Here is a 41,349-nt window from a genome sequence, read left to right as displayed (position 1 = left end):
GGCGCCCATGGCGTGGCCTCGCAGGGCGGCGACATCGTCGGCAAGGTGGTCACCACCATGACCGACATCGAAGCCTCCTCGAAGAAGATCGCCGACATCATCAGCGTCATCGACGGCATCGCCTTCCAGACCAACATCCTGGCGCTCAACGCCGCGGTGGAAGCCGCCCGCGCCGGCGAGCAGGGCCGCGGCTTCGCCGTGGTCGCAAGCGAGGTGCGCACACTGGCCCAGCGCTCGGCCGGTGCGGCCAAGGAGATCAAGGGACTGATCGAGGACTCGGTCGACAAGGTCTCCGAAGGCTCGCAGCTGGTGCACCAGGCCGGCACCACCATGGGCGAGATCGTGACCTCGGTGCAGCGGGTGACCGACATCATGGCCGAGATCAGTGCTGCCTCGCAGGAACAGAGCGCCGGCATCGAGCAGGTCAACCAGACCGTCACCCAGATGGACGAGACCACCCAGCAGAACGCCGCGCTGGTGGAAGAAGCCACTGCCGCTGCGCGTTCGATGGAGGAACAGGCCAACCAGCTGGTCGACGCCGTGGCCGTGTTCCGGCTCGAAGCGGCGAAGGCCAAGGTCACGGTGCTGCCCACGCACGCGCCCGCAGTCCCGGCGGAAACGCGCGGCATCGCCTCCTTCGATGAAATGATCGAGGCGCACCTGAAATGGAAACTGCGGCTCAAGGAGCACCTGTCCGGCCACGGCCAGCCGATCAATGCCGACGAGGCCGGCCAGGACAGCCTGTGCCAGCTGGGCAAATGGATCCATGGCAAGGGCCGCAGCCTGGCGGGCATGGCCGAGTACGAACACCTGCGACAGCACCACGCCACCTTCCACCAGAGCGCGGGGCAGATCATCCGGCACATCGAGGCCGGCCAGCGCGACATGGCCTCGCGCCTGCTGGACGGCCAGTTCCAGGACTGCACCCAGAAAACCGTCGGCGCGATCCGCACCCTGAGGACCGCCCTGCAGCGCCGCCAGGCGATGATCGCCTGAACGCCGCCACCTCCCTTCATCCCTTCCGGTCACGCCGATGCATTCCAGCCAAAAGCCAGAACAGACCATCCCCGGTGGCCGTGACTTCGAGTTCAACGACCGCGACTTCCGCCGCGTCTGCGAACTGATCCACAAGCGCGCCGGCATCGCGCTGGCGCCGGCCAAGCGCGACATGGTCTACGGACGCCTGTCGCGCCGCCTGCGCGCGCTCGGCCTGCACTCGTTCCAGGACTATCTGGACCAGCTCGAACGTGACGGCGGCGACGAGTGGCAGGCGTTCACCAACGCGTTGACCACCAACCTGACCTCGTTCTTCCGCGAGCCGCATCATTTCGAGAAGCTGCGCGAGGAGCTGCAGGCGCGCGCCCACCGCGCGCCGCTGCAGATCTGGTCGTGCGCGGCGTCCACCGGCGAGGAGCCGTATTCGCTGGCGATCACCGCCTGCGAGACCTTCGGCAGCCTCACCCCGCCGGTACGCATCCTGGCCACCGACGTCGATACCCAGGTGCTGGCCACCGGCGCGCAGGGCGTATACCCGCTCGAGCGCATCGCCGGGCTGGACCCGGCGCTCAAGCGCCGTTATTTCCAGCGCGGCAGCGGGCCCAACGAGGGCAAGTGCCGCGTGGTGCCGGCACTGCGCAAGCTGATCGAGTTCCGCCAGCTCAACCTGCTGGCGCCGCGCTACGACGTCGGCGGTCCCTACGACGCCCTGTTCTGCCGCAACGTGATGATCTATTTCGACAAACCGACCCAGCGCGGCATCCTCTCGCGGCTGGTGCAGCATATGGGCGACGACGGCCTGCTCTACACCGGCCACTCCGAAAACTACCTGCACGCGGCCGACCTGATCCAGCCGTGCGGGCGCACGCTGTACCGCCGCGTGCGCGGAGCGGGAGCATGAACATGGCCGCTCCCGTCGACGATGTGATGCGGTATCGCGATGCCCGCTTCCAGACCATCGCCGCCAAGCTGCTGCCCACCCAGTACCTGGTGGTGGACGACGACACCGCGCTGACCACCACGCTGGGGTCCTGCGTGGCCGCCTGCATCCGCGACCCGGTGCTCAAGATCGGCGGCATGAACCACTTCCTGCTGCCCGAGGGCAATGTCGGCGACGGCGCGCCCGCGCGTTACGGCAGCTACGCCATGGAACTGCTGATCAACGACCTGCTCAAGCGCGGCGCCCACCGCAAGCGCCTGGAAGCCAAGGTGTTCGGCGGCGCCAACGTGCTCAAGGGCTTCACCAGCAACCCGGTCGGCACCCGCAACGCCGAATTCGTGCGCCAGTACCTGCGCGCCGAGCACATCCCGGTGCTGGCCGAGGACCTGCTCGGCATCCATCCGCGCAAGGTCTGGTTCTTCCCGCAGACCGGACGCGTGGTCGTGCAGCGCCTGCCGCACGCGCACGAGGCCGAGGTCGCCGCCGCCGAATCGGCCGTGCGCGCGCGTCTGTCCAAGGCCCCGGTCACCGGCGGCGTGGAGCTGTTCGAATGAGCCTGCAAGCCCCCTGCCGCGTATTGATCGTGGACGACTCGGCGCTGATCCGGCAGATCCTCACCGATCTGCTGGCGCGCGACCCCGGCATCGAGGTGGTCGGCACCGCCTCGGACCCGCTGATCGCGCGCGAGAAGATCAAGCGCCTGAACCCGGACGTGCTGACCCTGGACGTGGAAATGCCGCGCATGGACGGGCTGGCCTTCCTCGAGAACCTGATGCGCCTGCACCCGATGCCGGTGGTGATGGTCTCGACGCTGACCGAGCGCGGCGCCGACACCACCCTGCAGGCGCTGGCATTGGGCGCGGTGGATTTCGTCGCCAAGCCCAAGCTCGACGTCGCCCGCGGGCTGGAAGGCTATGCCGAGGAGATCTGCGCCAAGGTGAAGGCCGCCGCGCGCTCGCGGGTGCGGGCATTGGCCCCGGCCCCGCAGCCCAAGCGCACGCTGGAATCCATGCCGGCGCCGGCCACCGCCTCGTCGCTGAAGTTCCGTACCACCGACCGCCTGATCGCCATCGGCGCGTCGGCCGGCGGCACCGAAGCGTTGCGCGTGGTCCTGGAAATGATGCCGGCCGATGCCCCGGCCATCGTCATCACCCAGCACCTGCCGGCCAGCTTCAGCAGCGCCTTCGCCGAGCGCCTGGACCGCCACTCGGCCATGTCCGTGCGCGAGGCCGGCGACGGCGAGGCGGTGCTGCCCGGCCACGTCTACATCCCGGCCGGCGGCCGCCACCTGCGCATCATCCGCGACGGCGCCCGCTGGCGCTGCCGCATCGACGACAGCGCACCGGTGAACCTGCACAAGCCGGCGGTGGACGTGCTGTTCCGCTCGGTGGCGCAGAACGCCGGTGCCAATGCCGTCGGCGCCATCCTTACCGGCATGGGCGACGACGGCGCCCGCGGCCTGCTGGAAATGAAGCAGGCCGGCGCCCGCACCCTGGTGCAGGACGAAGCCAGCAGCGTGGTCTGGGGCATGCCGGGCGCCGCGTTCAAGCTGGGCGCGGCCGACGAGGTGGTGCCGCTGGACCAGGTCGCCGCGCGCCTGCTGGCATGGTCGCAGGGGTGACGGGCCGTTCCGGGGAGCATGATGACAGCCAGAGACCCGAATCCCTCCATGCCCGATGCGCCCGGCGCCGGCATGCTGGATCGTGAGGTCCTGTCCGGGTGCCTGCGGCAGGCGCCGGACGGCGTCGTCATCCTCGACCCCGAGCGGAAAGTCGTCTTCTACAACCGGCAGGCCGAGGCGCTGTGCGGCGTCGACCGCAGGCAGGTGCTGGGCCAGTCCCCGGCTTGCCTGCTGAGCCCGCAGGAGCTCGACGAACTGCTCGCGCGCCTGCAGGCGGACATGCCGGCTCCGGCGCCGCTGCTGATGCCGGCCGCCGCGCATCCGCAGCGCAGCAGCAGCCTGTCGCTGGCGTTCGCGCCGGTGGATACCGCCGCAGGCCGGTTCTACATCGCCATCGCACGCGACGTCGGCATGCAGCTGCAGCAGCAGCGGCGCATGCGCGAGCTGTCGCAGGCGCTGGACGGCAGCGACAACGCCATCGTCCTGTGCGACCGCGACGCGCGCATCCATTACGCCAACAGCGGTTTCGCCCGCATGTTCGGCCATCGCCTCGACGAAGTGATGGGCAAGCGCCCGGCCGAACTGATCCGCGGCCGCCACACCGACATGGCGATCCTCGAGCAGATCACCGCCGGGCACCGCGTCGGCAGCGCGCACCAGTCCGAACTGCTCGGCTACCGCCGCGACGGCAGCCCGTTGTGGATCTCGGTGGTGGCCACGCCGCTGGCCGAGACCGGCGGCAGCGTGGTCAACATCTTCACCGACATCACCGCCGCCAAGACCAACGAGGTGTTGAACGGCAAGGTGCTGGACGCGCTGATGCACGACGAACCGCTGGCCGCGACGATGTCGCTGGTCTGCCAGGAAATCGAGCGCGTCGCCCCGGACGTGATGGTGGTCATCACCCGCTGCGAAGCCGACGGCAGCCTCGTGCCGCTGGCCGCGCCGGGATTCCCGCCGGGGTTCCACGTCTCGCCGGCATGCATGCAGGCCGCGCGCCGCAACCGCGCCGTGGAGGTGGCCGACATCGCCAGCGATCCCGGCTGCGCGGCATGGCGCGAACAGGCGCTGGCGCTGGGCCTGCATGCCAGCTGGGTCGAGCCGATCCGCTCCAGCACCGGGCAGGTGCTGGGCACGCTGGCCTTCCACAGCCACCATGCCGGCCCGCCCATGGCGTGGCACCGGCAGCTGACCGGGTTGTGCCAGCGCCTGTGCACGCTGGCGCTGGAACGCGAACAGACCCGCTCGCGCATGCACCGGCTGGCGTTCTACGACGTGCTTACCGGCCTGCCCAACCGGGTCATGTTCGATACCCTGTGCGAACAGCCGTTGCTGATGGCCGAGCAGCACCACATGCCGATGGCGCTGTTGTTCCTCGGCCTGGACCGTTTCAAGCGCCTGAACGAAACCCAGGGCCATGCCGCCGCCGATGGCCTGCTGCGCGACCTGGCCCGCAGCCTGCAGGAACTGGCCGGCGCCGACGCCATCGTCGGCCGCCAGCTGGGCGACGAGTTCGTGCTGTTCATTCCGCAGTGCGACCTGCCCCGCGCCAGCCAGCTGTGCGCGGACCTGCTGGCGATGATCGCCATGCCGCGCGTGGTCGGCAGCATGACCGTGCGCGGCAGCGCCAGCATCGGCGTGGCGCTCTACCCGGACAATGGCCGCAGCCTGGAAACCCTGCTGCAACACGCCGACCTGGCGATGCGCCGGGCCAAGGACGAAGGCGGCGGCCGCTTCTGCTTCTTCAACTCCGACATGAACCAGGTGGCGCAGGAGCGCCTGCTGCTGGAAACCACCCTGCGCGATTCGCTGCAGGCCGGCGGGCTGGACCTGTACTACCAGCCGCAGGTGCTGAGCGACGGCGGCGGCCTGTACGGCGCCGAAGCGCTGATCCGCTGGCGGCACCCGCACCTGGGCGACATCTCCCCTGCCCGCTTCGTGCCGCTGGCCGAGGAGTGCGGGCTGATCATCGAACTGAGCAACTGGGTGCTGGAACAGGCCTGCCGCCAGCACGCGGCGTGGCGGACCCGCGGCATCGAGGTGCCGCGCATCGCGGTGAACCTGTCGGCCAGCACGTTCGAGCAGCCCGCGCTGGTCGGCATGGTGCGCTCCCTGCTCGAGCGTCACGGCATGGACGCCTGGTCGCTGGTGCTGGAAATCACCGAAAGCGTGATGCTGTCCGGGCAGCCGGTGGTACTGGAGAACCTGCATGCGCTGCACGCGCTGGGCATCGACCTGTCGCTGGACGACTTCGGCACCGGTTATTCCAGCCTCAGCCACCTGCACCACCTGCCGATCAGCGAGATGAAGCTGGACCGCAGCTTCACCGCCGAGATCGGCCACAGCAAGGCCGCCCGTTCGCTGATCCTGTCGGTGCTGCGCATCGGCGAAAGCCTGGACAAGCACGTGGTGGCCGAAGGCGTGGAGACCGAGACCCAGCGCCGCTTCCTGGTGGAGAACGGTTGCCCGGTGCTGCAGGGCTTCCTGTTCGCCCCGGCCATGCCAGCCGATCTGTTCGAGCAATGGCTGCAGGACCAGCAGGCCGGTCCCGCGTAGACGGCGCCGGCCTTCCCGTGTCCGCGCCGCCGGTGCGGCTGGGCAGCCCGGGCCCGCGGCGCGGATAATGGGCGCCGCACCCGTTTTACAGGAAGCCGCCATGACCGACACCCCCACCCGCCACGACCAGCACGGGCGTTATCCGCGTGCCGAGACGGTGGACGATTTCCGGCACAACCTGGCCGCAGTGCAGGCGCGCATCGAGGCGGCCTGCCGCCGCGCCGGGCGCGACCCGGCCGGCGTGCGCCTGCTGCCGGTCAGCAAGACCATCGACGAGGCCCGCATCCGCCAGGCCTACGCCGCCGGCTGCCGCTTCCTCGGCGAGAACAAGGTGCAGGAAGCGCACCACAAGTGGGAGGCGATGCAGGACCTGGCCGACCTGCGCTGGTCGGTGATCGGCCACCTGCAGACCAACAAGGCCAAGCTGGTGGCGCGCTTCGCCAGCGAATTCCAGGCGCTGGACAGCCTGCGCCTGGCCGAAACGCTGGACCGCCGCCTGCAGCAGGAACGCCGCACGCTGGACGTGTTCGTGCAGGTCAACACCTCCGAGGAGGACAGCAAGTACGGCCTGGCCCCCGCCGATGTGCCGGCCTTCCTCCACGAACTGCCGCGGTTCCCGGCGCTGCGCGTGCGCGGGCTGATGACGCTGGCGCTGTTCTCCGACGACGCCGAGCGCGTGCGCGCCTGCTTCGTGCGCCTGCGCGGGCTGCGCGACCGCCTGCGCCAGGACGCGCCCGACGGCATCGGCCTGGACGAGCTGTCGATGGGCATGTCCGGCGACTTCGAGATCGCCATCGAGGAAGGCGCCACCGTGGTGCGCGTCGGCCAGGCCATCTTCGGCGCGCGCGCGGTCCCGGACAGCCATTACTGGCCGGGCGGCAACAGCTGAACGCAAGCGCGCCACGTCGCATCGGCCTGGCGCGAAGCGCTATAAACTGCGCGCCTGCGCTCTCGCTCCCTCACCGGATGTAACGATGTTTTCCTGGATCCTGGCCCTGCTGCTCGCGCTGCTCGTATGGGGCCTGACCTCGGCCTGGCTGTGGATGGTCAAGCGCCGGAAAACCGAAACGCAGCACGGCCTGGCCGCGCTGGCCGGCATGCGCTGGCGCGAGTTCTCGCAGATCGTGCGGCGCGCCATGGCCGAGCAGCGCGGCCTGCGGGACCTCTCCGGCGAGGACAACGGCGACCGCGGCACCAGCAGCGACTTCCTGATGGAACGCGACGGCCAGCGCTGGCTGCTGTCGTGCAAGCATGGCCGCGCCTACCGGATCGGCGCGCCGGCGATCACCGAACTCGGTGCCGCCCTGCGCCTGACCGGCGCGGCCGGCGGCATCCTCATCACCGAGGGACTGGTCGAACGCGACGGCCTGGCGGCGGCGGAAAAGGAATCCATCGAAGTGCTCGACGGCCGCCTGCTGTGGCATGTCCTGGCGCCCTGCGTGCCCGAGGACATGCGCGCCATGGTGGAAGGCATCGCCCGCCGCGAGGCGGTGCGCCAGACCGGCATCGCCGCGCTCGGCGCGGTCGCGGTCGGCCTGCTGGCCGGCATGGGCTACATGACCCTGCAGATCGACGAGAACCTTTCGCCACGCGCCGATGCCGCCCCGATGGCGACACCGGCGCCGGCGACTCCCGCGCATCCGGCGCCCGCACCGGAAGCCCCTGCCCAGCCGCCCGCACCGGCACCGGCACCGGCGCCGGCCAAGACCGAGGCTCCCGCCGCCACGCCGCAGCCCGCGCCCGCCACTATTCCCGGCACGGCGAAAGCCGCGGCGGACGACCTGCAGGAAGATCCCGACCCGGAAACCCTGCTGCGCTACCAGCAGGCCGTGTCCAAGAAGCTGGCCGCCACGCCCGGGGTCATCAGCGGCATCTGGCTGACCCGCTCCACCCTGTCGGTCGAACGCAGCGCGGACGATGCCACGGTATGGCCGCGCATCTGCCGCGAGGTCGAGCACTACCCCGCGCTGCGCACCGTACGCATCCAGCTCAACCCGCGCCCCGGCACCGGCGAACCGGTGCGCTGGCGGCAGTGCCGGACGTTCTGAGCAAGCGGGAGCGGAACGCTCCACCTCCGCCGGCACCGAAGGCCGATTCTCGTAGGAGCGCACCTTGGTGCGCGATGGGCCCTACCGGTGAAGCCCCATCGCGCACCAAGGTGCGCTCCTGCACGGAGCTGGTCAGCGGCCGCCCGGCGCGAAGCGCGCGATCAGGTCGTAGGCATCGCCCAGGAACTTCTGCCGCACCCAGGTGATGGGCATTTCGCCGCGCCAGGTCTGGCGGTCGATGACCAGGCAGGCGCTGCCCACCGGCACCTCCAGCAACGCGGCTTCGGTGGCGGTGGCGGCCACCGCGCTGATGCGGTGCTGGCCGCGCGTCCACGACACGTTCTGCAGCAGCCAGCTGCCGGGTGCGTGGGTGGAGAAATCCACCGCCAGCGTCTCCGGTACCGCTTCGGGGTTGATCAGCCGCCGCTCCAGCGCCAGCGGCCGGCCGTCGGCCAGGTGCAGGCAGCGCATCGCCAGCAGTTCGCCATCGCCCACCAGCCGCACCTCCTCCGGCACCGCCGCATCGGCGCGGCGCTGCTGCCGCTCCAGCAGCCTGAACCCGTAGCTGTGGCCGCGTTCGTTCACCGCCAGCGCGATGTCGGGGATCTCCAGCGCCACCTGCTCCAGGTGCGGCGGCTGCCGCGCGACGAAGGAACCGGCGCGGCGGCGGCGCTCGATCATGCCGCTCTCGGCCAGCGCGGTGAGCACCTTGTTGACCGTCATGCGCGAGCAGCCGTACTGCGCCATCAGTTCGTGCTCGAACGGGATGCGGTGGCCCGGCATCCACTCGCCGCTGAGGATGCGGCTCTCGATGTCGCCACGGATGCGCTGGTTGAGGCTGGGCGCCTTCTTGTCCTTCACTCGTCGATCCTGCCTGGAATCAGCCCAGTATCCGCTGCAACGCCGCCCGATAGCGCGCGGCCACCTCGTCGCGGCGCACATGGCGACCATCGCGCACCCATTGCCGGCCGTTGCGCCATACCGAATGCACCGCGCCGCCGCGCGCGGCGAACACCCAGCTGTCCAGCAGCGCGTCGCCCGCGCGGCCATGCAGCGATGGATGCCGCGTATCCAGCTCGACCAGGTCCGCCGGCGCACCGGCGGCCAACCCGGCCGCCACGCCCAGCGCCTGCGCGGCGCCGTCCTGCGCCTGCTGGTACAGCCAGCGGCCGCTGGACAGCTCGCCCGGCGAGACCACGTTGCGCCCGCGCAGCGCCAGCCGCTGGCCGTACTCGAGCAGCCGCAGTTCCTCGGCCGCGTCGATCAGCACGTTGGAATCGGAGCCGACGCCGAAGCGCCCGCCATGGCGCACGAACTCGCGCATCGGGAACAGGCCGTCGCCGAGGTTGGCCTCGGTGACCGGGCACAGCCCGGCCACGGCGCCGCTGCCGGCGATGCCGCGCACTTCCTCGTCCTGCAGGTGGGTGGCGTGCACCAGGCACCAGCGTGCGTCGACCGCCGCGTTGTCCAGCAGCCAGGCCACCGGACGCTGCCCGCTCCATGCCAGGCAGGCCTCGACTTCGCGCATCTGCTCGGCGATATGGATGTGGATCGGCCCGTCCACCAGCGCCGGCAGCGCCTGCAACTGCTGCGGCGTGCAGGCGCGCAGGCTGTGCGGGGCCAGCCCGAGCACCGCGTCCGGGGTATCGCGCAGCGCCTGCCGGCAACCGTCCAGCAGCGCGGCGAAGCCATCGACATCGTGCAGGAAACGCCGCTGCGCAGGCAGCGGCGCGGCGCCGCCGAAATCGCTGTGGGCGTAGAACACCGGCAGCAGGGTCAGCCCCAACCCGGTCGCGTCCGCGGCCGCGGCGATGCGGCCGGACATCTCGGCGTGGTCGGCATAACGCTGGCCGTCCGGCGCGTGATGCAGGTAATGGAACTCGCCGACGCGGGTGAAGCCCGATTCCAGCATTTCCATGTAGGCCTGCTCGGCCACGGCCTGGAGGTCGTCCGGGGTCAGCCGGTCGAGGAAGCGGTACATCAGCTCGCGCCAGCTCCAGAAGCTGTCGCCCGAACGCCCGCCCACTTCGGTCAGCCCGGCCATCGCCCGCTGGAAGGCATGGCTGTGCAGGTTGCCCAGCCCCGGCACCACCGCGCCCAGCGGCTGCGCGCCGGGGTCGGCCGGCGCGTCGGCCGTCACCGCGACGATCCGCCCATCGGCGCAGTCGATGCGCACCTCGCGCGCCCAGCCCTGCGGCAACAGCGCCTGCGCGGCATGGAAACGCTGCGGTTTGGAAACTTCGTTCGCCATCGCTGGACACTCCCGGTAGTCGCTGATTATTGTATATACAAATAGACGCGAGAGGCGCGCATGCACTGCGATACGGTCTGGCACAACGCCCATCTGATGACGCTCGACGACGCCAACGGCGGGCTGGGCGTCATCCGCGACGGCGTCATCGCCGCGCGCGATGGCCGCATCGTCCATGCCGGCCCCGCCGCAGGCGCGCCCGCGTTCGACGCCGCGCAGCGCATCGACTGCGGCGGCCGCTGGATCGGCCCCGGCCTGGTCGACTGCCACACCCACCTCGTCTACGCCGGCAACCGCGCCAACGAGTTCGAGCAGCGCCTGCAGGGCGTGAGCTATGCCGACATCGCCCGCGCCGGCGGCGGCATCGTCTCCACCGTGCGCGCCACCCGCCAGGCCGACGACGATGCGTTGATCGCCGCCACCCTGCCCCGCCTCGACGCGATGCTGGCCGAGGGCGTCACCACCGTCGAGATCAAGTCCGGATACGGGCTGACGCTGGAAGACGAGCGCAAGCAGCTGCGCGTGGCGAAGCGGCTGGCGCAGCTGCGCAAAGTCGAAATCGTCCCCACCTTCCTCGGCGCGCATGCGGTGCCGCCGGGGCGGCAGGCGCAGGAATACATCGACGAAGTGTGCGGCACGATGATCCCGGCCGTCGCCGCCGAAGGCCTGGCCGAAGCGGTGGACGTGTTCTGCGAGAACATCGCCTTCCCGCGCGAACAGGCCGCGCAGGTGTTCGCCGCCGCCCACGCGCACGGGTTGAAGATCAAGATCCACGCCGAGCAGCTGAGCAACCAGCACGGCGCCGAACTGGCCGCCCGGCACGGCGCGCTGTCGGCCGACCACATCGAGCACCTGGACGACGCCGGCATCGCCGCGATGCGCCAGGCCGGCACCGTCGCCGTGCTGCTGCCCGGCGCCTACTACTTCACCCGCGACACCACCGCGCCGCCGCTGCAGAAACTGCGCGAGGCCGGCGTGCCGCTGGCGCTGGCCACCGACAGCAACCCCGGCACCTCGCCGCTGACCAGCCCGCTGCTGGCGATGAACATGGCCGCCACCCTGTTCCGCATGACCGTGGACGAATGCATTGCCGGTTTCACCCGCGAAGCGGCGCGCGCGCTCGGCCGCCATGAACGCGTCGGCCGCCTGGTTGCCGGCATGGACTGCGACCTGGCGATCTGGGACATCGACGCCCCGGCCGACCTGGTCTACCGCATGGGCTTCAACCCGCTGCATTCGCGCGTGTTCCGCGGCGAGGCCGTCCAGTGACCGTAGGAGCGGCTTCAGCCGCGATGGGCTTTCGCGCTGGACTGATCTGCGCGAAAGCCCATCGCGGCTGAAGCCGCTCCTACAAAAAACCAAGAAACAAACCTCAGCAACGGAGTAACCCGATGAATTCCCCCCTCGTGCTTCGCCCCGGCCACGTTCCGCTGGCGCAATGGCGGCAGGTCTACCGTGGCGCCAGCGTGCGCCTGGACGCATCGGCGCAGGCCGCCGTGCTGCGCAGCGCGCAGGTGGTCGAAGCCATCGTCGCCAGGGGCGAGCCGGTCTATGGCATCAACACCGGCTTCGGCAAGCTGGCCAGCGTGCGCATCGAGCGCGAAGACCTTGAAACCCTGCAGCGCAACATCGTGCTGTCGCACGCCGCGGGCGTCGGCGAGCCGATGCCGGCCAGCGTGGTGCGGTTGATGATGGCGCTCAAGCTCACCAGCCTGGCGCAGGGCGCCTCGGGCATCCGCCCGCAGACGCTGGCGCTGCTGGAAGCCATGCTGCAGAAGGACGTGGTGCCGGTGGTGCCGTGCCAGGGCTCGGTCGGCGCGTCCGGCGACCTGGCGCCGCTGTCGCACCTGGCCAGCGTGATGATCGGCGTCGGCGAAGCCTTCGTCGGCGGCGTGCGCATGCCGGCAGCGCAGGCATTCAGGCAGACCGGGCTGGAACCACTGGTGCTGGGCGCGAAGGAAGGCCTGGCCCTGCTCAACGGCACCCAGTATTCCACCGCCTACGCGCTGGCCGGCCTGTTCGAGATCGAAACCGTATTCCAGGCCGCGCTGGTCACCGGCGCGCTGTCCGTGGAGGCGGCCAAGGGGTCGGACACTCCGTTCGACCCGCGCATCCACAGCATCCGCGGCCAGCGCGGGCAGATCGCCACCGCCGCCGCGCTGCGCACGCTGATGGCCGGATCATTGATCCGCGAATCGCACCGCGACAACGACGTGCGGGTGCAGGACCCGTACTGCCTGCGCTGCCAGCCGCAGGTGATGGGCGCGGCCTTGGACGTGATCCGGCAAGCGGCGACCACGCTGGAGATCGAGGCCAATGGCGTCTCCGACAACCCGCTGGTGTTCACCGACACCGGCGAAGCGCTGAGCGGCGGCAACTTCCATGCCGAACCGGTGGCCTTCGCCGCCGACATGCTGGCGATGGCAGTGTGCGAGATCGGCTCGATCAGCGAGCGCCGCATCGCCATGCTGGTCGATCCGGCGCTGTCCGGCCTGCCCGCCTTCCTCACCCCGAAGCCGGGCCTGAACTCCGGTTTCATGATTCCGCAGGTCACCGCCGCGGCGCTGGTGTCGGAGAACAAGCAGCGCGCCTACCCGGCCAGTGTCGATTCGATCCCGACCTCGGCCAACCAGGAAGACCACGTGTCGATGGCCGCGCACGGCGCACGCCGCCTGCTGGCGATGGCGGAGAACGCCGCCAATGTCGTCGGCATCGAACTGCTGGCCGCCGCGCAGGGCTGCGACTTCCACGCCCCGCTGCGCTCCAGCGATGCGCTGGAGAAGGTGCGCGCCACCCTGCGCGCGCAGGTGCCGACGCTGCAGGACGACCGCTATTTCCATCCGGACATGGTGGCCGCTACCGACCTGGTGCGCAGCGGCGTGCTGGCCGAAGGGCTGCATGAGGTGCTACCGAAAGTGGAGATCATGCAGTAAGCGTTTGAAAGCCCCTCTCCCACCAGGGTGAGAGGGGCAGTTTGCAAACCACCGGTTTGCCGCCCCACGAACGCCCTTGCGCCAGCGCAAGGGCCGGGGCGCGAAGCGGGGGTCGGGGTAAGGGTATGGGTGAAGCCCTGCGAGAACGGATTGCGCAAGGCTCCGCCCGCACCCTCATCCGCCCTTGCATGCCGCTCCCGCGGCATGCCTTCGGGCCGGCTTCGCCGTCCGCTTCGGCCTCCTGCCTGCGCGAGCGGGCACTTTCTCCCACCGGGAGAAGAAAGCATCCACGCGAACGAACAAGGTTCCCAAATGACCGCTCTTCCCGACTGGCTCCAGCTCCACCAAGGCGACGCCCCGCTGATCGTCAGCTTCCCGCACACCGGCACCGAGCTGCCAGACGAGCTTGCCGACCGCTTCGTCTCGCCGTGGCTGGCGCGCCGCGATGCCGACTGGTGGGTGCACGAGCTGTATGCCTTCGCCCGCGAGCTGGGCGCCACCACCGTGCGCACCGCGGTCTCGCGCTCGGTGATCGACGTCAACCGCGATCCCTCCGGCGTGTCGCTGTATCCCGGCCAGAACACCACCGGCCTGTGCCCGACCACTACCTTCGACAACCAGCCGCTGTACCGCGCCGGCCACGCGCCGGACGAAGCCGAGATTGCGCGCCGCCGCGACACCTATTTCGCGCCCTACCACGCCGCGCTGGCCGGACAGATCGCACGCCTGCGCCAGCGCCACGGCACCGTGGTGGTATACGACGCGCACTCGATCCGCTCGCGCATCCCGCACCTGTTCGACGGCGAACTGCCGCAGTTCAACATCGGCAGCGCCGGGCCCACCGGCGAGCCGGATACCGCCTGCGACAACGCATTGACCGACGTGGTCGAGAACTTGTGCGCGCTGAGCGGCCTGCCCCACGTGCGCAACGGCCGCTTCAAGGGCGGCTGGATCACCCGCCACTACAGCGATATCCCCGGCGGCGTGCACACCCTGCAGATGGAGCTGGCCTGCCGCGGCTACATGCACGAGCCGGCGGCCATCGACGAGGGCAACTGGCCCTCGCCCTACAGTCCCGACCACGCAACCCCTGTGCGCGACACATTGCAACAGGTTCTTCGTGCCTGCCTTGACTTTGCTTCCCGGAGAGACGCATGACCCGCCACGATCCTTCCCGCAGCCCGCGCGCGCCGCGCGGCAACACCCTCAACTGCAAGTCCTGGCAGACCGAGGCGCCGTTCCGCATGCTGCAGAACAACCTCGACGCCGAAGTGGCCGAGGACCCGACGTCGCTGGTGGTCTACGGCGGCATCGGCCGCGCCGCGCGCGATTGGGAGAGCTACGACAGGATCCTCGAAACGCTCAAGCGCCTGGACGACAACCAGACCCTGCTGGTGCAGTCCGGCAAGCCGGTCGGCGTATTCCCCACCCACCCCGACGCGCCGCGCGTGCTGATCGCCAACTCCAACCTGGTGCCGCACTGGGCCAACTGGGAGCACTTCAACGAGCTCGATAAAAAGGGCCTGATGATGTACGGCCAGATGACGGCCGGCTCGTGGATCTACATCGGCTCGCAGGGCATCGTGCAGGGCACCTACGAGACCTTCGTCGAGATGGGCCGCCAACACTACGGCGGCAGCCTGACCGGCAAGTGGATCCTCACCGCGGGCCTGGGCGGCATGGGCGGCGCGCAGCCGCTGGCCGCCTCGCTGGCCGGCGCCAGCAGCCTGGTCATCGAATGCCGCCAGAGCAGCATCGACTTCCGCCTGCGCACCCGCTACGTGGACGAACAGGCCAGCGACATCGACGACGCGCTGGCGCGCATCGCCAAGTACACCGCCGCCGGCGAAGCCAAATCGATTGCCCTGCTCGGCAACGCCGCCGAGATCCTGCCCGAGCTGGTGCGCCGCGGCGTGCGCCCGGACTGCGTCACCGACCAGACCAGCGCCCACGACCCGGTGCACGGCTACCTGCCGATCGGCTGGACGGTGGAGCAGTGGCTGGCCGAACAGAAGACCAACCCGGAAAAGGTGCGCGACGCCGCCAAGGCCGCCATGCGCGTGCACGTGGAAGCGATGCTGGCCTTCCACGCCGCCGGCGTCCCGACCGTCGACTACGGCAACAACATCCGCCAGATGGCCTTCGACGAAGGCCTGGAGAATGCCTTCGATTTCCCCGGCTTCGTACCCGCCTACGTGCGCCCGCTGTTCTGCCGCGGCGTCGGCCCGTTCCGCTGGGTGGCGCTGAGCGGCGACCCGGAGGACATCTACAGGACCGACGCCAAGGTCAAGGAAATCATCGCCGACGACCCGCACCTGCACCGCTGGCTGGACATGGCGCGCGAGCGCATCAGCTTCCAGGGCCTGCCCGCGCGCATCTGCTGGGTCGGCCTGGGCCTGCGCCACAAACTCGGCCTGGCCTTCAACGAAATGGTGCGCAACGGCGAGTTGAAGGCGCCGGTGGTGATCGGCCGCGACCACCTCGACTCCGGCAGCGTCGCCTCGCCCAACCGCGAGACCGAAGCGATGAAGGATGGCTCCGACGCCGTATCCGACTGGCCGCTGCTCAACGCCATGCTCAACGTCGCCGGCGGTGCCACCTGGGTGAGCCTGCACCACGGCGGCGGCGTCGGCATGGGCTACAGCCAGCACTCCGGCGTGGTCATCGTCTGCGACGGCAGCGAGGCCGCCGACCAGCGCATCGCCCGCGTGCTGTGGAACGACCCCGGCACCGGCGTCATGCGCCACGCCGACGCCGGCTACGACATCGCCATCGACTGCGCGAAGGAAAAGGGATTGGATCTGCCGGGCATTCTCGGCTGACCTAAAGCAGGCGATGGTGCCGCTGGTCGGGGCACCTCTCCTCTGCACTGGCATGGCCTTCCCAGTGGAAGGTCATGCCGCTTTCAATCACGGCCGCGATGCCCCGATGGCCGCGTACCCGTGATCAACTTCTTGTGCCTTCCGGTTTTGGCGCCGGCCTGCAGGAGCACTGGTTTCGGTTGAAGTGAGCCGCCGCTTCAGGCGACCGCCCCAACTGTCGGTGATGCCGCCGAGCGTGGCTCGCCCGGAAGGCGCGCACAGTTGCTTTCTTCTGGTCCCGGGGTGCGATCCGTTAGCCGTACGCCATAGCCGCGTTGCGATGCCCGTCACCGCGCACTGGACACTGCCGCAGGCGTCCCCATGCATACCCGTTCGGTCGGATGCCGCTCTCAGTTTGCGTCGGGTGTCTGGTCATGGTCGTACTGCGCACCGGAACAGCGCGGTTTCCGCAACCGCTTCTCTTCCTCCGTGCAGGGGAACTCCAGTGCACCCGTGGCCGAAAGAAGCAGGTGCGCGGCCCGGGAACGTTGCGCCCAGGTCTTCTGGACCGGACCGCCATCAGGCGCCCATGCGTCGGCAAACCGTGTCCGTTCGTATGTCGATAGCGCCTTCGACCGGCCCATCATGTCAGGGGCGTAGGTGCCGCTCGAAGCCGTTTCCGGAACGGCAAGTACCAGCCGCCGTGGGATGCCATTCCCCCCTGCAGGCGTGGCCAGGGGCACGGCTGACGTGATTGCAGGGCCTGCGCTTCGGGTACTCGACGGCACCGGCCGGGAAATGGCCGGGCTCGCCCGAGCGAGCATGGCGGGCGGATGCGGTGGCTTCGCGGGAAGCTCGCGCTCAACCAATCTCAGTACCGTACGTACCTCTGCCGGCACAGCGGAAACAGCGCCGGCCTCCCTGTGGAACAGCAGGTATGCGGCGAACACCACATGCAGCGCCGCGGTGACAAGCACTGCGGCGATTACTTCATCGGATCGCGCTCGCGACAGTGGAAACGTGAGCGGGCGTGGCCGGCATGGGGTATGGCTCATGGTGACGGTCAAGGCGCCGGACGAATATCCATCACCCGGCGAGCGTGCACGCCCAGCCAGGGATCTTTCAATATCGCGGCCGCATCCAGCCTGTCGGCTGCGTCGCGTTCTGACACGTCGAAGGGTGCTGCGTAACCATGCCAGTATCTCCAGAACACCTGCCTGTCGCCGATCATGGAACTCAGGCTCTCGAACATCCTTCTCGTGACGCAATAGTGCCATCACCGGTACATCGCAGATATCAGCGGGGAATGACTTGCCAGCGATCAACACCCCAAAGGCGGTAGCCGGCCAGCCCCCACTGCGCGCATACCGCGTGCTTGTCCATCATCCGTGAGTGCCGGAGAAACAACCCTTCCCGGGCTGCAGCCGCTTCCCGACATGCAGGGAAGCGGCTCGATCGGCCCCCTCAGCGCGGCCGCCCAGCCAGCGCATAACGCCCGCCACCGGTCACCGCCAGCAGCACCAGCCCGCCGGCGATGGACAGGTTCTTCAGGAACTGGGTCATGTTCATCGCGCGCTCGGCACCTTCCATGCCCCAGAACGCATGGCCGAGCACGCCGGTGCCCAGCACGAACAGGACGAACAGCAGCGCCAGCAGCCGCACCTGGATGCCCAGCAGCAGGGCGATGCCGACCAGCAATTCCATGCAGACCGCCACGCCGGCCGCCACCTGCGGCAGCGGCGCGTGCAGCGAGGCCATGTAGCCTACCGTGCCCTGGAAGTCGGTCAGCTTTCCCCAGCCCGATATCACGAACAGCACCATCAACAGGATCCGCGCCAGCAGGATCAGCCCATCACGGTTGCGTTCCACCCATCCGTCCACCATGGCAGCACTCCCGGTCGTTTCCGGTATCTGACGACCGCCACCGTAAGCGTGGCGTGACGTGACGTGCGCAAGAACCCTGCGGCGCTTTCGATGTGATATCCAGCGCATCCTCCGACAACCAACCACCGAGCGCCCATGTCCTTGTCGCGCCTGTCCGGCCTGCCGCTGTTGCTCGGCAACGCAACCGCCCTCGCCCATCCGGCGGGCGTGCCGGTGCCGGCGCACCTGCTCGATGGCGGCATGGACGCGGCCATGCCCGGGCCCGCCCGGCAGGTGATGGCGCGCTACTGCGACGAGGACCGCGCGCGTTACCTGGGCACGCTGTTCCGTCTACAGTCGGCCGCCGACCAGTACCCGCAGACCGTCGCCAGCATCCAGGCACCGCACGAACTGCGCGACGATGCCTCCGGCCAGCCACCGCGGTTCCTGCAACATGAAATCTACCTCCGCGCGAAGCAACGCCAGGCCGGCAGCCATCTGCCATATCCGTATGCCTGACAGCCAGTTCCGAGAGGGCTGCATGGCACGAGCGCTGGAGAACCGCATGTTCGTCGCGCAGGCGATGACAGCCGGCATCGCCGACGGGCGCCCGCCCCTGGACTCCAATACCGGCGAGGCCACGATCCACACACCGGTGGATAATGGCTTCCCCGACGATGGCATCCTCGCCACCATCAGCGGCGCGCAGAACCGGGCTATCGCCAGCCTCGATCTAATGCGCGCGAACGCCACGAAGCACGGTCCTCGGTCGCGGTCGATCGCGACCGGGACGGCCGGAAGCGACCCGAACAGCAACGCGCCTGATACCCGAATCCGTGAACCCCCATCTGAAGAATCGCAGGAGCAAGGACATGAAGAACCCTTTTTTCGGTGAATCGTCCTGTACCGCTGCGGCCAGCGGCCTGGTGGAAGTGCGCGGCGCGAGAGAGAACAACCTCAAGGACGTGGATGTCTCCATTCCGCGCAACGCGCTGGTGGTGTTCTCCGGCGTCTCCGGCTCCGGCAAGTCCTCGCTGGCCTTCGGCACCATCTATGCGGAGGCGCAGCGGCGCTATTTCGAGTCGGTCGCGCCTTATGCGCGACGCCTGATCGACCAGGCCGGCGTACCGGACGTCGATGCGATCGATGGCTTGCCGCCCGCGGTGGCGCTGCAACAGCAGCGCGGCGCCAGCAATGCGCGCTCCTCCGTCGGCAGCGTGACCACCCTGTCCAGCCTGGTACGCATGATGTATTCGCGGGCCGGCGCCTATCCGGCCGGCCAGCCGATGCTGTACGCCGAGGATTTCTCGCCGAACACGCCACAAGGCGCGTGCCCGGACTGCCACGGCCTGGGCCACGTGTACGAAGTGACCGAGGCCGCGATGGTGCCCGACCCATCGCTGAGCATCCGCGAACGGGCGATCGCCTCGTGGCCGCCCGCCTGGCAGGGACAGAACCTGCGCGACATCCTGGTCAGCATGGGCTACGACGTTGACCGGCCGTGGAAAGACCTGCCGAAAAAGGACCGCGACTGGATCCTGTTCACGGAGGAAACGCCGACGGCACCGGTGTACGCCGGCTTCACGCCTGCGGAGACGCGTGCGGCGCTGCGGCGCAAAATGGAACCCAGCTATATGGGCACCTTTACCGGCGCCCGGCGCTACGTGCTGCACACCTTCGCCAATACGCAGAGCGCGCTGATGCGAAAGCGCGTGTCACGCTTCATGCAAGGCCAGTTGTGCCCCGTCTGCCACGGCAAGCGGCTCAAGCCCGAGGCGCTGTCGGTGACGTTCGCCGGATTGGACATCGGTGAATTCATGCAGATGCCGCTGGACCGGCTGGCGGCGCTGCTCGAGCCCATCGCCCGGGGCGATTTTCGCGCCCATGCGGCGGGCGCGGGTACCGACAGGGAAGCGACCCGGCGCGACCGTGCCGCGCGCGCGGCATCGGGTCGTGCGGTCCACGCGGTGTCGCCCGACGTGCGTCGTACCTCTGCGCTGTCGGAGGAAAAGCGCCTGGCCGCGCAGCGCCTGGCCGGCGGCGTGGTGGCTCGCCTGCATCAACTGCGCGGGCTGGGCCTGGGCTACCTGACGCTGGACCGGGCCACGCCAACCCTTTCGGCCGGCGAGTTGCAGCGCCTGCGGCTGGCCACGCAACTGAGTTCCCTGTTGTTCGGCGTCGTGTACGTGCTCGACGAACCCTCGGCGGGCCTGCATCCGGCCGACAGCCAGGCCCTGTACGACGCGCTCGACCGGCTGCGCGACGCGGGCAACTCGGTGTTCGTGGTGGAGCACGACCTGGACCTGATGCGCCGCGCGCAGTGGCTGGTGGACGTGGGACCGGACGCCGGCGAGCGCGGCGGGCGCGTGCTCTATAGCGGCGAACCGGATGGGCTGCGCGCGATCACCGAATCGCGCACCGCACGCTATCTGTTCGACGAGATCCCCGCGCCCGGCAGCCGCGGGCGCACGCCGGCCGGCTGGCTGGAGTTGCAGGGCATCCACCGCCACAACCTGCAGGGCGTGGATGCACGCATTCCGCTGGGCGTGCTGACGGCGGTCACCGGCATCTCCGGCTCCGGCAAGTCCAGCCTCATGGCGCAGGCGCTGCCGGAGCTGGTGCTGCTGCACCTGGGCCACGAACCGGAGGACGATGCCGCCGAAGCGGACGCCGGCGAGGGGCCGGCGGTCATCGAGACCACCGGCGGACACCTGGCCGGGGACATGGACGCGGTGCGGCGCCTGGTGCAGGTGGACCAGAAGCCGATCGGGCGCACGCCGCGCTCGAACCTGGCCACCTATACCGGCCTGTTCGATCACGTGCGCAAGCTATTCGCCGCCACGCCCGACGCGCGCCGGCGCCGCTACGACGCCGGGCGTTTCTCCTTCAATGTCGCCAAGGGGCGCTGCGACACCTGCGAGGGCGAGGGCTTCGTCAGCGTGGAACTGCTGTTCATGCCCAGCGTGTATGCGCCCTGCCCGACATGCCACGGCGCACGCTACAACGAAGCCACGCTGAAGGTGCGCTGGAACGGGCGCAACATCGCCGAGGTGCTGCGGATGACGGTGGAAGAGGCCGGCAACTTCTTCGCGAACGAGGAGGCGGTGGCGCGGCCGCTGCGATTGCTGCACGAGATCGGACTGGGCTACCTGCGCCTGGGCCAGCCAGCGACCGAACTCTCCGGCGGCGAAGCGCAGCGCATCAAGCTGGCCACCGAGTTGCAGCGCAGCCAGCGTGGCCGCAGCCTGTATGTGCTCGACGAACCGACTACCGGTTTGCATGCCTCCGATGCCGATCGGTTGCTGGTGCAATTGCAGCGCCTGGTCGATGCGGGCAACACGGTGGTGATGATCGAGCACGACATGCGTGCGGTGGCCCAGGCCGATTGGGTGATCGACGTGGGGCCGGGCGCGGGCGATGCCGGGGGGCTCATCGTGGCGGCCGGCACGCCACGTCAGGTGGCGCGGGTGGCGCACAGCCGTACCGCTCCCTTCCTCGCACAGGAACTGGCGCGAACCGTGCTGGACGGCTGCCGCTGACGGAAGCATCGCGCAGATGCCTGCTCCGGGTCCTGGGTTCAAGCGGCCGGCAGCCGGCGAATCCGTCCATTGACCACCTTCAAGATCGCATAGGGCCATCAACCCGCTGCGGCGAATCCCGCAGCCGGGTTTGACAGCCTGAAAGACCGAGGCACATAGCGCCTATCGTCGATGCCGGCGCTCATTCGCCTGCCCCATGCTGGACTGTGCCTGCTTTATGGCGGGCAGTGCGCGGAGAACGCAAGGTCTGCCGGTCTTTGGTCCCACCTGTCAATCGCGCACCGTCCATCATCTTGATCGACAGCGGCGTGGTGGACTCCCACGCCCATGAAACCGCGGAGTCCGATACGAGCGTTTTCGAGCATTTCCTCCACGTCTCCGCCTTGCACCGAAGCGCGGCGCTTCAACGCGCAAGACACCGGCAAACGGAACGACGACAGGCATTCCCTCCCCTGCACCATCTTCCGAACCCGCCGCTCCCCGCCGCGCACGCCAACCCAGACGTTGCACGATGGGCTGCATGCACTACAACGAACGCCGCGACGAGCGGGCCGGCAGCCGGGCGGTGCCCAGGCTGAGGTTGCCCGGTCGCCGGCTGGAATGCTGCGGGTTCGCCGTTGGCGATGCGTTGCAGGTAACGCTCGGCAACGGCTTGTCGCCGATCAGCCGCGGCAAGGGCAAGAACTGAGCTGCGCGGCGGCGCTGCGTTCAACAGCCAGCACACGCCGCCGGCTTCATTCGCCACGACGCAATCCACCAACACCCGAAAAAGAAGAAGCCCGCATGCGCGGGCTTCTTCGTACCGCTCGATCAACTCACCAGCGACTCACTTGGCCGAAGCCGCCTGCGCTGGCGCGTTCTTCACGTAGCGGTCGAACCAGGCCAGCATCTCGGCCACCAGCTGTTCGTTGGATTCCAGCGCGGTGTACCAGTGCGGTTCGTGCGGCAGCATCACCAGGCGGGTGGTGCCGCCGTTGCCGCGGATGGCCTGGTAGAGCTTGCGCGACTGGAACGGCTCGGTGCCGGGGTTGGCGTCGTCCTCGCCGTGCACCAGCAGCAGCGGCAGCTTGATCCTGTCGGCGTAGAAGTACGGCGAGGCCTTCAGGTACACGTCCTGCGCCTGCCAGACCGAGCGGCGCTCGTTCTGGAAGCCGAACGGGGTGAAGGTCTTGTTGTACGAGCCGCTGGTGGCCACGCCGGCCTTGAACAGGTCGGTGTGGGCGATCAGGTTGGCGGTCATCAGGCCGCCGTGGCTGTGGCCGGTGACGCCGATGCGGTTGCGGTCCACCACGCCCAGTTCCACCGCCTTGTCCACCGCGGCCGTGGCGTCGGCGGTGAGCTGTTCCAGGTAGGTGTCGTAGGCGCTCTTGGGATCGCCGACGATGGGGAACGAGGCATTGTCGATGATGGCGTAGCCGGCCAGCAGCATCAGCCGGTACGGCGCCAGCCGGGTGAAGGTCTGCTGCGAGCCGGACACCTGCCCGGCCTGCGCGCTGTTGGCGAAGTCGGCCGGGTAGGCATACAGGATGGCCGGCAGGCGCTGGCCTTCCTTGTAGCCCGGCGGGGTGTACAGGGTGAAGGACAGGTCGATGCCGTCGGCGCGCTTGTAGGTGACCAGCCGCTTCTGGATCTGCCGCACTTCCGGCGTGGGATCGGCGATATGGGTCAGCGCACGGCCTTCGGCGGCGTACTGCGCCTCGCCTTCCCTGGCCGCGGCATCACGCGCGCCCAGTTCGCGCAGCCAGGCGTTGGGCGGGTCGATCACCGACTGGTGCCAGGTGAGGTAGCGGCCCGGTTCGGCAGTGAAGCCGAGGAACTGGTCGTAGGCGTCGGCGGCGCTGCGGAACAGGCGCTCGCTCCTGAGCGTGGCCAGGTCCAGGCGGTCGAGGAACGGGCGGTCGCCCTGCGGCGAGCTGCCCTGCCCGCGCAGGAACACCTTGCCGTCCTCCTCGCGCACCACGTAGGCACCGCTGGGCAGGCGCTGGTAGACGAAGCTGCCCGGGTCGCCGTACAGCTCGTCGCTGGACAGGTCCCACAGCAGGCGCGCTTCCTGCTTCGGATTGTCGATGTCGACGATGCGGGTCTGGCGCCAGTGGCGGTTCTCGTCGTATTCGTTGAGGAAGGCGCGCTGCGGCTGCGCGGTCCAGTCCAGGCCGGCGTAGCGCTGGGTGGTGCGGGCGATCTCGCGCGGCGCCGCGGTGAACGGTGCGGACTGCAGCATCAGCCTGTCGCGCTGCGGCACGTTGACGTTCCAATCGCCCTTGTCCAGCGCCTCGGCCCAGACCAGCGTGGCCGGATCGGTGGCGCGCCAGTCGAAATCGCGCGGGCCTTCCGGCACGCCGTGCACCGGCACGCGCTCGGCCAGCGGCAGCGCGGCGATGCGCACGCTCTTGCCGGTGACCACGTCCAGCACGTCCACGTCGTAGGCGAAACGCTGGTAGGTGACCGCGTGCGAGAACGGCGGCTTGATGGTCTGGGTGAGCACGTGCACGCCGTCGGGCGCGCCGTTGACGCCGTTGTACAGCTGCGGCGCGCCGACCGGCTTCACCGTGCCGGACGCGGCCTCGACCACCGCCAGCTGCGACTGGCCGTAGTAGGCGAACAGGCGTTCGTCATGCTCGCTGGCCAGGGTGTCGCGGGTTTCGTAGGTGCTGCTCACGCCCTTGGCGCCGAGCGATTCCTGCACGTCCGGGCCGTAAGCGTCGTCGCCGGCCGGCGCCGGTCCCTGGTTGGCGGGCACCAGCTTGACCAGCAGGCGGTCGCCGCCGTCCAGCCACTGCACGGTGCTGCCGAACATGGGATTCAGGCGCGCGCCGGCGATCTGCCGCACCTGGCCGCTGGCGGCATCGCCCACCCACAGCTGCACCGCATCGGCGACGACGTTCTGGAACGCGAAGCGCTGGCCGTCGGGCGACCACAGCGCGCCGCCGGCACAGGCGTCCTTCGGCAGCGGCACCCGGCTTTCCTTGCCGCTGGCGATGTCCACCAGGGTGAAGTCGGCCACGCAGGCGGGAATGCCGTAGCCGCCCGGGGTGTCGTGGCGGCTGCGGTTGCCCGGCTCCAGGCGCAGGCCGGCCAGCTTCAGGTAGGGCCGGGCGACGCGGCTGATCGACGGATAGGTCTGGCTGGTGGTCAGCAGCAGGCGCTTACCGGTGGGATCGACGCTGGGCATCGGCGGCGGCGGCGCGGTCAGCACCTTCAGCAGTTCGGCCGGCGGCTTGGCGTACTCGGCATGCGCGGGCATGCTGGCCAACAGGGTGGTGGCGGTCGCGGCGAGTACCGCGGACCAGGCAGTGCAACGGACGCTCATGGTTTCCCTCATGCGCTGGAAAGACGCCGGCACGCAGCCGGTAACGGTCGAATCTAGCACCGCGTCCGCGGCCGGCGGATGGGCCATAAGCAAGGGGTTGCCCCGTCCAGGGGACCATGCCGCCGTCGGCGCGGCTGGCTGCATGCCGCTCAGGTCTGTTGAACATATGCCCAAGGTGCGTACTGAGTGAAGGAATGTTTGCCGTGCGACTTGCTATGTTGCCCACGCCATGAAACCCGCCGCCGGACCTCCGACGATTCCCTCGCTGCCGCGCGAACTGCGCAGCGTGCCGCTGCGTACCATCGCCCCGGTCGCCACGCTGGCGCTGCTGGCGTTCGCCGGCTGGCTGGCGTGGAAGGGCATGGTGCTGCCGATGCTGGCCGCGCTGGCCTGCGCCGCACCCGCCGCGGTGGCGACCTGGCTGGCGCACAGGCGTGCCGCGCAGCTGTCCAGCGCCGGCCTGCTGCTGTGCCTGGCGAACGTGGCCGGCTGCCTGCTGGCGGCCGGCGAGCTGGGCCACCGCGCCCTGCCCTGGTCGCTGCTGGCGCTGATGGCCAATTTCTTCCTGGCCCACAACCGTGTCGCCACGCCGGCGAACCTGGTGATGGTCGCCGGCCTGCTGGCGATGCCGGGGGTACTGCGCACGCCGGCGCCGGATACGCAGGCACTGGTGGTGATCGCGCTGATCCTGGGCTTCGGCTTCCGTTTCTCGCGGCGCCTGCAGGGCGACCGCATGCGGCTGGAGCTGCTGGCCTCGCAGGACGAACTGACCGGCCTGCCCAACCGCCGCGCGCTGGAAAAGACCCTGCTGCAGCAGATCGGCAGCGCCCGCCAGGGCCGGTTCCGGCATGCGCTGGTGATCCTGGACATCGATCATTTCAAGGACGTCAACGACCGCTACGGCCACACCGCCGGCGACAACGCGCTGGTCGAGCTGGCGGCGATCCTGCGGCTGGAACTGCGCGAACAGGACAAGGTCTTCCGCTTCGGCGGCGAGGAGTTCGTGATCCTGGCCGAGGCCGGTACGCGCGATGCGCTGGCCGGCTTCACCGAGCGGGTGCGCGAATCGGTGCAGCGCTCCCTGCACGGCCCCGGCGGCGGCATCACCATCTCGCTGGGCGCGGCGATGTACGCCGGCGAGCAGTACTGGCAGGACTGGTTCTCGCGCGCCGACGCGGCGCTGTACCTGGCCAAGGGCAACGGCCGCAACAGCGTGGTGATCGCCGACGACCTGGCTTGAGACAACACCTTCGCGCGTAGGAGCGGCTTCAGCCGCGAAGGGGCTTTTCCAGCGAAGGCCCTTTCGCGGCTGAAGCCGCTCCTACGAAGAGTGCGTGCGGCAGACAAGGAAAGAGCCGCTTGTGCGGTTCTTCCCAGGTGGGACCATGCGCCGGCCCCAAACGCAGCGGTAGACACATGGTTCTGCACACGGCGGACTTTGGTGTCGTTGTAGGAGCGGCTTCAGCCGCGATGGCACTTTCCTGGCGAAGCCCCTTCGCGGCTGAAGCCGCTCCTACGAAAAGCGCGTGTGGCAGACAAGGAAAGAGCCGCTTGCGCGGCTCTTTCCTTGTCGGGACTACGGGTGGATCACGAACGCAGCGGGATCACGCGGATCTCGACGCGGCGGTTCTGCGCGCGGCCGGCGTCGGTGTCGTTGCTGGCGATCGGGTAGGCCTTGCCGGCGCCCAGGGTCTCGATGCGCTCGCGCTGCACGCCCTGCGCGGCGAGGTAGGCGGCCACGGCGTCGGCGCGCTCCTTGGAGATGCGGTTGTTGACCGCGTCAGTGCCGATGCTGTCGGTGTGGCCGACCACTTCGATCATGGTCTGGTTGTACTCGGCCAGGGTCGAGGCCACGCCGTTGAGGGCGCCGTAGAACTGCGGCTTGAGCGTGGTCTTGTTGAAATCGAAGGTGATGCCGTCGGGCAGGTTCAGGGTGATGTTGTCGCCCTGGCGCTGCACGTCGATGCCGGTATTGGCGGTGCGCTCGCGCAGGGCGCGTTCCTGGCGGTCCTGGTAGTTGCCCACGGCCGCGCCGCCCAGTGCGCCGATGCCGGCGCCGATCATCGCGTGCTGGCGGCGCTCGGTGGCACTGCTGCCGCTGAGCAGGCCGGCGGCGGTACCGATGGCCGCGCCGATCAGGGCGCCCTTGCCGGTGCGGTTCTGCTGCTGGGACGGGTTGCCGTACGGGTCGCTCTGCACATAGGAACCGCCGGTGGCGCAGGCCGACAGCACGGCGGCGCTCACCAGGCCGATGGAAAGGTTGCGGATAACGGTGCGGGTGCTCATCGGGGGAATCTCCGTCTAGGGCCGGCCATGCCAGCGTGGATTGCGCGGGCAGCATAAACAGGCCGGCGCGATTGGCGCATGACGAAACCGCCCGTTGCCGGCGCTCCATTCAGGTAGCTGTCTTAGGACCGAACCGGAGAAGTGTCGCGCCGTGTTGAGGGCTGGCGATGGGTGTGTGTGCGGGAAAACCGGCATATCTGTGGGAAACACGCGCGTTGGGCGCGGCATGGCATCCGTGCCGGCGAAAAAGGGTTGGCAGAGCCCTGCTCAAGAGGGATCGCTGCGCCTCATCCCAGCTTCCCTCAAGTTCCCCTGTCCTTGCTCCCGGCGCAAGAACGTCCAAGAAGCCGAACCGGCGGCGGTTCGCGCGCAGCCCTTTCCTCGCACCCTGCCCTTCCTCCACAGGGAGAAGGACGCTTCAACTACTCCACGGCCAGCGACCAAGTGGCGCTGTAAAGCTGCCAACGGTCGTCCACCTGCCGCCAGTGGCTGACCACCTGCTGCAGCTGGCCGCGCTCGGGCAGGAAGCGGCCGTCGCCACCGGTCAGCAGCACGGTGAAGCGGACCGTCGCGGTATCGCCCTGCCCCATCTCCACCTGCAGCGGGCCGGTGCGCGCGCCGACCTTGGCGTTGAGCAGCAGCTGGCCGCGCAGCAGCCGCTCAAGGCCGTCATGGTCTAGGGCGTCGTTGCCGATGAAGTCGGCGGCCACCTCCGCCATGAAGTCGCGGGGTCGGCCCTGCTCCACCGCCTCCTGCATCCGCGCCACGGTCTGGCGCAGGCGCTGTTCGGGTGCCTGGCGCGCGCAGGCGGCCAGCGCCAACACGATCAGCGCAATACGCGCGCAGTTGAAGGCCGTTCGGATCATCGCTCCCTTCGCCTTTTCCATTCTGGACGGTATGCTGCGGTGGCGGCCGCCATCGCCGGATGGCCGGCCATGCCAACTAGACCACAACCATTTCCTGGAGGGGAAGATGAATCAGGAACGTCCCTGGCTGCAGAGTTATCCCGCTGGCGTGCCGGCCGAGATCGACGTCGATGAATTCCGCTCCGTGGCCGCGGTGTTCGATGCCTCCGTGGCCAAGTTCCGTGACCGTCCGGCCTACTCCAATTTCGGCAAGGTGCTGACCTACGGGCAGGCCGATGCGCTGGTGACCCAGTTCGCCTCCTACCTGCTGGGCGAGCTGCAGCTGAAGAAGGGCGACCGCGTGGCGGTGATGATGCCCAATTGCCTGCAGTACCCGATCGCCACCTTCGGCATCCTGCGCGCCGGCCTGACCGTGGTGAACGTCAACCCGCTCTACACCGCCCGCGAGCTCAAGCACCAATTGGTCGACGCCGGCGCCTCGGCGCTGGTGGTGGTGGACAACTTCGGCGACACCGTGCAGCAGGTCATCGCCGACACCCCGGTCAGGCAGGTGGTCACCACCGGCCTGGGCGACATGCTCGGCTTCCCCAAGGGCGCCATCGTCAACTTCGTGCTCAAGTACGTGAAGAAGATGGTGCCCGACTACCGCATCAAGGGCGCGATCCGCTTCCGCGAGGCGCTGCGCCTGGGCGCGCGCCATGCGCTGCCGCCGGTGGACGTCAGCCATGACGACATCGCCTTCCTGCAGTACACCGGCGGCACCACCGGCGTGGCCAAGGGCGCGATGCTGACCCACCGCAACCTGGTGGCGAACATGCAGCAGGCCTCGGCGTGGATCTCAGCTTCCGGGGTCAAGGCCGGCGAAGAGGTGATCATCACCGCGTTGCCGCTTTACCACATCTTCGCGTTGACGGCCAACGGCCTGGTCTTCATGAAGCTGGGCGGCCTGAACTACCTGATCACCAACCCGCGCGACATGAAGGGCTTCGTCAAGGAGCTGCGCAACAACCGCTTCACCGCCATCACCGGCGTCAACACGCTGTTCAACGGCCTGCTCAACACGCCCGGCTTCGAGGAAGTGGACTTCTCCGCGCTCAAGGTCACGCTGGGCGGCGGCATGGCGGTGCAGCGTGCGGTGGCCGAACGCTGGAAGAAGGTCACCGGCACCACCCTGGTGGAGGCCTACGGCCTGACCGAGACCTCGCCGGCGGCCTGCATCAACCCGCTGGACCTGGCCGAGTACAACGGCGCCATCGGCCTGCCCATTCCCTCCACCGACGCCTGCGTGAAGGATGACGACGGCAACATGGTCGCCACCGGCGAGGTCGGCGAGCTGTGCATCCGCGGCCCGCAGGTGATGAAGGGCTACTGGCACCGCCCGGACGAGACCGCCACGGCCATCGACGCCGACGGCTGGCTGCACACCGGCGACATGGCGCGCATGGACGAGAAGGGTTTCTTCTACATCGTCGACCGCAAGAAGGACATGATCCTGGTGTCGGGTTTCAACGTGTACCCGAACGAGGTCGAGGACGTGATCGCGATGATGCCCGGCGTGCTGGAAGTGGCCGCGGTCGGCGTGCCGAACGAGAAGTCCGGCGAGGTGGTCAAGGTAGTCATCGTCAGGAAGGACCCGAACCTGACCGAAGAACAGGTCAAGGAGTTCGCCCGCGCCAACCTGACCGGCTACAAGCACCCGCGCATCGTCGAGTTCCGCAAGGAACTGCCCAAGACCAACGTCGGCAAGATCCTGCGCCGCGAACTGCGCGACGCGCCGCCGGCCGGCTGAGGCCCGGCCTCCCCGGGCGCGGCGCGAGCCCGCCCGGATGCCACGCGGCGCTGGCCCAGCCGATGGCGGCCGGTGCCCCCTGGCAGCGGATGGTCGTGACCGCGCCTCGCAGCTGCCCGATGCCGTTCGATGCCGCCGATGGCGGCCGGGAACGCGCGCTCCGGCTTGTACCTCAACAACCGTCCGGGCCGATCTTCGGCCCTGCCTGCGCTTTCGTCCGGTAACGACGGCGGCATCGTCTCGCCGGTGGGCGGCGCGGCACAAGACGGTAGTTCCCGGCTGTCGGCACCGTACCGATGCCGGGACGCGCGTCCGGCATTCGTGGTCGCGCGCCACCACGGCCGGAAACCGCGGTCATCTGTGCCGGTATGGACCGGCGCGCATCGTCGCCATCACCTGATCCGGGCAGGACGGCACAGGGGCGGATGACGCCGGCATGGTTCGCGGCATCGATCCCATGCGCGCTGCAGCGAAAGGGGCAGGCCATCTGCTCCCGGTTCGTCCCCGCATCCCGCGATCCGTCCCGGACCCGCATCGCATGGTCACTTCTGGATGGGCGGCGAGGCGCGGTGGGTGGACGCTGGCGGCATTCCTGCCCTCGGCCCGCCCATGCAACGCCGCCACGACATCGACGCCCTGCGCGTCATCGCGTTCTCCCTGCTGATCCTCTACCACTCGGCGATGGTCCATGTGGCCGACTGGGATTTCCACATCAAGAGCACCTACCAGGCGCAATGGCTGCAGTACCCGATGATCGCGCTGAACCGCTGGCGCATGCCGCTGCTGTTCATGATCTCCGGCATCGCCCTGGGCCTGGCCGGGATCGAGGGCCGCCGCTGGCGCTTCGCCGGATCGCGCAGCCTGCGCCTGCTGGTGCCGCTGGTGTTCGGCATGTTGGTGGTGGTGCCGCCGCAGACCTTCTTCCAGGTCGTCGCGCACTACGGCTACAGCGGCGGCTTCGCGCATTTCTACATGCTCTACCTCACCCACGGGCTCTGCCGCGCCGGCCAATGCCTGCTTACTCCGACCTGGAACCACCTGTGGTACCTGGCCTACCCGCTGCCCTACACCCTGTTGTTGCTGGCGGCAGTGCCGCTGCTGCGACGGCTGCGGGAGCGGCTCGGGGACGCGGAGCCCACGCGGGTGTCGGCGGGCCTGCTGCTGGCGCTGCCGGTCCTCTGGCTGCTGGGCGTGCGACTCTGGCTGGCGCCGCGTTTCCCGGAGACCCATGCCCTGCTCGACGACTGGACCGTGCATGCCGAATCGCTGCCGCTGTTCCTGCTGGGCTACGTGCTGGCGACCGGCGCGGGATTCTGGAACTGGGCCTGCCGGCTGCGCCGGCGGACGCTGGGCGTGGCGATGGTGGCGATCGGGGTGGAACTGGGCCTGCGCTGGCTCGGCCATCATCCGCCGGCCGGGCCGGCACCGGAATGGGCATCGCAGGTTCCCTGGTACACGATCGAGCGCATCGCGCGCGCCACCTACACGTGGATGGCGCTGCTGGCGATCCTGGGCTGGAGCCGCGTCCTGCTCGACCGCCCGTTCCGCTGGCTGCCCTACTGCAGCGAGGCGGTGTTCTCCTGGTACATCCTGCACCAGACCCTGATCGTCGCCCTGGCCTGGTGGCTGATCCCGATGCGGCTGGGCGCGGGCGTCGAAGCAACGCTGGTGGTGACGGGCACGATCGCCGGCTGCCTGCTGCTGCACGAAGGGCTGATCCGCCGCACCGGCTGGCTGCGCCCGCTGTTCGGGCTCAAGGCGATGCGGCACGCTGCGGCGCCGCGCCCGCTTCCGCAACCGGTTCCCTGAGCCATGTTCGAAGTCGAGCCCAATCTCTGGCTGCAATCCTTCGCCACGCCGTGGCTGACCTGGCTGATGCAGGCGGTCTCGCTGTCCGGGCAGGAGGGGTTCTACGCCGCCGCGGTGCTGGTGGCCGGTTTCGGGCTGCGCCTGCGGCCCATGCTGGCGGTGATGCTGGCGCTGCTGCTGACCGGGCTGGGCACGCACACGATCAAGGACGGGCTGGGACTACCGCGCCCAGTGCAGGTGGACGCACGGGTGCTGGACAAAGGCGGGACGAACACGCGCTGGCTGAGCGAACGCGGCGGGGCGCGGACGGCGTTCGGCCTGCCGTCGCAGCAGGCCATCGCCGCCGCGCGGGCGGAGCGCGATCCCGACTTCGGTTTCACCAGCGGCCACGTCGCCGCCGCCACCACCTTCTGCGCGAGCCTGCTGCTGGCGTTCGCACCGCTGCGGCGGCGACGCTCTGCCGTGCTGGCCATCGCGCTGTGGCCGGCGCTGATGGCGGTCTCGCGCCTGTACCTGGGCCGGCATTTCCTCGGCGACGCGCTGGGCGGCGCCTGCCTGGGACTGCTGGGCGCCGGCATCGCCTGGTGGCTGTGGCGGCGTGCGTCGGCACATCGGTTCGTCTTGCCGCTGGCGCTGTCGGTGGCGCTCGCGTCCTGCGCGATGCCGTTGATCGATCCGGGCACGGCGGGCCAGCTGCTCGGCCTGGCCCTTCTGGCCGCGCTGATGGCGCACGGCGGCTGGCCCCACGATGCGCCGGCGACGCCGGCCATGCGGCTGGGCCGGGTGGCGCTGGCGTTCGCCGTCCTGCTCGCCGCCAGGGGCGGTTCTCATGCCCTGCTCCACCACTTCGGCGATGGCCAGCTCGTGCGGCTGGCGCTGGCCGCCGCCGCGACGCTGTCGGTACTGGGCGGCACCGTGCAGCTTGCCCGATGGCTGCGGCTCTATCCCGGTCCTGCCGCCTGAGCCGCGCGTCCGCGACACGACGACCGAAGCCAGCGGACCGGCCGGTGCTGTCCCCCCGATGACCCCGGTGTCTCCCCCGGCGCCTTCGCACATTCTCCTGGCCGGCACCGCGTGTAGGATCGCGGAGTGCCAGCGTCCGGCCCGCCGCCCACGCTTCTCATCCCGCGGGCCTCCTGCAAGGACCCAGCCCATGAGTGCGATCGAACTGCTGCCAATCGGCACCCCCGCCACCCCCTACTCCACCATCCGCGTGCACGACGATGCGGCCAGCGATGTGCACTGGCTGCACATGCACGCCGACGCCGGTCCCGGCGTGCGTCCCTGCTTCCGCAAGCCGCTGATGACCGAGATGCATGCGTATCTGGACGGCATCACCGGCGACCCGCAGGCCCGCGCCGGGCGCCTGCGCCACCTGGTGCTGGCCTCCGCGGCCGACGCGTTCAACCTCGGCGGCGACCTGGACGTGTTCTCCGCGCTGATCCGCGCGCGCGATGGCGACGGCCTGCTGCGCTACGCGCGCAGCTGCATCGACGGCGTCTACCGCTTCCACGCCGGCCTGGACGGCAGCTTCCGCACCATCGCCCTGCTGCAGGGCGACGCGCTCGGCGGCGGCCTGGAAATGGCCCTGTCCTGCCACACCATCGTCGCCGAGGAAGGCGTGGGCATGGGCCTGCCGGAAGTGCTGTTCGGCCTGTTCCCGGGCATGGGTGCGTACAACTTCCTGAGCCGCCGCGTGTCGCCGCAGCTGGCCGAGCGCATCATCCTGGAAGGCCGCGTGCACACCGCCGAGGAAATGCACGCCATGGGCGTGGTCGACATCCTGGTGCCGCGCGGCCAGGGCGAGCAGGCGGTGAACGAGCTGATCCGCCAGCAGCAGCGCATCCCGCAGTCGTACCTGGCGATGAACGCGGTGCGCAGCATCTCCAACCGCGTCGACTACCAGGAGCTGCTGGACATCACCCGGGTGTGGGTCGATGCGGCGCTGGCGCTGGACGACAAGTCGCTGCGCACCATGGACCGGCTGGTCAAGGCGCAGACCCGCCGCAGCGGGCAGGTGCGCGGTTGAGCCGTAACTGGGCGGCGATGGAGTTCAGCCGGTCACGTCGTCGTGCGATTGCGCGCGCCCGCGGGCGCGCGCGTCCAGCGCCTGACGTCCCTCCTGCAGCGCGGCACCGATGCGCGCGTGCAGCGGTTTCCATTCGCCCTTGAGTTGCCAGTCGGCCATGCGCATCAACTCTCCCCCCTGCCGGGCGACTTTCAGCAACCCCAGGTTGGCGGCCACGCCCTTGATCGCGTGCGCGTGCTCTCGCAACCGCCCCCAGTCCTCCGCCTGCGCGTCGCCGGGCAAGGCGCCCACGCCCTGTTCCAGGTCTTCCAGGCACTGGCGCACGAATTCGCGCTCGAAGCCCTTGCCCATGCCCAGCGCGGACAGTTCGTCGAGCACGCCGGTATCGAGCACGGCGTCGCCGTCGGGCACCGCGGCGATCACCGCGGCCATCTCGCGCGGGCCGCCGGACGCGGCGCCGCTGGCGATGTCGGCCATGGTTTCCAGCAGCCGCGCCGCGACCACCGGCTTGGCCATGAACGCGTGCGCGCCGGCCTGGTTGCAGCGCTGGATCGCCTCGGGCGTGACGTCGGCGCTGAGGATCACCACCGGCGTGCGCGGGCCGCCGCCGGCCTGCATCACCCGCAGCTGCCTGAGCAGGTCCAGCCCGCTCATGCCCGGCATGTGCAGGTCGGTGATGGCCACGTCGAACTCGCGCGCGGCCATCGCGTCCAGCGCCTCCTCGGCGCCATGCACGCAGGTGACGCGGTGGCCGGCCTTCTGCAGCAATCGCTGCAGCACCATGCGGTTGGCCTCGTGGTCGTCGGCGACCAGCACGTCCAGGCTGCGCACGCGCGCGCGGTGGCGGCGGAACGGATCGGTGAAGGCGATGACGTTGCCGGGATCCTCGATGGCCGCCGGTTCCGCCGCCGCGCCGTCACCGGCCGCAGCCGGTGCCGCCGCGCGTCCCAGCGGCAGCTCCACCCAGAAACAGCTGCCGGCCGGCAGGTTCTCGCGGTAGCCGATCTCCCCGCCCATCGCCTGCGCCAGGCCCTTGGCGATGGCCGTGCCCAGGCCGGTGCCCTCGTGGCGCCGGGCCAGGGACACGTCGGCCTGCTCGAACGCGTCGAACAGCCGCGGCCGCAGCGAAGGCGCCACGCCGATGCCGGTGTCCAGGATCTCGAAACGCAGCCGCAGCGGCGCCTCCTGCCCGGCCTGACTGACCGACACGCGGATCTCCACCTGGCCGTGGTCGGTGAACTTGACCGCGTTGCCGGCCAGGTTGAGCAGGATCTGGCGCAGGTGGCCGACGTCGCCGTGCAGCCCGTCGGGCACGCCGGCTTCGACGAACACGCGGTAGTCCAGGCGCTTGGCGCGCGCCTGCGGCGCCAGGATCAGGCCGATCGACTGCACCAGTTCGGCCAGCGAGAAATCCTGCGCATTGATGCGCAGCTTGCCGGCCTCGATGGCGGAGATGTCCAGCACCTCCTCCACCAGCGCCAGCAGGGTGCGCGCCGAGGCCTGGATCGTGCCCAGGCACTCGCGCTGCTCCTCGTCCAGGCGGGTGGTGGCCAGCAGTTCGGTCATGCCCGACAGGCCGTTGAGCGGCGTGCGGAACTCATGGCTCATGTTGGCCAGGAAACGGCTCTTGGCGTCGCTGGCGCGGCGCGCCTCGGCCATGGCCTCGGTCAGCTGCCGCAGCAGGCTGGAGAAGTACAGCGGGATCGCCGCCAGCCCCACCAGCAGGCCGATGCCCAAGCCGAGGTTGCGCTGCCAGTAGCCGCTCAGCGCCAGGGTGATGCCGAAACTGGCGGTGGCCATGGCCACGGCCAGCATCAGGTAGCGGTTGCCGAAGCGCATGCCGTTGCCGACGGTGACCCACATCACCACCACGTAGATGCAGGCCATCGGCTCGCCGATGGTGCTCATCGCCGCGGACATCAGCGCGTAGTCGTCGACCATGCCGAGGATGCGGCGCAGGTCCGAGCGCCCGGGTTTCCACAGCAGCCAGCCCATCAGCGCCAGCGACAGCCCCTGCGCGATCAGGATCAGGGTGACCACCAGCCGCAGCTGCGCCGGCGGCAGGTTCCAGCGCCCGGCCGAGAGCAGCACGTAGCACAGGATCAGCGCGATCATCACGATGCGCACCAGCGCCTGCGCGTGCTCGCTGTCCCCGCGTTGCCGCAGGCGCTGCCGGAGCCAGGCGAACGCGTTCGTCATCTCAGGCTTCCGGTCTCGGGAAGGCGGCCGAGTAGCGCGCGCAGACCTCGTCCAGCCGTTCGCGCGCCTGCAGCAGCGCGTCGACGCAGCGCGGGCAGAACAGGCGCCCGCGCTGGGCGTAGAGATAGGCCAGCGCCGCGTCCATCGACCAGGCTTCCTTGTACGGGCGCGGCGACAGCAGCGCATCGAACACGTCGGCCACCGCGACGATGCGCGCTTCCAGCGGGATCGCCTCGCCCGCCAGCCCGTCGGGATACCCGCTGCCGTCGAAGCGCTCGTGGTGGCGCAGGGCGATGGTCGCGCCCATCTGGATGAAGCGGTTGTTGCTGCCGCTGAGCAGTTCGTGGCCGATGCGCGGATGGCGGCGCATGACCGCCATCTCCTCCTCGCCCAGCGCGCCGGACTTGAGCAGGATGGCATCGGGGATGGCGATCTTGCCCATGTCGTGCAGCGGCGCGGCCATCTCGATGATGCGCACGTCCTCGGCGGGCAGGCCGAGCTCGTCGGCGATCAGCCCGGCCACGTGCGCCATGCGTTCCAGGAAGGCGCTGGTGCCGGCATCGCGGTACTCGATGGCGCGCGCCAGCCGCGACAGCGTCTCGCGTTCGCGTTCCTCGACCTCGTGCATGCTGGCCAGCAGCCGCTGCTCCAGCGACAGCGCGCGCTGGCGCACGCTCTGGCTGTGGCGGCGCAGCTGCAGCAGGTTGTTGCAGCGCGCGCGCAGTTCGCGCGGGCGGATCGGCTTGACCAGGAAATCGATGACGCCGGCTTCCAGCGCGCTCTGCCGCAGCGGTTCGTCGCCGACCACGGTGATCAGCACGATGGGCACGTCGCGGTTGCCCGGCATGCGCCGGAAACGCTGCGCGAACTCCAGCCCGTCCATGTTCGGCATGCGGTAGTCGAGCAGCAGCAGGTCGGTCTCGTGCGACTGGCACCAGGCCAGCGCCTCCAGCGGATCGGCAAAGTCGTACACGCCCAGTTCCGGCGAGATGTCTTCCAGCACGTGCCGCACCATGCTGCGGGCCGATGTCTGGTCGTCGACGATGACGATTTCCAAGCGCATGTACGGTGTGTCCGATGAAACCGCTGTTGCCGGGAAAGGAGGCTCCCGGCACGCCGCGCCTCCTCACCGGCCCCTGCGGGCGCGATCCGGCGGACATCGCATCATCAACTGCATGCGCCGAGCCTGCAATACGCCGGCGCCGGGGCCGCGCCCTCCGGCCGGCGCGCAGCCTTCGGCAAGGCGATGGCCCGCCGTCAGTTTTCCGGGCGCATGTACGGGAACAGCAGCACGTCGCGGATCGAGGCGCGGCCGGTCAGCATCATCACCAGGCGGTCGATGCCGATGCCCAGGCCGCCGGTCGGGGCCATGCCGTATTCCAGCGCGCGGATGTAGTCCGAGTCGTAATGCATGGCCTCGTCGTCGCCGCCCTGCTTGGCCTCCACCTGCGCCTGGAAGCGCGCGGCCTGGTCCTCCGGGTCGTTCAGCTCGGAGAAGCCGTTGGCGATCTCCTTGCCGTTGATGAACAGCTCGAAGCGGTCGGTGTAGCCCGGCTCGGTGTCGCTGGCGCGCGCCAGCGGCGACACCTCCACCGGGTGGTCGGTGATGAAGGTCGGCTGCACCAGGGTGTGCTCGACGGTGGCCTCGAAGATCTCCTGCAGCAGCTTGCCCCAGCCCCAGGACGGCTTGACCTTGATCTTCAGCCGTTCGCAGTGGCGCAGCAGCGCCTCGCGGTCGGTGCAGTCGGCGGCGCTGATCTGCGGATTGTGGTGGCGCACCGCCTCGTCCATGCGCCAGCGGCGGAAAGCCGGGCCAAGGTCGATGCCGGCGCCGTCCCATTCCACGGTGGTGGTGCCCAGCACCTGCTGCGCCACGTCGCGGATCACGCCCTCGGTCAGGTCCATCACTTCGTTGTACGTAGCGTAGGCCTCGTACAGCTCCATCATGGTGAATTCGGGGTTGTGGCGGGGGCTCACGCCTTCGTTGCGGAAGTTGCGGTTGATCTCGTACACGCGCTCCAGGCCGCCGACCACCAGCCGCTTGAGGTACAGCTCCGGCGCCACGCGCAGGTACAGGTCCAGGTCCAGCGCGTTGTGGTGGGTGGTGAAGGGCTTGGCGGTGGCGCCGCCGGGGATGTAATGCATCATCGGCGTCTCGACTTCGAGGAAGTCGCGCGCGTCCAGCCAGGCGCGCATGGCGCGGATGATCCGGGAGCGCTTGATGAACACCTCGCGCGACTCCGGGGTCACGATCAGGTCCACGTAGCGCTGGCGGTAGCGCTGCTCGACGTCGGCCAGGCCGTGCCACTTGTCCGGCAGCGGACGCAGCGACTTGGTCAGCAGGCGCAGCGCGGTGGCCTTGACCGACAGCTCGCCGGTCTTGGTGCGGGTCAGGCCGCCCTCGACGGCGACGATGTCGCCCACGTCCCAGCCCTTGAACGCGGCATAGGCCTCATCCAGCGCGGTGGCCTGCAGGAACAGCTGGATGCGGCCGGATTCGTCCTGGATCTGGGCGAAGCTGGCCTTGCCCATGACCCGCTTGGCCATCAGCCGGCCGGCCATCTTCACGGTGCGGCCGGAGGCTTCCAGCGCCTCGGCGGTCCAGGTGTCGGCATCGGCGAACTCGTCCTGCAGCGCGCCGGCGAAATGCTCGCGGCGGAAGTCGTTCGGGTAGGCGATCCCCTGCCCGCGCAGCGCCGCGAGTTTGCCGCGGCGCTCGGCGATCAGGCTGTTCTCGTCGGCGGGCGTGGGCGTTGCGGTCTGTTCGGTCATGGCGGTGTGGTTCGATGCGGTAGAGGTTTTCGTAGGAGCGGCTTCAGCCGCGAAGGGGTTTTACCGGTAAAGCCCCATCGCGGCTGAAGCCGCTCCTACGGCGGGGCGCGAGGATCAGGCGTCGATGCGTTTGGAGCCGGCTTCCAGGCCGGACTTGAGGCTGGCCTCGACGAATTCGTCCAGGTCGCCGTCCAGCACCTTCTGCGTATCGCTGCGTTCGATGCCGGTGCGCAGGTCCTTGATGCGGCTCTGGTCCAGCACGTAGTTGCGGATCTGGCTGCCCCAGCCGATGTCGGACTTGGTGGCTTCCAGCGCGTCACGCTCGGCATTGCGCTTCTGCACCTCCAGCTCGTACAGCTTGGCCGCCAGCATCTTCATCGCGCGGTCGCGGTTGGCGTGCTGGCTGCGCTCGGTCTGGCAGGCCACCACCGTGTTGGTGGGCACGTGGGTGATGCGCACGGCCGACTCGGTCTTGTTCACGTGCTGGCCGCCGGCGCCCGAGGAACGGTACACGTCGGTCTTCAGGTCGGCCGGGTTGATGTCGATGTCGATGCTGTCGTCCACTTCCGGCGACACGAACACCGAGGTGAAGCTGGTGTGGCGGCGGTTGTCCGAGTCGAACGGGCTCTTGCGCACCAGGCGGTGCACGCCGATCTCGGTCTTCAGCCAGCCGTAGGCGAAGTCGCCTTCCACGCGGAAGGTCGCCGACTTGATGCCCGCCACTTCGCCGCCGGAGACTTCCAGCAGCTCGGTCTTCCAGCCGCGGCTCTCGGCCCAGCGCAGGTACATGCGCAGCAGGATCTCGGCCCAGTCCTGGGCCTCGGTGCCGCCGGCGCCGGCCTGGATGTCGACGAAGGCGTTGGCCGAGTCCATCTGCCCGGAGAACATGCGCTGGAACTCCAGCTTCTCGATCTGGGCCTGGTACCGGTCCAGGTCGGCGACCACCGCCAGCGCGGTGTCCTCGTCCTGCTCGCTATCGGCCAGGTCCAGCAGCTCGCCGCACTCGACCATGCCGTCGAGCACGCTGGCGATGCCGACCACGTTCTTTTCCAGGCTGGAACGTTCGCGGCCCAGGTTCTGCGCGTACTCGGCGTTGTTCCAGACATCCGGGTTTTCCAGCTCCCGGGTTACTTCCTCAAGACGCTCTTTCTTGGCGTCGTAGTCAAAGATACCCCCTGAGCGAGACCACGCGATCGGTCAGATCGGTGATTCGCTGGCGGACAGGATTGAGTTCGATCATGGTCGGTCCATGCAGCTGCAGACAAGCCGGCGATTCTAGCACCGCGCACCCGCATCGTCGGCGATGCAAGAACCGGACCGGCGTCCGGCAGGACCGGCCCCGCATGCAGTTAGAATCCCGGCCAGCCGTGCCCCCGCGCGGCCCTTTCAACCGATAAAGGACTCTGGCTTGAATACACGCCCCACCCGCCTGTTCGCCGCCCTCTCCCTCACCCTGGCCCTGGCCGCCTGCCAGAAGCTGGGCGGCGGCGGTGGCGACACCGCCCCCAGCCTCGCCGTCGGCGACAGCGTCTCCGGCGAGATCACGTCCTCCAGCCGCCTGAACTACAACGACGGCAGCCGCCACCAGGGCTACAAGGTCACGCTGAAGAGCGGCCAGGCCGTGGCGCTGGAACTGGGCGGCTCGCTCAATGGCCAGCTGTCGGTGTTCGACGGCCAGAGCCTGCTGGCCACCGCGTCCGCGCGCGGCTACGAGGGCGAAGGCGGCCCGGGCGAGGTAAGCTTGGCGTTCAAGGCGCCCAAGGACGGCACCTACCTGGTGGCGGTGAACAGCGCCGGCTCCGATTCGTTCGGCCCGTTCAAGCTGCGCAGCAGCGCCGTCACCCCGTACGACGGCAAGCCGCTGGGCGCCGACAGCGAGGCCGTCGACTGGCTGATGGGCGAGAAGCAGGACTACGCGCTCAAGGTCGACAAGGCCGGCATCTACACCATCGCCATGGAATCGGGCGCGCTCGATTCCTACCTGCACCTGACCGGCCGCAACGTGGACGTCGAGGACGACGACGGCGGCGGCAACCTCAACGCCCGCATCCGCGCCTACCTGGAGCCGGGCGACTACACCCTCGGCGCCTCGTCGCTGAACGGCACCACCGGCTCGTTCAAGCTGAAGGTGGCCCTGACCCCGGTCGACAAGGACCTGATCATCCGCGACGGCAGCGCCCTGACCATCGGCCAGACCGCGCAGGGCATGGTCGATTCACGCGGCCGCCGCAGCTTCGTGCTCGACCTGGACAGCGCCCGCCACGTGCAGTTCGACGCCATCGCCGACAACTTCGATTCGGTGCTGCACGTCAGCGGTCCCGGCGTCGATGCCGAGGACGACGACGGCGGCAACGGCACCAATGCCCGCCTGACCCTGCACCTGGGCCCGGGCCGCTACACCGTGGCGGTGACCAGTTTCGGCAGCCAGCAGGGCGTGTTCGAGCTGGAGACCACCGACCTTGGCGCCGACATGGCCGCGCCGGGCAACAGCAACCGCAAGGACGCCGCGGTCGAAGCCGCCGCCGCAACGGCCGAAGCCGCGGCCGAAGCCGCCCGCTGATTGCCCCCGGCCGCGGCATCCCCCGACGCGGCCGGCGTCCCCCGGGCCATCAGATCCGTTCCGCCCGTGCCGGGCGGAACGGCGGCCGCACCCTTCCAGACTTCAAGGAAAAACCAACGTGAAGCGACTCGCAGCAGGAATGCTGACCCTGGCCATCGCCACCGGCCTGGGCGCCCCCGTC

At 69.4% G+C, this 41,349-nt stretch carries 32 protein-coding genes; 21 read left to right on the top strand and 11 right to left on the bottom strand.

All coding sequences use genetic code 11. From position 1 onward, the window contains the following. The 7 genes from CQ393_RS15995 to CQ393_RS15965 form a co-directional block, all read left to right on the top strand. On the top strand, positions 1-996 hold a 996-nt coding region (locus CQ393_RS15995), incomplete at its 5' end, for a methyl-accepting chemotaxis protein (protein WP_194269696.1). Between the two features lie 37 nt (positions 997-1,033). Further along, on the top strand, positions 1,034-1,897 hold the full coding sequence (locus CQ393_RS15990) for a CheR family methyltransferase (RefSeq protein WP_153192945.1): 864 nt from the start codon (positions 1,034-1,036) through the stop codon (positions 1,895-1,897). Then, a complete protein-coding gene (gene cheD / locus CQ393_RS15985) occupies positions 1,894-2,490 on the top strand; it encodes a chemoreceptor glutamine deamidase CheD (RefSeq protein ID WP_153192943.1) in 597 nt (198 codons plus the stop codon). Before CQ393_RS15990 ends, cheD begins: the two co-directional genes overlap by 4 nt. Then, positions 2,487-3,557 (top strand): chemotaxis response regulator protein-glutamate methylesterase, encoded by a 1,071-nt coding sequence (locus tag CQ393_RS15980; RefSeq protein ID WP_153192941.1) that lies wholly within the window; start codon positions 2,487-2,489, stop codon positions 3,555-3,557. Before cheD ends, CQ393_RS15980 begins: the two co-directional genes overlap by 4 nt. A gap of 48 nt (positions 3,558-3,605) precedes the next feature. Beyond that, positions 3,606-6,113 carry an EAL domain-containing protein gene (locus CQ393_RS15975; RefSeq protein ID WP_228114628.1) on the top strand — a complete coding sequence of 836 codons (2,508 nt, stop codon included), beginning with the start codon at positions 3,606-3,608 and terminating at the stop codon, positions 6,111-6,113. Positions 6,114-6,213: 100 nt separating this feature from the next. After that, on the top strand, positions 6,214-7,002 hold the full coding sequence (locus CQ393_RS15970; RefSeq protein ID WP_194269695.1) for a YggS family pyridoxal phosphate-dependent enzyme: 789 nt from the start codon (positions 6,214-6,216) through the stop codon (positions 7,000-7,002). Positions 7,003-7,087: 85 nt separating this feature from the next. Continuing rightward, positions 7,088-8,161, top strand: a complete 1,074-nt coding sequence (locus tag CQ393_RS15965; RefSeq protein WP_153192938.1) for a restriction endonuclease — start codon at positions 7,088-7,090, stop codon at positions 8,159-8,161. Positions 8,162-8,293: 132 nt separating this feature from the next. Here the strand turns inward: CQ393_RS15965 and hutC are convergent, their stop codons facing one another. Continuing rightward, a complete protein-coding gene (gene hutC, locus CQ393_RS15960; protein ID WP_343200004.1) occupies positions 8,294-9,022 on the bottom strand; it encodes a histidine utilization repressor in 729 nt (242 codons plus the stop codon). Positions 9,023-9,041: 19 nt separating this feature from the next. Next, positions 9,042-10,412 (bottom strand): formimidoylglutamate deiminase, encoded by a 1,371-nt coding sequence (locus tag CQ393_RS15955; RefSeq protein ID WP_153192935.1) that lies wholly within the window; start codon positions 10,410-10,412, stop codon positions 9,042-9,044. 60 nt (positions 10,413-10,472) lie between these two features. Between CQ393_RS15955 and hutI the strand changes: the two genes are divergently transcribed. From hutI to hutU, 4 genes are all read left to right on the top strand, one after another. Beyond that, positions 10,473-11,681 (top strand): imidazolonepropionase, encoded by a 1,209-nt coding sequence (gene hutI / locus CQ393_RS15950; protein ID WP_153192933.1) that lies wholly within the window; start codon positions 10,473-10,475, stop codon positions 11,679-11,681. 122 nt (positions 11,682-11,803) lie between these two features. Continuing rightward, positions 11,804-13,345, top strand: a complete 1,542-nt coding sequence (gene hutH / locus CQ393_RS15945; RefSeq protein ID WP_153192931.1) for a histidine ammonia-lyase — start codon at positions 11,804-11,806, stop codon at positions 13,343-13,345. 312 nt (positions 13,346-13,657) lie between these two features. Then, positions 13,658-14,503: an N-formylglutamate deformylase gene (gene hutG / locus CQ393_RS15940; RefSeq protein WP_153192929.1), complete on the top strand. Its 846-nt coding sequence runs from the start codon at positions 13,658-13,660 to the stop codon at positions 14,501-14,503. Beyond that, positions 14,500-16,167, top strand: coding sequence for a urocanate hydratase (gene hutU / locus CQ393_RS15935; protein ID WP_153192928.1), 1,668 nt, complete (start codon positions 14,500-14,502; stop codon positions 16,165-16,167). The genes hutG and hutU overlap by 4 nt, the downstream gene beginning before the upstream one ends. A gap of 1,042 nt (positions 16,168-17,209) precedes the next feature. Here hutU and CQ393_RS15930 read toward each other — a convergent pair. Both CQ393_RS15930 and CQ393_RS15925 read right to left on the bottom strand, forming a co-directional pair. Continuing rightward, positions 17,210-17,398: a hypothetical protein gene (locus tag CQ393_RS15930; RefSeq protein ID WP_153192926.1), complete on the bottom strand. Its 189-nt coding sequence runs from the start codon at positions 17,396-17,398 to the stop codon at positions 17,210-17,212. A 212-nt stretch (positions 17,399-17,610) separates the two neighbouring features. Further along, a complete protein-coding gene (locus CQ393_RS15925) occupies positions 17,611-18,030 on the bottom strand; it encodes a DoxX family protein (protein WP_153192924.1) in 420 nt (139 codons plus the stop codon). Positions 18,031-18,165: 135 nt separating this feature from the next. On the opposite strand from CQ393_RS15925, the gene CQ393_RS15920 reads away from it, so the two are divergent. The 4 genes from CQ393_RS15920 (at position 18,166) to CQ393_RS15905 (ending at position 22,236) form a co-directional block, all read left to right on the top strand. Then, positions 18,166-18,528 carry a hypothetical protein gene (locus CQ393_RS15920; RefSeq protein ID WP_153192922.1) on the top strand — a complete coding sequence of 121 codons (363 nt, stop codon included), beginning with the start codon at positions 18,166-18,168 and terminating at the stop codon, positions 18,526-18,528. A 22-nt stretch (positions 18,529-18,550) separates the two neighbouring features. After that, positions 18,551-18,904: a hypothetical protein gene (locus CQ393_RS15915; protein WP_153192920.1), complete on the top strand. Its 354-nt coding sequence runs from the start codon at positions 18,551-18,553 to the stop codon at positions 18,902-18,904. Beyond that, positions 18,882-21,548 carry an excinuclease ABC subunit UvrA gene (locus CQ393_RS15910; protein WP_153192918.1) on the top strand — a complete coding sequence of 889 codons (2,667 nt, stop codon included), beginning with the start codon at positions 18,882-18,884 and terminating at the stop codon, positions 21,546-21,548. The genes CQ393_RS15915 and CQ393_RS15910 overlap by 23 nt, the downstream gene beginning before the upstream one ends. Before the next feature lie 520 nt (positions 21,549-22,068). Beyond that, positions 22,069-22,236: a type I toxin-antitoxin system SymE family toxin gene (locus CQ393_RS15905; RefSeq protein WP_228114627.1), complete on the top strand. Its 168-nt coding sequence runs from the start codon at positions 22,069-22,071 to the stop codon at positions 22,234-22,236. A gap of 138 nt (positions 22,237-22,374) precedes the next feature. Here CQ393_RS15905 and CQ393_RS15900 read toward each other — a convergent pair whose 3' ends face one another. Then, positions 22,375-24,858: a prolyl oligopeptidase family serine peptidase gene (locus tag CQ393_RS15900; RefSeq protein ID WP_153192914.1), complete on the bottom strand. Its 2,484-nt coding sequence runs from the start codon at positions 24,856-24,858 to the stop codon at positions 22,375-22,377. A 229-nt stretch (positions 24,859-25,087) separates the two neighbouring features. Between CQ393_RS15900 and CQ393_RS15895 the strand changes: the two genes are divergently transcribed. After that, a complete protein-coding gene (locus CQ393_RS15895) occupies positions 25,088-26,098 on the top strand; it encodes a GGDEF domain-containing protein (RefSeq protein ID WP_153192912.1) in 1,011 nt (336 codons plus the stop codon). Between the two features lie 347 nt (positions 26,099-26,445). Here the strand turns inward: CQ393_RS15895 and CQ393_RS15890 are convergent, their stop codons facing one another. Further along, positions 26,446-27,144 (bottom strand): OmpA family protein, encoded by a 699-nt coding sequence (locus CQ393_RS15890; protein WP_153192910.1) that lies wholly within the window; start codon positions 27,142-27,144, stop codon positions 26,446-26,448. Between the two features lie 422 nt (positions 27,145-27,566). Then, entirely contained in the window at positions 27,567-28,010 is a 444-nt protein-coding gene (locus CQ393_RS15885; protein ID WP_153192908.1) for a nuclear transport factor 2 family protein, read from the bottom strand. Between the two features lie 106 nt (positions 28,011-28,116). Between CQ393_RS15885 and CQ393_RS15880 the strand changes: the two genes are divergently transcribed. The 4 genes from CQ393_RS15880 to CQ393_RS15865 all read left to right on the top strand — a co-directional run bounded on the left by CQ393_RS15880 (position 28,117) and on the right by CQ393_RS15865 (position 33,637). Further along, entirely contained in the window at positions 28,117-29,799 is a 1,683-nt protein-coding gene (locus tag CQ393_RS15880) for a long-chain fatty acid--CoA ligase (RefSeq protein ID WP_153192907.1), read from the top strand. A 609-nt stretch (positions 29,800-30,408) separates the two neighbouring features. Next, entirely contained in the window at positions 30,409-31,608 is a 1,200-nt protein-coding gene (locus CQ393_RS15875; RefSeq protein ID WP_153192905.1) for an acyltransferase, read from the top strand. Positions 31,609-31,611: 3 nt separating this feature from the next. After that, positions 31,612-32,571 (top strand): phosphatase PAP2 family protein, encoded by a 960-nt coding sequence (locus CQ393_RS15870; protein ID WP_153192903.1) that lies wholly within the window; start codon positions 31,612-31,614, stop codon positions 32,569-32,571. Between the two features lie 190 nt (positions 32,572-32,761). Beyond that, entirely contained in the window at positions 32,762-33,637 is an 876-nt protein-coding gene (locus CQ393_RS15865) for a crotonase/enoyl-CoA hydratase family protein (protein WP_153192901.1), read from the top strand. Between the two features lie 24 nt (positions 33,638-33,661). Here the strand turns inward: CQ393_RS15865 and CQ393_RS15860 are convergent, their stop codons facing one another. From CQ393_RS15860 to prfB, 4 genes are all read right to left on the bottom strand, one after another. After that, on the bottom strand, positions 33,662-35,836 hold the full coding sequence (locus CQ393_RS15860; RefSeq protein WP_153192899.1) for a response regulator: 2,175 nt from the start codon (positions 35,834-35,836) through the stop codon (positions 33,662-33,664). A gap of 1 nt (position 35,837) precedes the next feature. Next, positions 35,838-36,899: a two-component system response regulator gene (locus CQ393_RS15855; protein ID WP_153192897.1), complete on the bottom strand. Its 1,062-nt coding sequence runs from the start codon at positions 36,897-36,899 to the stop codon at positions 35,838-35,840. A 194-nt stretch (positions 36,900-37,093) separates the two neighbouring features. Beyond that, positions 37,094-38,608: a lysine--tRNA ligase gene (gene lysS / locus CQ393_RS15850; RefSeq protein ID WP_153192895.1), complete on the bottom strand. Its 1,515-nt coding sequence runs from the start codon at positions 38,606-38,608 to the stop codon at positions 37,094-37,096. Positions 38,609-38,722: 114 nt separating this feature from the next. Next, positions 38,723-39,848 (bottom strand): peptide chain release factor 2 gene (gene prfB, locus CQ393_RS15845; protein ID WP_153192893.1). Its coding sequence is split into 2 segments (ribosomal slippage): positions 38,723-39,772 and positions 39,774-39,848, totalling 1,125 coding nucleotides; the frame shifts between segments, so codons are not numbered across the junction. A gap of 168 nt (positions 39,849-40,016) precedes the next feature. Between prfB and CQ393_RS15840 the strand changes: the two genes are divergently transcribed. Further along, positions 40,017-41,168, top strand: a complete 1,152-nt coding sequence (locus tag CQ393_RS15840) for a PPC domain-containing protein (RefSeq protein WP_194269694.1) — start codon at positions 40,017-40,019, stop codon at positions 41,166-41,168. Positions 41,169-41,349 lie beyond the last annotated feature (181 nt).

This window comes from Stenotrophomonas sp. MYb238, from assembly GCF_009496535.1.
Taxonomy (GTDB): Bacteria; Pseudomonadota; Gammaproteobacteria; order Xanthomonadales; family Xanthomonadaceae; genus Stenotrophomonas.
This window is presented reverse-complemented; position numbering and strand designations above follow the sequence as displayed.

Coding starts and splice junctions, on each gene's coding strand:
- hutI (WP_153192933.1), top strand. CDS start 10,473: ATGCACTGCGATACGGTCTGGCACAACGCCCATCTGATGACGCTCGAC.
- CQ393_RS15970 (WP_194269695.1), top strand. CDS start 6,214: ATGACCGACACCCCCACCCGCCACGACCAGCACGGGCGTTATCCGCGT.
- CQ393_RS15865 (WP_153192901.1), top strand. CDS start 32,762: ATGAGTGCGATCGAACTGCTGCCAATCGGCACCCCCGCCACCCCCTAC.
- CQ393_RS15870 (WP_153192903.1), top strand. CDS start 31,612: ATGTTCGAAGTCGAGCCCAATCTCTGGCTGCAATCCTTCGCCACGCCG.
- hutH (WP_153192931.1), top strand. CDS start 11,804: ATGAATTCCCCCCTCGTGCTTCGCCCCGGCCACGTTCCGCTGGCGCAA.
- CQ393_RS15895 (WP_153192912.1), top strand. CDS start 25,088: ATGAAACCCGCCGCCGGACCTCCGACGATTCCCTCGCTGCCGCGCGAA.
- CQ393_RS15980 (WP_153192941.1), top strand. CDS start 2,487: ATGAGCCTGCAAGCCCCCTGCCGCGTATTGATCGTGGACGACTCGGCG.
- CQ393_RS15880 (WP_153192907.1), top strand. CDS start 28,117: ATGAATCAGGAACGTCCCTGGCTGCAGAGTTATCCCGCTGGCGTGCCG.
- CQ393_RS15930 (WP_153192926.1), bottom strand. CDS start 17,398: ATGTTCGAGAGCCTGAGTTCCATGATCGGCGACAGGCAGGTGTTCTGG.
- CQ393_RS15975 (WP_228114628.1), top strand. CDS start 3,606: ATGCCCGATGCGCCCGGCGCCGGCATGCTGGATCGTGAGGTCCTGTCC.
- hutG (WP_153192929.1), top strand. CDS start 13,658: ATGACCGCTCTTCCCGACTGGCTCCAGCTCCACCAAGGCGACGCCCCG.
- hutU (WP_153192928.1), top strand. CDS start 14,500: ATGACCCGCCACGATCCTTCCCGCAGCCCGCGCGCGCCGCGCGGCAAC.
- cheD (WP_153192943.1), top strand. CDS start 1,894: ATGAACATGGCCGCTCCCGTCGACGATGTGATGCGGTATCGCGATGCC.
- CQ393_RS15860 (WP_153192899.1), bottom strand. CDS start 35,836: ATGACGAACGCGTTCGCCTGGCTCCGGCAGCGCCTGCGGCAACGCGGG.
- CQ393_RS15925 (WP_153192924.1), bottom strand. CDS start 18,030: ATGGTGGACGGATGGGTGGAACGCAACCGTGATGGGCTGATCCTGCTG.
- CQ393_RS15910 (WP_153192918.1), top strand. CDS start 18,882: ATGAAGAACCCTTTTTTCGGTGAATCGTCCTGTACCGCTGCGGCCAGC.
- CQ393_RS15885 (WP_153192908.1), bottom strand. CDS start 28,010: ATGATCCGAACGGCCTTCAACTGCGCGCGTATTGCGCTGATCGTGTTG.
- CQ393_RS15915 (WP_153192920.1), top strand. CDS start 18,551: ATGGCACGAGCGCTGGAGAACCGCATGTTCGTCGCGCAGGCGATGACA.
- CQ393_RS15955 (WP_153192935.1), bottom strand. CDS start 10,412: ATGGCGAACGAAGTTTCCAAACCGCAGCGTTTCCATGCCGCGCAGGCG.
- CQ393_RS15990 (WP_153192945.1), top strand. CDS start 1,034: ATGCATTCCAGCCAAAAGCCAGAACAGACCATCCCCGGTGGCCGTGAC.
- lysS (WP_153192895.1), bottom strand. CDS start 38,608: ATGACCGAACAGACCGCAACGCCCACGCCCGCCGACGAGAACAGCCTG.
- CQ393_RS15920 (WP_153192922.1), top strand. CDS start 18,166: ATGTCCTTGTCGCGCCTGTCCGGCCTGCCGCTGTTGCTCGGCAACGCA.
- CQ393_RS15890 (WP_153192910.1), bottom strand. CDS start 27,144: ATGAGCACCCGCACCGTTATCCGCAACCTTTCCATCGGCCTGGTGAGC.
- CQ393_RS15875 (WP_153192905.1), top strand. CDS start 30,409: ATGCAACGCCGCCACGACATCGACGCCCTGCGCGTCATCGCGTTCTCC.
- CQ393_RS15905 (WP_228114627.1), top strand. CDS start 22,069: ATGCACTACAACGAACGCCGCGACGAGCGGGCCGGCAGCCGGGCGGTG.
- CQ393_RS15900 (WP_153192914.1), bottom strand. CDS start 24,858: ATGAGCGTCCGTTGCACTGCCTGGTCCGCGGTACTCGCCGCGACCGCC.
- CQ393_RS15965 (WP_153192938.1), top strand. CDS start 7,088: ATGTTTTCCTGGATCCTGGCCCTGCTGCTCGCGCTGCTCGTATGGGGC.
- CQ393_RS15855 (WP_153192897.1), bottom strand. CDS start 36,899: ATGCGCTTGGAAATCGTCATCGTCGACGACCAGACATCGGCCCGCAGC.